The following is a 57,671-nucleotide window of genomic DNA, read 5'->3' on the forward strand; positions in this document are numbered from 1 at the left end:
CACCGGCGTGTTCCCCTCGCGATCATGTCCGAGGCCGCCACAGACCGCGCCGAGGCCATCCTCGCCGAACTGGCCGAGATGGACCTCGAACTGGCCCGCAAGGCCCATGGCGCCGCCATGGCCGCCGAGGACCCGGCCGAGGTGGCCGGACACATCCGCAACTACCAGCGCATGGCCCGCTCGGTCCGCCAGACGCTCGCCATCAAGGCCCGGCTGGCCGAGGGGCGCGTCCGCCGCCTGGCCGAGCGGCCGCGCCTGCCCGAGCCCAGCCCCTTCGGGATCAAGCGCCGCATCCGCGAGCTGAACCCCGCCGTCTGCCGGGTGATCGACGCCTTTACCGAGCGCGAGGACGAGCGCGAAAGCTATCGCGACGACCTCATCGAAGCCTTCTGCGACCTCGACGCCACCATCGACTACACCGCCGTGCCCCTCGACGCCCACGTGGCCGACATCTGTCACGTCCTGGGCCTGCCCGCCGGCCTCGCCGCCCGATGGCGCGACCTGCCGGCCGGGGAGGGGGAGGACAGCTCCTAGCGCAGCGCCAACGCGCCGCCGTTCAGCACGGCGGCTTGCAGGGTCTCGCGGCTGTTGGCGCCGGTGCGGCGGTAGAGGTTGCGCACGTGGCTCACCACGGTGTGCGGCGACAGGCCGAGCTGGGCGGCGATCTGCGGCTGGCCCATGCCCTCCAGCAGCCGGCGGCACACCACCTGCTCCTGCGGCGTCAGGCTGCGGAACAGGGCCGAGGCGAACAGGCGCGCCTGCAACGGCGTGCGCCGTGAGATCTGCACCACCACGGTGTCGTCGCGGCGGCCGGCGGCCTGGGCCTCCATGGCGTAGGCCTTGAGCACGAACTCGCCGTGCGGCGAGGCGCGGCGCACGATGGCCGGGGCGCCGGGCCGTCCGGCCAGGCCCGCGCCGACGCGGGCGGCCAGCTCGGCCAGCAGCGGCCGGGCCCAGGCCCAGGCGTCGGCCTCGGCGGCCGGACCGCGCGTGCGCCAGCGCTCCAGCACGGCGGCGGGGCTGTAGTAGGCCATCGAGGCCTGGCGCAGCAGGCGCGAGGCGTTGTGGCTGAGCTGCAGCACCTCGCCCTCGCGGTTGGTGGTGACCACGCCGGTCTCCACCTCCTCCAGGTCGGCGCTCTCGAACAGGCCGGGCTCGGCGGCGCGGCGCGAGAGGGCCAGGGCGGCGTAGGCGGCGGCGCTCTCGAAGGCCTTGAGGTCGGCCTCGGAATAGTCGGGGCCGCCGACCGCGCGGCCGAAGGCGATGTTGCCGACGGCCTTGCCGCCTTCGCGCAGCATCATCGAGGCCATGCGGGCGAAGCCCAGCTCGCGGAACACCTCGTCGTAGAGTTCGGTCTCCCAGAGCCTGGGATTGTAGTCGCTGACCTTGAAGACGTCGGGCGCGCCGCCCCGGGCCGCCCCGGCGTGAGAGGGCATGAACCGGGCCTCGTCGCGGTTGAACCAGCGCTGGAAATAGCGGTTCGACACCTCGGGGCAGATGTCGTGGGTGACGAGGGCGTCGGTGGGGCGCAGGTCGTCGTCGTAGAGCACCAGGGTGGCGCTCTGGAACGGCGCGATCTCGGCCAGGCAGCGGGCGACGTCGTTGAACACCATGCCGGCGGGCAGGCCCGCGGCCGCGATGTGGCGCAGCGTCGCCATCGCCTTGGCCGCCGCTTTCGTCACGCCGTGATCCGGGACACGCACATCGCGCGCGAAGCTTGGCGCGGTCGCGGCCCGCCGTCTTCCCCCGGCCAGGGGAGGAAACGCCGCCGGCCGCCGCCGGCCGGGAAATTCCCACAATTAACCGATTGGGGACCGTTTCCGGTCAGAACATATGCACGTGTCGGGTGTGTGGAGTTGGCGGTGACGCCAGAGATTGCATCGAGGGCGAGCGCCATCGATTGGCGCAAGATCGCATGGCTGGCGGCCGGCTACGTGGCCTCCATGGCCTATCACCTGTTCCTGGCCGGCGCGACCGAGGGCCTGCCGACCATCTGGACGGCCAACGCCATCGTCATCGGCGGCCTGCTCGCCCTGCCGCGGCGCGAGGGCTACATCCTGCTGGGCCTGACGGGCGCCTTCCACGCCGCCTTCGAACTGGCCATCGGCGACGCGCCCACCTTCGCCATGGCCGTGACGTCGCTCGACCTCGCCCAGGAGGCGCTGACCAGCGAGGTGCTCTGCATGCTGGGGCTCTGCGGGCGCATCCGGACCATGCGCCGGCTGGTCGCCGTGACCGCCGCGGCCAGCGCCTTCACCGGCGTGGCCTCGATCGTCACCAACGGCCTGCTCTCGCTGAGCATGGGCCACGCCTTCTGGGAGGGCTGGCTCGACTGGACGGTGCCCAACGTGATCGGCGTGGCCGTCATGCTGCCGGTGGTCCTGGTCCTGCTGGACCGCCGCCTGGCCCGCGGCTTTCCGGCCGGCCGGGTCGAGGTGGCCGCGATCGCGATCCTGACCACGGCCTTCTCGTTCGCGCTCCACTATTTCGACGCGCCGTTCCGGGTCGTGCTCTTCGGCCCGGCGCTCTATTCGGCCTTCCGGGGCGGACCGCGGGCCACGGCCCTGACCGTCGTCGGCTCGCTGGGGGCGGCGATTCCGGCGCTGCTCTGGCGCATCGGCCCCGACCGCGACCTCGTACTCAGCGCCCTGCACAACATCGAGGTCAGCCACATCGCGCTCTATGTGGTCTGCATGGGCTCGGCGCTGGCGCTCGCCCGGCAGGCGCGGCTCCAGGCGATGCTGACCCGCGGCCAGGCGGTCGCCCGCGCCGCCCAGGCGCGCGCCCAGGCCGCCAGCCAGGCCAAGTCGGACTTCCTGGCCACCATGAGCCACGAGATCCGCACGCCGCTGAACAGCATCCTGGGCTTCGCCGAACTGGTCGCCGAGGATCCGGGGCTGACCGAGGCGAACCGCCGCCGCCTCGAGCTGGTCGGCCGCGCCGGCCGCTCGCTGGCCGACCTCGTGAACGATCTGCTCGACTTCTCCAGGGTCGAGGCTGGCCGCATGGAGTTGTCGCCGGGCCCCGCCGCACCGGCCGCCGTGCTGCGCGACGCCGCCGCGATCGTGGAGCCGACCGCGGAGGCCAAAGGCTTGGCGCTGGTCGTCGAGGTCGAGGCGCGGGGCGACGCCGACCCGGAAGCCAGGCTGATGCTGGACGAGACGCGCCTGCGCCAGGTGCTGCTCAACCTGCTGGCCAATGCGGTGAAGTTCACGGCCGAGGGCCGGGTCGGCGCCCGGCTCGTCCTGGGCCCCGCCCTGGGGCAGATGCTGTTCGAGGTGACCGACACCGGCATCGGCATCGCGCCGGAGGTGCGGTCCAGGCTGTTCCAGCGCTTCTCCCAGGCCGACAGCTCGATCACGCGCCACTACGGCGGCGCCGGCCTCGGGCTGGCGATCAGCAAGGCCCTGGTGCGCATAATGGGCGGCGATATCGGCGTCGAGAGCACGCCGGGCCAGGGCTCGCGCTTCTGGGTCAGGCTCGATGCGGAGCCGGCTGCCGTCGCGGCGTCGCCCGAGGCGTCGGCCGACCTCGTCGAAGCCGAGGCGCGCCCGGCGCGGATCCTCCTGGTGGACGACCACCCCATGAACCGCGAACTGGGCGAGGCGCTGTTGGTGCTGGCGGGCTGCGACGTGGCGACGGCCGACGACGGCGCGGCGGCGGTCGAGGCCGCGCGCCACGAGGTCTTCGACCTGATCCTGATGGATGTCCACATGCCGGGGATGGACGGCTTGACCGCCACCCGGACCATCCGCGCCCTGCCGGGCGCCTCCGCCGCCACGCCGATCGTGGCGTTGAGCGCCGACGCCCGCCCGGAGCAGATCGCCCGCTGTCGCGCGGCGGGCATGAAGGGCCATGTGGCGAAGCCCATCCATCGCGAGAGGCTGCTCGCCGCCGTCGCCGACGCGCTGGCCGGCGAGGGCGCGGAGGACGAGGCGATCGGGCAGGGCGCGCCCTAGGTCCGCGTCTTGGCTTGGATGCTCTTCAGGTACTTGATGATCGAGATCACTTCGTAGGGCTCGAAGCGGAACTCGGGCATGGCCGGGTGGCCGGTGAGGATGCCGGTGGCCAGACCTTCGCCCAGCCGATCGACGTCGATGTGCTGATTGAGCTGGCGGAACGGCGGCGCCTGCGGACTGGCGCTGACGCCCGTCGGGCCGGTCGCGTGGCACATGCCGCAATTGCGCGCCGTCAGCGCCTGACCGAGCGCGACCTGGTCGGCTTCGCTGAGCTCCGGCGGAGTCGCCTCCGCCGCGCCGACGAGAGCGGCCGCCATGCCCAATCCCGCCAGAACTCCGCCGATCCTGATCATGGCGCCATCCTCGAAACTGACTCGACCATCCTGCCCGTCGGTTCGTTCCCGACCTTGACGCGAGTCAAACCTCGCGAGCCGAAGAATCGGCTCGACGACGCGCCGCTAGCGCATAACGTGTCGTGGTCGAAGAGTCGCCGCAGGGGGGTGGTGCATGGGGTCGATCACGATCCAGCAGGTCTATGACGGCCTTTGGGCCGAGGATCACAACCGCTGGAGCGGCGCCGGCATCAGCTACAGCATCCCCGGGCCCGGCGCGGTCTGGTCTTCGTCGTCCTACGGGCCGACCGACGAGCCGTACGACCCGGCCTACGGCGTGCTGAGCGCCGATCAGGCTTCGGTCTTCGATCTCGCGGTCGGGCTGTGGGCGCGGCTGATCTCGGTGAACGTGTCGCGGGTCGCCGACACCACGCTGAGCTACGGCAACATCCGCGTCGCGGTCACGGACACCTCCGCCCACCTCGACGACGGCGACGACGCCGCAGCCTACGCCTACTATCCGCCGGCGCCGGGATCCGGGATCGACGCGATCAACGGCGACATCTGGATCGACACCGGCCTGAGCGACTACGACCCGTCGCCGGGCGGCTACTACTTCGAGACCCTGCTGCACGAACTGGGTCACGCCTTCGGTCTCAAGCACCCGTTCGAGGGCGCGACGCTCCCGAGCGAATTCGACAACACCCGCTATACGGTGATGTCCTACACGGACTTCGCGGACTCCAGCTTCCGCTACTTCGAGGTCCAGAACGGCCAGCTCACCGCCCTGACCTTCATCGTCCAACCCGCGACGCCGATGCCGCTGGACATCATCGCGATCCGGGGCGTGTACGGCGCAGCGCAGGTCAGCACCTCGGACGACGCCTACGGCTTCGACGAGAACTATCCGCTGATCGCCACCGTCGTCGACGACGGCGGCGTCGACACCTTCAATTTCTCCGACCATTCCAGCGGTTCGCTGATCGACCTGACGCCCGGCGCGTTCTCCAGCATCAGCATCTGGTCGGTCGCCGATCAGATCGCCTACTGGACAGCGCGGTTTCCCGAATACGACCCGAAGTTCATCGCGGACTTCCTGAACCAGCCCGACACCTACACCTGGCGCGACAACCTCGCGACCTCGGCCGACACCACGATCGAAAACGTCATCGCCGGGGCGGGCGACGACACGATCCAGGGCAACGACGTGGGGAACAAGCTGTCGGGCGGCGAAGGCGACGATCGCATCTTCGGCAAGGCGGGCGCTGACACCATCGAGGGTGGGGCCGGCACGAACTATCTTCGCGGCGACGAGGGTGACGACTCCATCGTGGGCGGCTCGGGCTTCGACGACATCAACGGCAACATGGGCAACGACACCTGCGCCTCCGGCGGCGGGGACGACTGGGTGGTGGGCGGCAAGGACAACGACAGCCTGACGGGCTCGGCCGGCCAGAACTTGGTCTACGGCAACCTCGGCAACGACACCTGCGACGGCGGCGACGGCGACGACATCGTCCGCGGCGGCCAGAACGACGACGTGATCTTCGGCGGGGCCGGGGACGATTTCGTCTCGGGCGACAAGGGCGACGACACCATCACCGGCGGGGCGGGCGCGGACCGCTTCCACACCTTCGGGGCGGCCGGCATCGACCGGGTGCTGGACTTCCACATCGCCGAGGGCGACCGGGTGCAGCTCGATCCGGGCACGGTCTACACGGTCTCCCAGGTGGGCGCGGACACGGTCATCGACATGACCGGCGGTGGCAAGATGATCCTGGTCGGCGTCCAGATGAGCACGCTGACCGGGGACTGGATCTTCGGAGCCTGACGCTCAGTTCGGACTGCGTCCGGCCTGCGCGGCGGCGGCGGCGGCGTTCAGTTCGCGAATCCGGCTGTCCAGGAGCTGGGCCAGCCGCTCGGGATCTTCGGCCCGGCTCAGCGCGAGCCGAAAGGCGGCCTGGCCGCCGTCGACCACCTGCGGGTCGGCGCGGGAGTTGAGCGCGCGGACATAGGCCTGCTGCAGGCGCCGGTGCTGAGCGCTCAGCTGGGGGTCGCCGCAGACCAGACGCTCGCCACGGGTGGCGAGCCCGGCGCAGCGGTCGACCTTCCTGATGGGCGCCGATTCGGCCGGAGGCGACGCGGGCGCGACGTCGGGCGCCGGGGTCGGGGCCAGTTTGGCGGGGGACGGCGGGGCCGGCGTCGTCGACGGCGCCGGCTCGTAGCGGGCCAGCATGGCGCGCGCCGCCGGGGCGGGACGCGGCGGAGGCGGGGAGACCTGCATCGGCTGAAGGCCGCTCAGCGTCCAGGCGAGCGCACCGGCGGCGAACCCGCCGCCGAGGGCCAGCAGGGGCCGGCGGGACCGCCTCCGAACGCCGGCGTCACCCTCGAACGCTTGATCCGCGTCCTCGTCGTCGGCCCAATCGTCATCCGGGACCGGCGCGGGACTCCCCAGGGCGCGGATCGGCGCGCCGCGGCTCTTGGCGACGAGGGCTGCGTTGATCTGATCGGCCAGCGCGGCCTGGCCGCGGGCTTCGGCGCGGTCCAACAGACGCCGAAGGTCCGAAGCGCTCAGCGTGGAAAGATCGACGCCCGGCATCGCCCGTCTGCTGCCTCCCGCCCCCTCAGCAGGATGAGTCGCCCGAGCGATCAACCCTTGGGCGGGTCACAAAGTTGCGCGTCGGCCTCCTGGGCGGCAACCGCGAAAGCCGGGGCGGAGACGAGAACCGCCCGACCGCCCAAAGCCCGGGCGCGCGGCGCCTCAAGCGCCGGTGAACCGTGGCGGCCGCTTCTCGAGGAAATGGGCGACGCCCTCCTTGAAGTCGTCGCTCTTCAGGCTCTCGGCCATCTCTCGGTCGGCCGTCTTCATGGCTTCGCCGAGTCCCTGCAGCATGCCGTCCCAGAGCTGGCGCTTGATCACGCGTGTCGAACGCGGCGAGACGGCTGCGGCGAGCTCGCCGGCATAGGCGCGCGTCTCGGCGATCAGGGCGTTGGTGGGAAAGACGCGGTCGGCCAGCCCGATGCGGTAGGCCTCCTCGGCGTCGACGCGCCGCGACGAGAGCAGCAGGTCCATGGCGCGGGAGTGGCCGACCAAGCGGGGCAGCATCCAGCTGATCCCGTGCTCGGCGATCAGGCCACGGCGCGAGAACGCGGTGACGAAGGTCGCGCTGTCGGCGGCGAACCGGAGGTCGCAGAACAGCAGGAGCGCCAGCCCCATGCCGGCGGCCGGCCCGTTGACGGCGGCGATGATCGGCGTGCGCACCGCCGGGAACCACGCCATCGGATGCCGGAAATCGGCGCGGGCGTCCGGGTCGTAGGGCGTGTGGGCCCGCGCCTCGAGGCCGCCGGCGGCGCTGATGTCGGCGAGGTCCTTCATGTCGGCGCCGGCGCAGAAGCCGCGTCCGGCGCCGGTGAGCACGATGGCGCGCACGTCGGGGTCGGCGTCGGCGGTCTCCATGGCCGCGCGGACCTCGCCCGCCATCACCTGGGTCCAGGCGTTGAGCCGCTCGGGCCGGTTCAGCGTGACGGTGGCGATGTGGTCGCTCACCTCGTACAGAATCTGCGTGTAGCCCATGACGTTTCCTCCGACCGCGCCTTATGACGGAGGCGGAGCCGGCGCGCCGGCCGCGGCCTCCAGTTCGGCGATTCTCGCCTGATACATGGCGTTGAGCTGTTCGCGATCCCAGACCCCGTCGCGCGCGCGGCGCCACGCCGCCTGTTCCCGGGCGAGGCCCAGCGGGTCGGGCGCGGTCTTGAGGGCGCGCTCGTAGACCGTTGTGAGCTGGTGATCCTGGATGGCCAGGCTTGGATATCCGCAGAGCAGCCGCTGGCCGGGCGTGGGCAGGTCGAGGCAGGGATTGGGCTTGTCCGCCGACGCGACCGCGACCGGCTCGGCGACCGGAGGCTCCTGCGCGGTCGGCGTCTCTGCGGGCGGCGGCGAGGCCGGGACGGGCGCGGTGGAGGCCCGCACCACCATCGCCCGCGACACGACCGGGTGCGGCGCCTGGATGAAGAAGCCGGGCAGGCTGAGGCCCCACGCCAGCCCGGCCCCGAGCATGGCCGATATGGCGAGAACGGCGGTGGCCGGCCCGCGCCGCCGGGCCGGGCGGGCGGGTTGCACAGCCGGCCGTCGCGCCGCCGGCCCGTTGCGGCGGGCCTCCAGCTCCGCGGTCAGCCGCTCGGCCAGCGCGACCTGTCCGCGCGTGCGCGCGAGCCCGAGCAGACGATGCAGGTCGTCCATGCTCAGGCTCGAAAGATCGATCTGCCCCCGGGCCGGTTCATCATGGCCCGCGCGGCGCGTTCCCCGTCTCACGCCCATACCAAACCCCGACTGCGCCGCGGCCGTCGCGCGGCCACGCCTGTTCCCCTTAGCCGATCATATCCAGAGCTTTTACGACCTCCGAGACCGGCGGCCGCTTCTGATAGGTTTCCTCGGCCAGGGAGGCGCGGATCACGCCCGCCCGGTCGATTACGAAGATGGCCGGGCGCGGCACGCCGTAGGCGCGGCTGCCCGCCGCGTATTGCGGATCGCGCAGGCCCCAGCGGTCGATCACGACCGAGCCCTTGTCGGACAGCAGCGGATAGGTGATTCCCCGCCGCTGGGTGAAGGCCTTGGTGACCTCGGGGTCGTCATAGGAGACGCCCACGATCCTGTAGCCGCGCGACTCGATCTCGGCGGCTCCGGCGTTCATCGCCATGAGCTGGGCCTGACAGAACGGGCACCAGCCGGCCGAGCGGTAGAACATCAGCACCACGCCCTTCGGGCCGGCCAGTTCGGTCAGGGTCCGAGGCGCGCCGTTCTGGTCGGCCAGGGCGCCGACCTCGGGCGCACGGGTTCCCACCTTCGGACCGAACGGCGCGTCGGCGCGGGCCGCGGGGGCGAGGAGGGCGAAGGCGGTGGCGGTGGCCATCAGGCGTCGGCGGTCGATGCGCATCGGTCCTCCTCTGGTCGCGCGGCGGGATACTGGACTGCGGGCGCGGGCGCGCCAACCGCCGATCCCGTCAGCCTTCCTCGTCGACCGCAGCCGCGACGGGCGTCGCCACGGGCGTGGCCACCAGCCGCACGCGGGCTAGGAGATAGCGCGCCTCGTCGCCCTCCAGCCGTTCGGGCACGAGCGTGGTGGTCCTGACCTCGGCGACGCCCAGTTCGCGCAGGCGCGCGGCCACGGCGTCGGCGCGGGCCTGGGCGAGGCGGACGTCGGCCGCGCGCCGTCCGCGGCGGTTGGGGCTGGCGTCGCCCTCCACCTCGACGGCCGGGGCGTTCCAGCGGGAGATGGCCCAGGCCGCGGTGGCCACGGCCGCGTCCGCCGCGGCGTCCAGCCGCGAACTGCCGCGCGCGAAGGCCACGTCAGGCAAGGGCATCAGCGGGGGGCGGATCCGCACCGTCGTTCCCGGAGTCATCCGCTGCGCGGCGTCTTCAAGCGCCTGATAGTCGGAGAGCTTCGGCTCGCCGTTCAGCAGCACGGTGACCTGCAGCCCGTCGTCGGTCGTCTCGACCGCCTGCACCCGGCCGACGGCCGAAAGCATCGCGCGCATGCGCTCGGACGGCGTGGCCTCGGCGACAGCGACCGCCGAGGTCATGGCGCGGTTGGCCAGGGCGCCGCCGCTCGGATCGGGCTTGGGCACGCCGTCGGCGGCGACCACCTGCTCGATCACCACCTGGGCGTGGCCGCCGAGGCCCCGCGCCACCGCCTCCGCCGCGCCCGGCACATAGCGGCGGGTGACGACGACGCATTGCACGTCGGACGGCGCGCCGCGCTTCATCTCCACCTGCAGGTCGGTGATGTGCGGGCGGGCGCCCGAGAAGGCCTCGGCGATGGCGCCGCGCACCCGCGTCGTCTCGCGCGCCTCGATCACGATGTTGCGCAGCGACAGGCCCAACGGCACGCAAAGGACGATGATGACGGCCAGAAGAGCAGGCGCCTCCCAGGCCGCGCCGGTCCGGGCGGCGGGCCGGAAGCCATAGCGGCGGGCCACGCCGAACACCGAGCCCAGGATCGCCACCACGTTGGTGAGGAACAGGAGGCCCGCGCCGCCGGCCACCGTCCAGGTCTGGGTCGCCAGGCCGTAGCCGACCACGGCCAGCGGCGGCATGAGGGCGGTGGCGATGGCCACGCCGGCGATCGCGGCGCCCTTGCGGTTGATGGTGAGATAGGCGCCGACGAAGCCCGATAGGATGGCCACGGCCAGGTCGAGCAGGGTGGGGCGCGTCCGCGCCAGGATCTCGGGCGTCAGGTCCTTGAGCGGCGCGGCCCAGACGATCAGCGTGGAGGCGGCCACCGAGAGGGCGGCGCCCACGGCGAGCGTCACCGCGGCGCTCTTGAAGGCGCGCGGCTCGACCCGCGCCAGCGCCAGGCCCATGGACAGGATCGGCCCCATGAGCGGCGAGATCAGCATCGCCCCGATGACCACCGCCACCGACGACTGCAGCAGGCCCAGCGCGGCGATCCCGCAGGCGGAGAACAACAGGAAGCCGTAGGCGTTGGTCAGGCCGCCCGCGCCGTGGATCTCGGCCTCGATCGCCTCGCGGTCGGCGTCGGTCAGGAACCGCGCCGGCGAGGCCAGCGCCTCGCGGCCGCGCCGCACCGCCTCGCGCGCGAGGTCCGAGATTCGAGAGGGCCAGCCCAGGGACGCCATGTCCCACTCTTACGAGAGCCCGCGCCGGCCGCCCAGCCTTGCGCAGCGTCAGCCTTGCAATCCGCCGGGCATGTTCCAAGTTTCGGATCGACGGCGCCCTCCAGAAGCGCCCTTCCCGAGGAACGGTCCGATGGACGAGAAGCCCCTGCCTTCGATCTTCGAGCTCACGCCGCTCAACGAGGCTTTCCGGACCGATCCGCACGCCTTGCTCGACGATCTGCGGACCCGCTGCCCGGCGCACCGGGACTCGATGTCGGGAAGCATCGTCTTCACCCGCTACGGCGACGTCCGGTCGGTGGTGAACGACCGCAGCCTCTGGCGCGACCCGCTGAACGCCGACGAGAGCGCGGTGCTGCAACGCCGGTTCGCGGCCGCGTTCGATCCGAGCGTGCCGCGCACCTCGACCACCTCGATTCTCATGCTGGACGACCCCGACCATGCCCGGATCCGCCAACCGCTCGCCCAGGCGCTCTATGCGCGCGTGGCGCGCTTCAAGCCCGAGGTGGAGCGGATCGTGGACGCCACGCTCGACGGCCTGCCGCGGGACGAGCCGTTCGACCTGATGGCGCGGTTCTGCGTGCCGATCCCCATCGACGTGATCGCCTCGATCCTCGGCGTCGACCACGACCGCCTGGGCGAGTTCCGCGAATGGTCGGAAGGGGTGATCCAGAGCCTCAACCCCTTCGCGACGCCCGAGCAGGCGAGGCAGATGGAGACGGCCGGCGAGGCGCTCAACGCCTATTTCACAGAGTCGCTGGCCGATCGCCGGGCCAATCCACGCGACGACCTGCTCTCCGACATGGTCAAGCTCCAGGCCGAGGGCGCCGAACTTTCCGACGACGAGCTGCGGATCAACCTCTCGGCGCTGCTGGTGGGCGGCAACCTCACCACCACCGACCTGATCGGCAACGCGGTGCGCCTGCTGCTCCTCAATCCCGGCGAACTGGCCAAGCTGAAGGCCGACCCTTCGATCATCAATGCGGTGGTGGAGGAGACGCTGCGCTTCGAGCCGCCCGTCGACGTCACCGGCCGTATCGCTTCGCACGACATGGAGGTGGCCGGCTGCCCGGTGAAGCCGCGCGAGTCGCTCTTGATGTCGCTCCGCGGCGCCAACCGCGATCCGGAGGTGTTCGACGAGCCGCACCGCTTCGACGTGAGCCGCAAGCACAAGCCGCACGTGGCCTTCGGCGGCGGGGCGCATATCTGCATCGGCGCGCCCCTGGCGCGGCTGGAGGCGCAGGTGGCGCTGAGCCGGCTGTTCGCGCGCTTCCCCGACCTGCGGCTGGCCGATCCCGATGCGCCGCCGGTCTGGCGCACCCTGCCGTTCTTCCGCGGCCTCGAGCGCCTGGACGTGGTGGCCCGCTAGAAGGCGTACACCAGGGTCACGCGGCTGGTGGTGTCGGTGGGGTCGCGGCCGACGGGCGGATCGGTTTCATGGCGCACGTCGAAGGAGGCGCGCGCCGAGAGCGCCGCGTCCAGCTTCGTGGTGAGGGCCGTGGTCGAGGTCAGCGTCGAGTTGTTCGACGACAGGTAGGTCTGGACGTTCTGCGTGAAGATCGTGACCGGCGTGATCGTCCATTGGAAATTGCTGGCGAGGCGGGCGGCGAAGTCGGCCTGGTTCGGCTCGGTCAGATAGTTGGTCTGGCGCAGGGCGGGGCCGCCGGCGACGTCGAGTTTCAGCCGTGAACCGTCCATCAGCCGGTAGCCGAAGCCGAGGCTTTCCGAAAAGCGGCTGCGGAAGCCCGCGAAGCGGTCGCGCTCGGCCGACAGCGTCAACGACACGAAGGCGCGGCGCCCCAGCTTTCGCTGTCCCGCATAGCCGCCGAAGTAGCGCTCTTTCGACACCGTGCCCTTGGAGCGCTGGTAGTCCGCCGAGAAGTTGAAGGCGTGCTTCCAGTTGAACGACTCCTTGGCGAAGTTCAGCCCCAGCGACAGGCCGGCGTCATCGCTGTTGCCGCTGGAGATGAAGCCGCCGGCCTGGCCCTGGCCGCTCCAGCCCTCGAAATAGCCCCGGCTGGCGATCGCCCGGCGATGGTCGGCGGCCTTGCGAGCCGAGATCGCCTCGACCAGGGCGTCGATCTCCCCCTGGGAATCGGGATTGGTCGTGCGGGCCGCCTTCACCACCGCCGCATCGGCTTGGGAGGCCTCGATCATCGCGACCACCGGAGGCGGCAGGGCCCTGGCGACGGCCGGCCCGGCGCACAGCACGCTGGCGGCGGCGAGCAGGGCGGCGGGCATGGCGGTGCGAAGCATGGCGGGACTCACGACGGCTTGTGCGGGAAGCCGCCAGCATAGCCGCGCGTCGCGCCCGGATTTAAGCCCCCGGCCGAGATTTCGAGGCGTTCGTCGGCCGGCGGCTCGCCTAGAACACGCCCATCGCCAGCCCCGTCGCCATCGCCTGGCCCAGTTCCGCGCAGGCGTCGAGCTCGACCTGGGGGACGACTTTCTCCGCCAGGATCGCCTCGGGCGTCTGGGCGTGGGTGCAGACGATCCGGGGCTCGGCCACCGGCTTCAGCCGCCAGCCGGTGGCGATGCGGGCGAGCTGGCGCGCGGCGCCCGACCCGTCGCTGCCGGCCGCGATCAGGGCCGCGTAGGGCCGGCCGTTGAGCTGCTCCAGCACCGGGTAGTAGCAGCGGTCGAAGAAGGCCTTCATCTCGCCGGACAGCGCCGCGAGGTTCTCGGGCGCGGCGAAGAGATAGCCGTCGGCGCAGAGCAGATCGTCGGGGCCCGCGTCGTCGGCTGCGCGCATGAGCGTCTCGACGCCGGGTTCGCGGGCCGCGCCCTCGGCGGCCGCGGCGGCCATCGCCCGCGCCGCGCCGGTCCGCGAATGCCAGACGATCAGGAGCCGCTTCATGGTCTCCAGGCTAGTCGAAGCATTGCGGCGCTGAAACCGACCCGCGCTTGCGCGCGCCGCGCCGCCGCCTAAGCTCGCGCCCAACAAGCGTTTGGGGAGGGGACTGTCATGCAACGCGTCTCGCAGGGCCTCGCGGCCGTTCTGGCCGTGGCCGCCATCGGGCTCGCGCCCGCGCCGGTGCTCGCGGCGAAGGCCAAGGCCGAAGCGGCGCCGGCCGCCGCGCTGAGCCCCGCCGCCAGTCCCGAAGCCCTAGGCTTCGACCGCGACCGCCTGGCCAAGCTCGACGCCTACATGGCCGCCACCGTGGCCGAGGGCCGGGTGGCCGGGATGACCACGCTGCTGGCGCGGCACGGCAAGGTGGTGTCGTTCCGCACCTACGGCCAGCAGAGCCTGGCGACGGGCGCGCCGATGGCCCAGGACACGATCTTCCGCATCTACTCGATGACCAAGCCGATCACCGGCGTGGCGATGATGATCCTGTTCGAGGAAGGCAAGTGGCGGCTGGACGATCCCGTCACCCGCTACGTCCCCGAGTTCAAGGACCTGAAGGTGGTCAAGACCGTCAATCCCGACGGCACCATGGTGCTGGAGGACATGGTCCGGCCGCCTACCATGCGCGAGATCATGAGCCACACGGCCGGCTTCGGGTATGGCCTCGCCGACGAGCATCCGGTGGACAAGCTCTACCGCGAGAAGCGCATCCTGGGCTCGTCCAGCCTCAAGGAGATGATCGATCGGACCGCGACCATCCCGCTGATCTTCCAGCCGGGGACCGACTGGCGCTATTCGTCGGCCGTCGACATCCAGGGCTACATCGTCGAGCGGCTCTCGGGCCAGAAGTTCGGCGACTTCCTGCGCGACCGCATCTTCACGCCGCTCAAGATGAACGACACGGCCTTCTACGTGCCCGCCGACAAGGCCGGACGCCTGGCCGCGGTCTATGTGGGCAACAAGGAAACGCGGAAGATCGAGGAGGCGAAGGACATCTTCGGCTCGCAACTGCCGACCTACCTTGAGCCGCCGGCGATGGAGTCGGGCGGCGGCGGCCTCGTCTCCACCACCATGGACTACGCCCGCTTCGCCCAGATGCTGGTCAACAAGGGCGAACTCGACGGCGTGCGCATCCTGTCGCCGGCGGCCGTGGAGCTGATGGACACCAACGTGATCCCCAAGTCGGTGCTGGTCTCGTCCAACGGCACGAACACCTCGCGCTTCAACGAGGCCGTCGGCTTCGGCCTCGACTTCATGGTCGACAGGGACCCGCGCGCGGCCGGCTCGCTGGAAGGCGCCAACACCATGAGCTGGGGCGGCGCGGCCGGCACCTGGTTCTGGATCGATCCCACCAACGACCTGATCTTCGTGGGCATGATCCAGCGCCTGGGCGGCACCGGCGGCGACGACCTGGGGACCATGGCGCGCACGCTGACCTACCAGGCGCTGCTGCATCCGGAGAAGTAGATCGAGGTTCGCTGAGGCGGGGCCGCGCCGCGGCTCCGCCTGGCCGGCGTCCCATGGGAGGTTCGAGTTGTCGCGCCGTCTCGTCTGGGCGCTTGCGGTCTTCGGCGGACTGTCCCTGGCCGCCGTGGCGACGGGGGTCCTCGTCGCGCATGCGCAGGGCGTTTCGGCGTCCGTCTGGGCGCGGAATCTCGGGAGCTGGGCTGCGGGCGCGCTCGCGGCGCTGCTGCTCGGTCGGTTCGCCGGGCCGCGCGTGGCGCTCGCATTCTGCGCGGCCGCTCCGATCGGCCTTCTCGGCGCCCTGGCCAACACCGGCCGGCTAGGTGTCCACCGCTGGCTCGACCTGGGCCCGCTGCACATCAATGCCGCGGAGGTGCTGCTGCCCCCCGCGATCGCCGCCTGCGCCGCGTCGGCGCGCGGCCGGCTCTGGCCCTGGTTCGCCGCCGCCGCCATGGCCTTGCTGGTCGTTCAGCCCGACGCCTCTCAAGCGACGGCCTTCGGTGGCGCGCTCGCGGTGCTCCTTGGCGCTTCGCGCCTTCCGCGGGCCCTCAGGATCGCCGGCGTCGTCGGCGTCGGCATGGCGATCGGCGCGAGCTGGCTGAGGCGCGATCCCCTGGCGCCCGTGCCCGAGGTCGAAGAGATCATGCGCCTGGCGTGGACGGTCTCGCCGCTGGCCGCCATCGCGGCCTGGACGGCGCTCCTCGGGGCGGCGGCTTCCTTCTGGCTCTTCCCGGCCGCCCGGCCCCACGCCGGCGCCTGGGCGTTAGGGGTCTATGCGATCCTGTCTGCCTTGACCCCGCTCATGGGCGCCTTCCCGGTCCCGCTCGTCGGCATGGCGATGAGCCCAATCGTCGGCCTTTGGCTCGGCGCGGGAATGATGGCCGCCCAGGCCCGCCGCGGCGCTCAGTGCGTATAGGCCGGCGGGTAGGGGCGCTTGAGGTCCATGTAGCGGTCGCGCAGTTCGATCTGGCGTGAGGTCAGCGGCTGGGCCTGCCCGCGCACGAGGATGAGCTGCGGCTGCGACAGCGGCTCGAAGGGGTCGCCCGTCCAGAGCACGAGGTCGGCGTCCTTGCCCGGCTCCAGCGAGCCCACGCGGTCGGCGACGCCGAAGATCTTCGCCGGGTTCTCGGTGATGGCGGCGAGCGCGCCGGCCGGGCTCATGCCGTTGGCCACCGCGATGCCGGCGTTGTAGCGCAGCTCGTGGATGCGGTGGGCGCCGTTGCTGCCTTCGAGGGCCACGGTCACGCCGGCCTTCTCCAGGCGCGCGGCGTTCTCCAGGGTGGCGCCCAGCATCTCCATGGTCTCCGGCCGGTCGGTGATCGGGCGCAGCAGCACCGGGACGCCCGCCGCGGCGATCTCGGGCGCCTCGCGCCAGGCCTCGGCGGCGCCGGACAGGATCACCTTGATCTTCTCCTCGCGCGCCAGCTTGAGCACGGCGCGGATGTCGGAGGCGCGGTCGACCACGGCGATCAGCGGCATGCGCCCCTCGACTACCGGGATCAGCGCCTCCAGGTCGGCGCGCGACAGCGCCAGCTCGCGCAGGCCCGCGCGTTCGTAGGCGGCGCGGTTCTTCATGTAGTCGCGCACGTCGCCCAGCGCCTGCTTGATCAGCACGATCTCGGCGCCCCGGGCGCCTCCGGCCACGGCCGCCCCGGCCTCGCCGAACGGGCTGACCATGGCCACCTTGGCGCGCACCAACGGCTCCTGGCCGTGGCCCAGCTGGATCACCGCCGCCTGGCCGGCGAACAGGGCGTGAGAGGCCTCGAAGCTGCCGCCGCCGGCCGTGGCGTCGTCCACCTCGTCGTCCTCGTCGCCGCCGCGGCCCGGGCGCGCCGGGATCGGCGTGACGACGGCGCTGGTGATGCCGCCCAGCCGGGCGACCGGGATCACCACCGAGTCGGGATTGAGGGCGTACTGCACGTCGAACGCCGCGCCCAGGTCGGGCGAGCGGACGCTGACATCGTTGCCGAGGGCGGCGATGTCGATCGCGCCGAGGGCGGAATCGGCGGCGACGAAGCCGGGCGTGACGACGCCGCCCTTGGCGTCGATCACCTGGGCGCCGGCCGGGGCCGCCAGGCCGGCGCCGACCGCGGCGACCTTGCCGTCGCGGACCACGACCGTGCCGCTGGCGATCTCTCCGGCCGGGCCGGCGGTCAGGATGTGGGCGTTGACGATCGCCACCGTGGCGGCCTGGGCGGCCGGGGCGAGCGCGAGGGCCGCGGCGGCGGCGAAGAGAGCGAGGGGGCGGATCATCGCAGGCCCTCCAGGCCGAGTTCGAAGTCGGATTTCGGCTGGTACTTCGGATCGCCGCGGTCGTAGGCCACGCCGCCGTCGATCCACACCCGCTGGGCGCGGGCGTAGATGGAGAACGGGTCGGCGTCCCACAGCGTCACGTCGGCCCGCTTGCCGGGCTCCAGCGAGCCGGTCTGGTCGGCGATGCCCAGGGCCTTGGCGGGGTTGGCGGTGATCCAGCGGATCGCCTGCGCCTCGGTGATCGAAAGCCCGGCCGCGCGCCCGGCGGCCAGCGCCTCGGCGGCCTCCTGGTTGAGCCGCTGGATCAGGTCGGGGTCGTCCGACTTGATGATCGCGCAGGCCCCGGCGGCCTCCACCAGCGGCACGTTGGCGGGGATCGCGTCGTACTGCTCGAGCTTGCCGCCCCACCAGTTGGTCCAGGTGGCCGTGCAGATGTCGTTGGCGGCCAGCAGGTCGGCGATCTTGTAGGACTCCACGGCGTGGTGGAACGCGGTGATCCGGTAGCCGAACTCCTTGGAGATATCGATCATCTGGGCCATCTCGTCGGCCCGGTAGCAGTGGTTCTCCACCAGGATTTCGCCCTTCAGCACGCCCACCAGGGTGTCGAGCTGGAGGTCGCGCTTGGGCGGGTCGGCCTTCTCGCCCTTGGCGACCTTGGCGTAGTAGGCGTCCCACTTGCGCATGTAGTCGGCGGCGTTGATCCAGGCGGCGCGATAGCCGGCCACATTGCCCATCCGGGTGGAGGGCGAGCGGTTGCGGCTGCCGTAGACCCGCTTGGGGTTCTCGCCGCAGGCCATCTTCAGCGTGTAGGGGGCGTCGGGGAACTTCATGTCCTGGACGGTGCGCGCCGGCACGTTGCGCAGGGTGACGCCGCGACCGCCGAACAGGTTGGCCGAGCCGGGCAGCACCAGAATGGTCGTCACCCCGCCGGCGCGGGCGAGGTTGAAGTCGGGGTCCTGCGGCCACACCGAGTGCTCGGCCCAGACCTGGGCGGTGTTGGGATCGGTGGCCTCGTTGCCGTCGGAGTGGGCGGCCACCTCGGGGGCGGCATAGACGCCCAGGTGGCTGTGGGTGTCGATCAGGCCGGGGGTGACCCACTTGCCGCGGGCGTCGACCACCTCGTAGCCGGCGGGCGGCGCGAGGCCGGCGGCGACGGCCTCGACCTTGCCGTCCTTGATCAGCACCGTGCCGTTGTCGACCTGCGACCCCGTGCCGGTGAACACCGTGGCCCCGACGATCGCCGTCGGGCGGCCGGGCAGGGGCCTGTAGGTGCTGGGGAAGGGGTTCTTCGCCGCTTCGGGGTCGAGGCCCTTCGGCAGCTCGGCTGACGCCGTTGCGGCGGGCACCGGACTCGACGCGGCCTTGGTGGCGGTGGTCGCGCAGGCGGCGAGGCCCGCGCTGGCGAGGACCGCGCAGGCGGCCCTGATGGCATGATGCAATGGACTAGCCCCAATCAGATGCCATGGATGGGAGCGGCGCGCGGCGCGCAAGTCAAGCGGCTGCGGTTCGGCCGCGCCTTGACTTTCCGCCCCCTCCATGCGCCCTTCCGCGCCTCGTAAATCACCCCGAATTTTGTTGAAAATGCACGCCTACCGCACGCACACCTGCGGCGCGCTCCGCGCCGCCGACACCGGACAGACGGTCCGCCTCTCGGGCTGGGTCCACAGGAAGCGCGACCACGGCGGCCTGATCTTCATCGACCTGCGCGACCACTATGGTCTGACTCAGCTGGTCTTCGCCCCGTCGACGCCCGGCTTCGGCGTCGTCGAGCACCTGCGGGCCGAAAGCGTGATCCGCGTGGACGGCGAAGTGGTGGCCCGTTCGGCCGAGACCGTGATCCCCAACCTGCCCACCGGCGAGGTCGAGATCAGCGTCAAGACGGTGGCGGTGCTGTCGGAAGCCAGCGAACTGCCGCTGCCGGTCTTCGGCGAGCCCGACTATCCCGAGGACATCCGCCTCAAGAACCGCCACCTCGACCTGCGCCGCGAGACCCTGCACCGCAACATCGTGCTGCGCTCGAAGGTGATCCAGTCGATCCGCAACCGGATGATCGCCCAGGGCTTCCTGGAATTCCAGACGCCGATCCTGACGGCCAGCTCGCCCGAGGGCGCGCGCGACTTCCTGGTGCCGTCGCGGCTGCATCCGGGCGAGTTCTACGCGCTGCCGCAGGCGCCGCAGCAGTTCAAACAGCTGCTGATGGTCTCGGGCTTCGACCGCTACTTCCAGATCGCGCCCTGCTTCCGCGACGAGGACCTGCGCGCCGACCGCAGCCTGGAGTTCTACCAACTCGACGTGGAGATGAGCTTCGTCACCCAGGAGGACGTCTTCGCGGCCATCGAGCCGGTGATGCACGGCGTCTTCGAGGAGTTCGCCGAAGGCAAGCCGGTGACGCCGTACCCGTTCCCGCGCATTCCCTACCGCGAGTGCATGGCCAAGTACGGCACCGACAAGCCCGACCTGCGCAACCCGCTGGTGATGCAGGACGTGTCGGAGCATTTCCGCGGCGGCGGCTTCGGCCTCTTCGCCCGCATCCTGGAGGACGCCAAGAACGCCGTGTGGGCGATCCCGGCGCCGAAGGGCGGCAGCCGCGCGTTCTGCGACCGGATGAACTCGTGGGCGCAGGGCGAGGGCCAGCCGGGCCTGGGCTACATCTTCTGGAGCGACGACCAGGGCGGCTGGGGCGGCCCGATCGCCAAGAACGTCGGGGCCGAGCGCACCGACGCGATCATGGGTCAACTGGGCCTGGGGCAGGGCGACGCCGCCTTCTTCGTGGCCGGCGATCCCAAGGTGTTCGCCAAGTTCGCCGGGAACGCCCGCACCAAGGTGGGGACCGACCTGAAGCTGGTGGACGAGGACCGCTTCGAGTTCTGCTGGATCGTCGACTTCCCGATGTTCGAGCTGAACGAGGAGACGAACCACGTCGACTTCAGCCACAATCCGTTCTCGATGCCGCAGGGCGAGCTGGAAGCGCTGAACACCAAGGACCCGCTGGACGTCCTGGCCTACCAGTACGACATCGTCTGCAACGGTTACGAGCTGTGCTCGGGCGCGATCCGGAACCACCTGCCGGAGATCATGCTGCGGGCCTTCGAGATCGCCGGCTACGGTCCGAACGTGGTCGAGGAGCAGTTCGGCGGCATGCTGAACGCCTTCCGCCATGGCGCGCCGCCGCACGGCGGCCTCGCGCCCGGCATCGACCGGATCGTCATGCTGCTGGCGGGCCAGACGGCCATCCGCGAGGTCATCGCCTTCCCGCTGAACCAGCAGGGGCAGGACCTGATGATGAACGCGCCCTCGGAAGTCTCGGACAAGCAGCTGAAAGAGCTTCACATCCGGCTGGCGCCGCCGATCAAGGTCTGACGCCGAGCCGGCTGGAGCGCATCAGGCGAAGGCGTGCGTGGTCAGGCGAACGCAGCCGGCCTCACCGCACCCTAGCGAGGCGTGGCGCGGATGGCCGGAGCGGCAGGGGCGGCAGGCGCCGCGGGAACCGCCGGGACCGCGGGCACGACGCGCACGATGGGGCGTGTATCCTCGCGGCGATAGATGAACCGCACGCCGTTGCACCCGCGGCCTGTCAGGCCCACGGGCAGGCGCGTGCGGCTGTCGGCGCAGGCGTCGTCGATCTGATCCTGGCTGAGGCCGCGCGCCCGCGAAAGGTCGGCCCCGTGCAGGGAGGCGCGGGTCAGGTCGGCGTCGCGGAAGTCGGCGCCGTCGAAGACGCTGCCGCTCAGGTTGGCGCCCGTCAGGTCGGCCGAACGGAACGAGGCGTGGTCGAAGACGCCGGACGAGAGCACCGCGCCCTGGAGGCCGGCGTCGCGGAAGCTGGCGCTGGTGGCCACGGCCTTCGAGAAGTTTGTGGCCTCCAGCTCGGCGGAGTTCAGCACGGCGTTGACGAGCCGCGCGCCGACAAAATTGGCGCCCTGGGCCTCGACATCGCTGAGCGTGGCCCTGGTCAGGTTGGCCGACGTGAAGCTGACGCCGCGCAACTCGGCCGAGCGAAGGACGGCCTCGACCAGGATCGCCCGGGTGAAATTGGCGCCGATGGCCTCGATGTCCGAAAGGTCGGCCGCCGTCAGGTTGGCCGAGGGGAAGGCCACGCCGTTCGCCTCGGTCGAGCGCATCCGCGCGGCGGTGAGGTTGGCGCGCGAGAAGTTGGCGCCGGTCATGGCGGAATCCGACAGATCCGCCTTGGAGAGATCGGCCCCCGCGAAGACCGAGGCGTGGAACTTGGCGTCGCGCAGGTTCGCGCCCACCAGCACGGCCCGGGAGAAGTTCGCCCCGATGATCCGGGCGCCCGACAGGTTGCGTCCCGACAGCTCGCAGCCCACGCAGGACCCGCCGAAGGAATTCTGCCGCGGAATCTCCTTGTCGCCGGCAAGGGCGGCGCCGGCGACCGGCAGGGCCACGAGCATCGTGGCCAGAAGGAGGGGCAGTCGGTGGGTCAAGCGGCGGAAATCCTTGCAGTCGGTATGTCACCTCTGCCTGCATCGACCCCCTGGCGCCACTTAAATCGCGGTAACTTCGAGGGGTTTAGCTCGCCTGATCCTCGGACCGACGGCCCGCCCGCGCGCCGCAGGTCTCGCAGATCAGCGACTGGCCCTTGCGCACCACTGCGATGTCGCCGCAGGCCGCGCAGACGCCCGCCGAACCCAGGGCCGCCGGCCCGGCCGGGCGGCTGGCCGTGGGCAGGAACACGAGATTGTCGGGCGCGGCCCCGCGGGCGAAGCCGCGGGAGATGAAGTGCGAGACCGGCTGCGGTTCGTCCGCGTCGGCGTTGTCGGCCTTGCCGCGGCCCAGGCCGTCGGCGTTGAGCGCCGCGGAGTCGGCGCTCGCCAGGTCGTCCCGCCCCAGATAGCTCACGCCCAGCTCGCGGAAGATGTAGTCGAGGATGGAGGTGGCCGACTTCACCGTGTCGTTGCCGGTGACCGGGCCGGCCGGCTCGAAGCGGGTGAAGACGAAGGCGTCGACGAACTCCTCCAGCGGCACGCCGTACTGCAGGCCGATCGAGATCGCGATCGCGAAGTTGTTCATCAGCGAGCGGAAGGCGGCGCCTTCCTTGTGCATGTCGATGAAGATCTCGCCCAGCTCGCCGTCGTCGTATTCGCCGGTGTGGATGTAGACCTTGTGGCCACCCACGCTGGCCTTCTGGATGTAGCCCTTGCGCCGGTCGGGCAGCTTGCGGCGCATCCGGTCGCGTTCGACGATCCGCTCGACGATGCGTTCCTGCGGCGGCTCGGCCGGCGCGGCCTCGGCGGCCGGGGCCGGCGCGCGAGCGGGCAGTTCGGCGGTGGGCGGGATGTCCAGCGACAGGACGGCCGGCGGCGGATCGCGCCGGACCCGCAGGGCGACGCAGCTCTCGGCGAGCAGCGCCTGGACGGCGGCGAGGCCGCGGTCCCAGGGCAGGCGCGCCTCCAGCACCGGCGGGATGTCCAGCACGGGCGCCAGCGCCTCCAGCATGGCGCGCCGGGCGTCCAGGGCCACTTCCGCGGCCGGGCGGAACGCGGCCTCGCGGTCGGGCGCGACGACCCCCGCGCCGGTCAGGCTGTCGCGCCCCAGGGCGTGGGCCTCGGCCGCGGCGATCGCGTCGGGCGAGAAGCCCGCCAGGGCCAGGACGTCCAGGGTCGGGTCGGCAAGCTGTTCGGCCGTGGCTCCCAGCACGTCGCGCAGGAAGCCTTCGCCGACGATGCGCGGGGCGAACGCCTCGGCGAGTCGGCGAACGAACGGCAGTTCGGCCTCGGCCGCCTCGATCTCCAGGCTGGTGAAGCCCCGGGCTTCCAGCGCCGCCGTGTCCACGCCGGGCGCGCCGGCCAGGCTGCGATGGCCCAGCAGGGCGGTGGTCGCGGCGTCGGCCTCGTCGCCGAGGCCCAGGCGGGCGGCCTGGCTCAGCGCGCGCACGACCACGCCGTCGGCGGTCTCGGCGAGGGTGACGGGGCCGTTCCAGGGCGCGGCGTCGAGGCGCGCGCCGAGGCGCAGCGCGAGTTCGGGATCGTCCACGAGACCCAGGCGCAGGTCGGGGCCGATCGGCGCGGCCGCCTCCTTGGCCGCCTCGAACAGCCGGCGCGCCGCCAGCCGCCCGGCGTCGCTGTCGTAGTCGAGGCCCTGGGCCGCCAGCCAGTCGGCCAGTCCGCCCAGCGCCAGGCGCATCGGGCCCTCGGCCTCGGCGGCCAGGGCCGTGGCCGCCACCATCACCGCGGCGGCGAAGCCCGTCGAGTCGAACCCCGTGGCGTCGAAAAACGCCATCAGCTCGATCCCGGCGGTCGGCAGGGCCGGGCCCTCGGCGATGGCGCCGGCCGCATCGGCGTCGGGGGCGGCGATGATCCGCCCGGTTGTCCAGGCCGCCGTCGCCAGGGCCGAGCCGGCGTCGCCGACAGCCACCATGGCGGTGGCCGGGGCCGGCGGCGGCGGGGCGCAGAGCCATTCGGCCTCGCCGGCGCTGGCCAGGGCGATGGCCTCTAGGATGGTGGCGTCGGTTGCGCCGGCTGCGCGGGCGGCCTCGGCGGCGCGCGCCAGGCTGGTGTTGCGGGCCGGGTCGGCGCAGGCCTCGGGGCCGCCCTCGCAGCGGAGCACCGCATCCATCACGGCCTGCAGCCGCGCCGAGAGCCGACCGGCCGCCGCCTGGGCGGCCTCGCGGCCGCGGTGCGCCGCCGTCATCCGCTCCAGCGCCGCCGCGCCCGGTTCCAGCAACCGCAACGGCGCGCCGCCGGGCGACAGGGCGATCGTGCCCAGCAGCATCGCCTCGGTGATCGCCTCGCGGAACCGCGTGCGGGTCTTCAGGTCCTTGGTCAGGCCCTTGGCCTGGGCCTTGCCGGCCAGGCTGTAGGCGTACTGCAGGATCGCGTTGGCGAGGTCGGTCCGCCCATCGGCCCAGTCCACCCAAGCTTCGACGCGGGCGTTGGTGAAATGGGCCGGCGCCTCGACCTCGGCGAGTCCGCCGCCCAGCTCCAGGGTGCGTCCCTCGATTCCCGCGCGCGACGTTTCGCTGGCCATGGCGACTCCCTTGCGCCTCAGCCTAGGCGCCGCCGATGGGGGGCGGCAATAGATGTTGGGGCAGGAAGGGGTTTCATCCCCAACATATTGCAGGCGAAAAGCCGCGCTCCGGGCGCTGGACGCTCCGGGGGCGCCCGCCTATAGTCCGCGCGCATCGCGGACCGGAAGAGCTCGAAATTGTCGCTTCTGAAGACGATCTTCACCTGGTGGAACGGGGCCACCACAGGCATCTACTTCACCACCTGGCGGCGTGGCCGTTTCGTGGGCCAGGACGAGCTCGGCAACCGCTACTATGAGGCTCGCGACGACCGCGACAGCTACGACAAGGGCCGCAAGCGCCGCTGGGTCATCTACAAGGGCTACGCCGACGCCTCGAAGGTGACGCCCGACTGGCACGGCTGGCTGCGCTACACCTTCGACGAACCGCCGACCTCGACGCCCCTGCTGCGCCGGGCCTGGGAGAAGGACCACCTCCCCAACCTCACCGGCACCATCTACGCCCGTCGCCCCCAGGGCGCGATCTCGCGCGGCGGCGATCGTCAGCGCGCCACGGGCGACTACGAGGCCTGGACCCCGGAATAGCCGTGGGTCGCCGCCTTCCGCGACAGGTCACACTGTCCCGTCTGCTGGCGGGCGCCGCGCTCGGCGTCCTGGCGGCCGGGGTCGTCGCGGCCCAGCCCGCGCCCAAGCTCACGCCGCCGCCGCCGCTCAAGACCGCCGTGCCGGAGGAAGCGCCGCCCGCGACCGCGACCCCGACCCTGAAGACCCCCGAGCTGCCGCCCGAACCCGAGCAGCCCGACATGGCCGCCGTGCCGGCGGAAGACATCACGCCGGCGGCGACGCCCAGCAATCTCAAGGTCGCCCAACCGGCCGAGCCGATGCGGCGCAACCGCTACGACATCGCCGTGCTGCAGGCGCTCGACAAGGTGACGGCCGAGACGCTGCGTTTCGAGGCGCCGGTCGGCAAGCCGGTGCGCTGGAAGGGCCTCATCTTCACGGTCAGCGCCTGCGAGCGTTCGGCGCCGGACGAGGCCGTGGAGGACTCGATCGTCTACGTCACCATCGACGCCCAGCCCCGACCGCAGCCCGGCCGGCCCACGCCCGCGCCGCACCAGGCCTTCAAGGGCTGGATCTTCGCCTCTTCGCCCAGCCTGAACCCGGTGGAGAACACCTCCTACGACGCCTGGGCGATCAGCTGCAGGGCGAGCAACCCGGCGCTGCAGCCGTCGGCCGCGCCCATGCGTCCGCCGCCCGCCGCCGCGCCGCCCGCCGCCACGCCCGTCGCGGCCGCTGAGACGAGCCCCAAGCCCTCGGCCACGCCGCCCGCCAAGGCTGCGTCCGCGCCGCTGCCCAAGGTCGTCGCCCCGACGCCGGCCGCCGCGCCGCCCTTGTCGGCCCCCGTCGCGCCCACGGCCCCGGCGGCGCCCGCGCCCAAGGCCGCGGCGGAATCGCCTCCGCTCAGCCCGTAGAAGTCGGCCTCGGTCGCCAGGGCGCGCTCCAGCCGGCGGTGATAGTCGGCCCGACTGATCTCGGCCGCGCCGAACTGGGCCAGGTGCTCGGTCATGAACTGGGCGTCCAGCAGGCTGAATCGCCCGGCGATCAGCCGCGCGACCAGGTGGACCAGAGCCACCTTCGAGGCGTCGCGCGCCCGCGAGAACATGCTCTCGCCGAAGAACGCGCCGCGCAGCGAGACGCCATAGAGCCCGCCGACGAGCTGGCTGCCGCGCCAGCACTCCACGCTGTGGGCGTGGCCCATCCGGAAAAGCTGGAGGTAGAGCTGTTCGATCGGGCGGTTGATCCAGGTCTCGGTCCGGCCCGGGCCCGAGGCGGCGCAGGCCAGCACCACCTCGTGGAACGCGGTGTCCACCCGCACCTCGAACGGATCGGCCCGCACGGTGCGCGCCAGCCGGCGCGGGACGTGGAAGGCCTCCAGCGGGATCACGCCCCGCCGCTCGGGATCGATGAGGAAGACGCGGGCGTCCTCCCGCGCGTCCGCCATCGGGAACACCCCGCGGGCGTAGCAGTCGAGCAGGTCGCGCGCGTCGAAGGCCGCCATGCGGTGATCTACGCCGCGGCCCCCGCTGGGCTCAACCGGTCTGGCTCGCCATCCACCGCTCCAGCCAGTGGATGTTGTACTCGCCCTTCAGGATGTCGGGCTCGGCCAGCAGCTCCTGGAAGAGCGGGATGTTGGTCTCGATGCCGCCCACCACGATCTCGCCCAGGCAGCGGTTGAGGCGCGCGATGCACTCGGCCCGGTCGCGGCCATGGACGATCAGCTTGCCCACGAGGCTGTCGTAGAAGGGCGGGATCGAATAGCCGGCGTAGAGGGCGCTATCCATGCGCACGCCCAGGCCGCCCGGCGCGTGGTAGTCGCTGACCAGGCCGGGCGAGGGCGTGAAGGTCTTCGGGTTCTCGGCGTTCACCCGGCACTCGATGGCGTGGCCCTCGAAGACGATGTCGTCCTGGCTGAACGACAGGGGCAGGCCGGCGGCGATGCGGATCTGCTCGCGCACGAGGTCGATGCCCGTGATGGCCTCGGTGACCGGATGCTCCACCTGCAGGCGGGTGTTCATCTCGATGAAGAAGAACTCGCCGTTCTCGTACAGGAACTCGATGGTGCCGACGCCGAGGTAGCCGATGGCCTTCACCGCGTCGACGACCACCTTGCCGATCCTGGCGCGGGCCGCTGCGTCGATGGCCGGGGAGGGGGCCTCCTCCAGCACCTTCTGGTGGCGGCGTTGCAGGGAGCAGTCGCGTTCGCCCAGGTGGCAGACGTTGCCGAAGCTGTCGGCGATGACCTGCAGCTCGATGTGGCGCGGGGTCTGGAGGTAGCGCTCCATGTAGACCGCGTCGTCGCCGAACGCGGCCTTGGCCTCGGCGCGGGCGGTCTGGACGGCCTCGACGAGGTCGGCTTCGGTCTTAGCGACCTTCATGCCGCGCCCGCCGCCGCCGGCCGCCGCCTTGATCAGGACGGGGAAGCCGATCTCCTTGGCCGCGGCGATCGCCTCCTCCTCGGTGGTGACCGCGCCGTCCGAGCCGGGCACCACCGGAATGCCGGCGGCCTTCACCGCCTGCTTGGCGGTGATCTTGTCGCCCATCATGCGGATGTGCTCGGGCTTGGGCCCGATGAAGGTGAAGCCGTGGGCCTCGACGATCTCGGCGAAGCGGGCGTTCTCGGACAGGAAGCCGTAGCCGGGGTGCACCGCCTGGGCGCCCGTGATCTCGCAGGCGGCGATGATGGCGGGCACGTGCAAATAGCTCTTCGCCGCCGGGGGTGGGCCGATGCAGACGCTCTCGTCGGCCAGCCGCACCCACATGGCGCTGGAGTCGGCCTCGGAGTGCACGGCGACGGTCGAGATGCCCATTTCCTTGCACGCCCGGTGGACGCGCAACGCGATCTCGCCCCGGTTGGCGATCAGGATTTTCTCGAACATGAGCCTACTCGATGATGGCGAGCGGCTCGCCGAACTCCACGGGCTGACCGTCCTCGACGAGGATCTCGAGGATCTTGCCGGCGCGCGGGGCGGGGATCGGGTTCATCGTCTTCATCGCCTCGACGATGAACAGCGTCTGGCCCGCCTGGACCGTGTCGCCCACCTTCGCGAAGGCCGGCGCGCCTGGGTTCGGCTGCAGATAGATCGTGCCCACCATCGGCGAGGTGACGGAATCGCCCCGGGCCGGGGCCGGCGCGGCTTCTGCCGCAGGCGCCGCAGCGGGCGCCGGCGCGGCGGCGGCCACGGGTGCGGCCGCCAGGGCGGGCGCCGCCATCTGCACGGGCGCGGCGACCAGCGTCTTGGCCACGCGGATCTTCAGGTCCCCGCGCTCGACCTCGATCTCGGACAGGCCCGTCTCGGTGAGGATGTCGGCCAGTTTGCGCACCAGGCGTGAGTCGATGGGATCGGCAGGCGCCTTCGGAGTGCTCGGCATGTAATTGTGCCCTTGTGGTTCAAATCTAGCGGGCGAGGCCCGCGGCGGCCTCGACGGCCAGTTCATAGCTCTTCGCGCCGAAACCCGACACGACGCCCGTCGCCGCCAGCGAGACGTAGGTCTTGCGACGGAACGATTCCCGGGCGGCCGGGTTCGACAGGTGGCACTCGATCACGGGGATCGCCAGCATCTTCAAGGCGTCGAGGATGGCGACGGAGGTGTGGCCGTAGCCGGCCGGGTTCAACACCACGGCGGCGGCCTTCTCGCGCGCTTCCTGGATCCAGTCGACCAGCTCGCCCTCGTGGTTCGACTGGCGGAACACGATTTCGAACCCGAACGATTTCGCGCGCGCCTCGCAGAGACCGCGCACGTCGTCCAGGGTCTGATGTCCGTAAATCTCGGGCTCGCGGGTCCCCAGGAGGTTGAGGTTGGGTCCGCTCAGCACATAGATCGGTTTCGGCATTCGGCTCCGCCGCTCGATTCCGCGCCCTTGTAACGATCCACGGCGGAGGCCACAAGCAAACCGACCCGGAGCGTCACGTGCAGTTGACCATCAATGGAGAGACCCGCGCCTTCGAAGGGGTCGCCCACGTGGCGGCGCTGGTGGCCGCGCTCGGCCTCGACGGGCGCAAGGTGGCGGTGGAACGCAACCTGGAGATCGTGCCGCGTTCGGCCTATCTGAAGACCCCGATCGCCGACGGCGACCGGATCGAGATCGTGCAGTTCGTGGGAGGCGGCTGATGGATGGCTCGCAGCAGACCGATGACACCTGGAGCGTCGCGGGCCGCACCTTCCGCTCGCGCCTGATCGTGGGCACCGGCAAGTACAAGGATTACGCCCAGAACGCCGCCGCCGCCGAGGCCGCCGGCGCCGAGATCGTCACCGTGGCGCTGCGGCGGGTGAACCTCAGCGATCGCAGCCAGCCCATGCTGGTCGACCACGTGAAGCCCGACCGCTTCACCTTCCTCCCGAATACGGCGGGTTGCTTCACCGGCGAGGACGCCGTGCGCACCCTACGCCTGGCCCGCGAGGCCGGCGGCTGGGACCTCGTGAAGCTGGAGGTGCTGTCGCAGACCGCCCACCTGCTCCCCGACATGGAAGAGACCCTGCGGGCGCTGAAGCTGCTGATCGCCGACGGCTTTCACGTGATGGTCTACTGCTCGGACGACCCGGTCTATGCGAAGAAGCTGGAGGACGCGGGCGCGGCGGCGATCATGCCGGCGGCGGCGCCGATCGGTTCGGGGCGGGGCATCCAGAACTTCCTCAACCTCGGACTGATCATCGAGCAGACCAAGGTTCCCGTACTGGTCGACGCGGGCGTGGGCACGGCCTCGGATGCGGTGGTGGCCATGGAACTGGGCTGCGACGCCGTGATGACGAACACCGCCATCGCGGAGGCCCGCGACCCGATCCGCATGGCGCGGGCCATGAAGCACGCCGTGATCGCCGGCCGCGAGGCCTATCTGGCCGGCCGCATGGCCAAGCGGATGTACGCCGACCCGAGCTCGCCGCTCAGCGGCCTGATCTGAGCGTCTGAAACCCCCTGTAACGGGCCTGGAACCGTTCCGTACTCGCCCGCGCCGGCGGCGCGGCCCACGACCGGACCCGACACTTGGGGAAAGGCGTCGGGTTCGATGAAGCATGGAAGCGTGGCCGCGCTGGCGGCCGCCTGCGCAAGCCTGGCCGGACAGGCCGCGGCCGGGGAGGCGATGGCCACGGCCCCGCCGAAGGACGGCGTGCAGGAGGTGGTGGTCTTCGGGCGCGGCGAGTCCAAGATCGGCGTGGCGCACGCCGCCAGCGAGGGCACGATCGCCGGCTCCGACATGCTGGTGCGCCCGCTGCTCAAGACGGCCGAGCTGCTGGAGGCCGTGCCCGGGCTCATCGCGGCCCAGCACTCCGGGTCGGGCAAGGCCAACCAGTACTTTCTGCGCGGCTTCAACCTGGACCACGGCACGGACTTCACGACCTACGTCGACGACGTGCAGATGAACCTGCGCACCCACGGCCACGGCCAGGGCTACCTAGACCTCAACGGGCTGATGCCCGAGGTCATCACCCGCGAGGATTTCCGCAAAGGTCCGTACCGCGCCGACGGCGGCGATTTCGCCCTGGCCGGGGCGTCCTACCTCACCACCGTGGACGCGTTCGACCGCAACTGGGCGGCGGGCGAGGCGGGATCGCACGGCTACCGGCGCGGCGCGGCCGGCGGCAGCGTGGCCGACGGCGCGGGCGGCCAGTTCACGGCCGCGGGCGAGGTGAAGGTCTACGACGGGCCGTGGCAGGAGCCCGAGCACCTGCGCCACTACGCGGCCTTCGTGAAGTACGAGCGCCCGACCGCCCTGGGCGAGCTGGAACTCTCCGCCCACGGCTATCACGGAACCTGGCGGCCCACCGAACAGATCCCGGAGCGGATCATCGGCTCGCCCGTCTGCGCCGACGTGTTCTGCTCGCCCGACCCCACCGCCAGGGGCAAGACCGACCGGCTCGTGGTCAACGCGCGGCTGAGCGGGGAGGGCTGGAAGGCCAACGTCTACGGCCAGACCTACGCCTGGAACATGTATTCCAACCCCACCTACGCCAACCCGGACGGCTCCAGCGCCCAGATCCACCAGTTCGACCGCCGCTGGATCGTCGGGCTGAAGGCCGAGCGCACCTGGGCGGTCTCGCCCGCGCTCGACCTGCGCGTCGGGACGGAGGACCGCTTCGACCGCATCGGCAAGGTGGGCGTCGCGCACACCGACGATCGCGCCTTCGTCGAATCCCTCGGCTTCTACCGCGTGGAGGAGGCCTCGGCGGCGGTGTTCGGCGAGGCGACCTGGCGGCCCGTGGAGGGCCTGCGACTGATCGGCGGCCTGCGCGGCGACTGGTATCACGCCACCGTCGCGGCCCGCGACGCGGAGGCCGCCGCGCTCGGCGCGGGCAAGGCGCACGACGCGGTGCTGTCGCCCAAGATCGACGCCGCCTACGCCGTGAACGACCACATCGAGCTCTATGCCGACTGGGGCCGCGGCTTCCACTCCAACGACGTCCGCGGCCACTTCGCCGCCACGCCGGTCCCGATCCTGGTGAAGGGGACGGGCAAGGAGCTGGGCGCGCGCTTCCAGGCCGGCCGCTTCACGCTCACCACCACCTACTGGTGGCTGAACGTCGGCAGCGAGCTGCGCTTCGTGGGCGACTCCAACGCCGTCGAGCCGACGGGGGCCAGCCGCCGCCACGGCTACGAGCTGGTGGCCTTCTTGCGGCCCCTGCCGTGGCTGGCCATCGACGGCAACTACACCGCCAGCCACGCCCGCTACGACAACGGCGACCACATCCCCAACGCCTTCGAGAACTCGGCCGCCTTGGGCGTCTCGGCGGTGTCCGACGAATGGGAGGCCAGCGTGCGGCTGCGCCACCTGGGCCCGTCGCCGCTGGTCGAGGACAATTCGGTGCGCGACAAGGGCAGCACCGTGGTCAATCTCCGGGCCGCAAGAAAGTTCGATAATTTCGAACTCTACGGCGATCTTCTCAACGTCTTCGACAGGCGCGACAAGGACATCGCCTACATCTACGAGTCCTACATCCCGGCCTTCGACGCCGCGCCGGTCGAAGGCCGCCTCAGCCGCGTGGTCGAACCCCGCACCCTGCGCGTTGGGATGACGTATCGGTTCTGACGCCTCCGTCATCCCGGCCGGAGGCCCGCGTCAGCGGGCCGTAGAGCCGGGATCCAGCCGCTCCGACGTCAGGGCTGCTGGATCCCGGGTCTTCGCTGCGCTGCGCCCGGGATGACGCCGGCTACAGCGCCATGCTCAGCACCTGGACCTGGGTGAACTCCTTCAGGCCCTCTTCGCCCAGTTCCGTGCCCACGCCCGACAGCTTGGCGCCGCCAAAGGGCAGGTGGGGCTGCAGGTCGGCGTGCTTGTTGATCCACACCGTGCCGCTTTCCATCTCGCCAGCCAGGTCCCACGCCTTGTCGGTGTCCTTTGTCCAGATCGAGCCGCCCAGGCCGTAGATCGAGGCGTTGGCGCGGGCCACGGCGTCGCCGGCGTCGGAGAACTTGATCACCGGCAGCACTGGGCCGAACTGCTCCTCGTCCACCAGCTTCGAGCCGTCGGTGATGTCGCGCACGATGGTGGGCTGGATGAAGTAGCCCTTGTCGCCCTTACGCGCGCCGCCGGCGATGATCTTGCCGTCCTTGCGGCCGGCCTCGATGTAGCCCAGCACTTTCTCGAACTGGGCCTTGTTCTGGATCGGCCCGAACTGGGTGCCCTGTTCCAGCCCGTCGCCCACCACCGCCGCGTCGGCCAGCTTGGCCAGTTCGTCGCACATGGCGTCGTAGATGCTCTCGTGGACGTAGATCCGCTTGGCGGCGATGCACACCTGGCCCGAGTTCTGGAAGGCGGCGTTGAAGATCTTGGGCGCGGTCTCCTTCGGGTCCACGTCGGGCATGACGATAGCCGCGTCGTTGCCGCCCAGCTCCAGGGTGACGCGCTTCAGCGCATCGGCCGCGCCGGCCATCACCCGCTTTCCGGTCTCGGTCGAGCCCGTGTAGCTGATCTTGCGGATGCCCGGATGCTTGGTCATCTCGGCGCCCAGCTCGTTCTCGTCGGCGATCACGTTCAGCACGCCGGCGGGAACCAGGTCCTTCACGATCTCGGCGAACTTCAGGGTCGACAGCGGCGTCGTGCCCGCGGGCTTCAGCACCATGGTGTTGCCGGCCAGCAGCGCGGCCGGGACCTTGAAGGCCATCAGGATCAGCGGGAAGTTCCAGGGCACGATCGCGCCCACGACGCCGATCGGCTTGCGGCGGATCTCGACGCGGCCCTTCTCGTCGTTCTGAACCTCCTTGGCCGGCAGATCGAGGCTGGCGAAGTAGCGGAAGAAGGCCGCGGCGCCGAACACCTCGCCCATGGCCGCCTGCAGCGGCTTGCCCTGTTCCTGGGTGAGCAGGCGGGCCAGGTCCTGCAGATTGGCCTGGATGGCGTCGGCCATGGCCACGAGCACCTTCTTGCGCTCGTCGATCGGGGTCTTGCTCCACGCCGGCAGGGCCGCCTGGGCCGCGGTCACGGCCTCGTCGAGCTGGGCCTTCGACGCGCGCGGGCAGTCGGCGACCGGCTCCTCGGTGGCGGGATTGAGGACCGGCGAGGCCGACGCGCCGGCCACCAGGCGGCCGCCGATCAGGAGCTTGTAGTCGGACATGGGAAACCTCCGCTGCGTTGCCGGCGACTGAGCGCCCGTTACGCAGGGGCGGTCAAGCGGCTGGGAACGGGCGTCAGGCCGGGATCAGGTCCGCCGTGGGAGAGACGCCCACCGCCTCCAGCATTTCCGTGCGTTCGGGCCCGGCGCTGGGCGGATAGAGGGCCGCGTTGCGCGCCTTGCCGCGCGCCCACACGCGCACGATCTTCATCAGGTTCGCCGGCCGCCGCAGCCACAGGCGCGGATCCTCCAGCATATGGAAGCCGCGCATGAAGGCGCGAAGCAGCTCGACGTCCTCGCGCATGGCGATGCCGAGGCCGTCCTCGAGGAAGCTCTTGGCGATCCGGGCGCGGAGGCTGGGCGGCCGGGGCGGCGACAGCGCTGCGCGGGCGCGCCGGATCGCCGACTGGTCGGCCTTGCGCATCACGTCGTAGTAGGGCCGAAGCTCGCGCGCGACGCCCGCGCTGTAGGCCAGCAGGCGCTGACCCGGATCGGCATGTGCCGCCAGGGCGTCACGCAGCACGTGGGCGCTGACGGCGGCGAACGAACAGCCGCGTCCGTAGAGAGGGTTGGTGCGCACCACGCTGTCGCCCACCGGGAAGAAGCCCAGCACGGCGGGCTTGCCGTCCGGCGCGAAGTCGCGCCAGCGGCTTTCGAGCTGGCCCATGCCGAACACGCGGCTGGCGGCCTCGGTGCGCTCGGGCTCGATCCAGGGCGCGACCCCCGGCAGTTCGCGGCAAACGGCGTCGAACACCTCGGGGTCCACCACCGCCTTGCGCATCTCCTCCTCGACTTCCGGCGTGCACAGGGTGATCGAAAAGCAGCCGTTGTCGGCGGGGAAGACGCCGAACTTCAGATAGCCCAGGTCCCCGGTCGTGCGGCCCTGTCCGCGCGGCGGCTCCTCCTGCCCGGGCCGCAGGCGGTAGTGGCGCGTGAAGTAGATCACCCCGCAGGGCTCGGAGCTTTCGGGGATCGAGGCGCCGGCGGCGGCGAGCTGCTCGGCCGATTGCGAGAGGCGGCCCGAGGCGTCCACCACGAGGTCGGCCGAAAGCTCGGTTCCGTCCTCCAGGCGGACTCCCGTCACCGTCGGCGGGGCGCCGGGGCGGATCGCGAGTTCCTTCACGAAGGTTCCCGCCCGGATGGTCACGCCGGGCAGCCGCTCGGCATAGCGGCGCATCACCAGCTCCAGCGTCGTGCGCCGGCTGGTCAGGATGGCGAGGTCGCCGTCGATCGGCTTAGGGACGTAGGCCCGCCTGTGCTGTTCGGTCAGCGCGCCGTCGAAGCCCAGCTCGCGGCACCCCGCGGCCAGGAGGTCGTCCAGCAGGGCCGGGTGCTCGTCGCGGACCAGGGTGCGCAGGCGCGCGAGGAAGGCGTGGCTGTGGCGCAGGTGGCCGACCCCGCGGCGCCCCCAGTCCCGGAAGGCCGTGTCGGCGTCGCCCTCGGGCGGCGCCGGGTCGCGGTCGAGCAGAGTGATCTCGCGGTCGGGGCTCGACAACGCCATCGCCGACCAGAGCCCGGCCATGCCCGCTCCGATCACCAGCACCCGCTCGACCATGGCCGCTCCTCTACGCCTCGTCGAAGAGAGCTTAGCGCACTCTTCGAGCGACCCTGCGTCAAGCCGGCGGTGGAGGTATCTAGGTGGTCGAACCCGGCCGCTTCATGCCGGCCGCCTTGGTCCGCGCCAGGGCCGTGCGCACGGCGTTGATGTCGGCGCCGGGGATCAGGTAGTCGCCCACGACGAAGGCGGGCGTGCCCTCCAGCCCCAGGTCGCTCGCCAGCACGCGGATGTCCTGCAGCTGGGCGCCGATCTCGGGCTTGGCGGCGGCGGCGCGGACGGCGGCCGGGTCGAGGCCGGCTTCCTTGAGGTGCCGGTCCAGGGCGGCCTCGTCCAGCCCGCGGTCGGCCATCCAGGCCTTGTAGAGCGCCAGTCCCTTGGCCTTGCCCTGCGGGGTCAGCGCCATGCGCGCGGCCGTCTCGGAGACCTCGCCGAAGATCGGGAATTCCTTGAAGACGAAGCGGACGTCCGGGTTCTCCTGGACCAGCTTCACCACCTCGGGGGCGACCAGCTTGCAGTAGCCGCAGCGGTAGTCGAAGAACTCCACCACCGTGAACTCGCCCTTGGGATTGATCACCAGGTCGCGCGGATCGTTCTCGAGCTGCTGGCGCAGCCGCCCGATCGTGGGGGCGGCCGACTTGGCCTGCTCCAGCATCTGGTTCTGGCGCAGCTTGGTGACGGCCTCCTCGATCACTTCGGGGTGCTCGAGCAGATAGGCGCGGACCTTGGCGCCGAACGCGGCGTCTTCGGTCTTCTGGCAACCCGAAAGGGCGAACGCGGCCAGGAGGCCGGCGGCGAGGAGGGCAGGGGTCTTCATTGGCGTCCAGATAGGGGTGGCGGCCCGAGGGCTCAATTCTGGTTGCTGGCGATCGAGCCTTCACGGCCCAGTTCGCGCAGGTCGTCGCGGGTCGGCTTGGCGACCAGCACGATATCGGTGGCGCGCCGCCACTCCGGCGTCCCCTTGTCGAGCCGCTCGCGCGCGCGCATGGCGAACACGCGGGCCTGCTGCAGGTCGCCGATATTGTAGTTGTATTCCGCGGTGGCCAGACGGGCCATGCCGTCCTGCCCGGTCTTGTCGTAGGCCTCCGCCAACAGACGCCACGCGACGGCGTTGTCCTCTTCGCGGGCCAGGGCCAGCTTCAGCTCCTGGATGCCTTCCTCGACCTTCTTGCGGTCGTCCAGGGCGATGAGGGTCTGGCCCAGGTTGATCCGCAGCAGCGGCGCATCGGGCTTCAGCTCCACCGAGCGGCGCTGCGGCGCCACGGCCTCGGCGGTGTGGCCGAACTCGAACAGGATCTGGCCCTTGAGCTCCCACAGGTACGGATTGTCCCCGTAGTCGGCCAGCATGCCGTCGATGAGCTTCAGCGCCCGGTCGGGATCCTTCATCTGGTAGTAGGCGATCGCGCGGGCGTAGCGGGACGGGAAGTCGCGGGCCTTCTCGTCGTATTTGGTCAGCGCCACCTGCGGGGTCATGAAGCCGATCAGCTTGGCTTTCATGATCTCGTGCTCGGCCAGGGCGTCGGGCGTGTCGACCTCGCCGTAGTTGGGCAGCTTGTCCACCCGGTTGCGCAGGGCCTCGATCCGGTCGGACGAGATCGGGTGGTCCTGGAAGTAGCGGTAGCGGCGGGCTTCCGCGAACACCTCCTGGTAGCGGAAGTTGTCGAAGAAATCGGCGAGGCCCCGGGCCGAGAGCCCCGCCTTGTCGAGCAGGGTGGCCCCGGCCTGGTCGGCCCGGCTTTCCTGCTCGCGGCTGTAGCCGATGGCGCCCAGCGCGCCGAAGTACTGCGCGCTCGAGGCGAGGCCGGCGGCTGCGTCAGGAGCGCCGGCGATGGCCGCCAGCACGCCCAGGCCCATGGTCAGCAGGAACGGCTTCATCCCCGCCGAGCTCATCTCGCCCGAGCGGAAGCTGTGCCCGGCGGCCAGGTGGCCCACTTCGTGGGCGATGACTCCCTGGAGCTCGTTCGGATTGTCCGATTCCATGATCAGGCCGGTGAAGACGGCCATGACCCGGGGCGCGGCGAACGCCTGGATCTGCTTCGAGCCGATCAGGATGATCTGGACGTTCTTGGGGTCGATTCCCGCCGCGTCGAGGATCGGCGCGGCGTCGTGGCGCAGGATGTCCTCGATCTCGGTGTCGCGGATCAGGGTCTCGCCATCCTGGGCGGCCGCCGGGCGCGGCGCGACCGCCACGCCCGCGAGGAGCACGGCGGCCAGCGCGAGGCGGGAAACCGATCGGAATGGGGAAACCATGCGTGGCTCTCTAGACGTTCGACTGCCCCAGTCCGATCGGAGACTAGCCCCTTAGCCTCGGCGCCACCAGCCTCTCCGCGGAGTGGGCGCCGGCCCCGAAATCTCGCTCGGATCCGGGGCGGCGGGCGGCGCTTCAGCCGGCGGCGGGGTCGAGGCCACCACCTCCAGCACGGGCGGCTCCGGCGCGGCCGGCGCCTCGGCCACAGGCTCCGGCGCGGGAGCCTCCTCGGCCGCGGCCTTCTTGGCGCGCGAACGCCGGGGCTTGGCCGGCTTCGGGGCCTCGGCGACCGTTTCCGGCTGGGCCTCGGGTTCCGGCTCGGGCGCAGGCTCGGCTTCGATCTGCGGCTCGGGCGCGACGGCTTCCGCGGCGACGGCCACATCGGCCTTGCCGCGGGAGCGGCTGCGGCTGCGGCGGGCGCGCTTGGGCTTCTCCTCCGGCGCGGGCAGCTCCACCCACACGTCCTCGTCCTCGCCGGACGCGGCGGCGGGCGCGGGCGAAGAGGCCGGCTCGTGCGCGGGGGCGGGGGCCTGGGCGGGCGCCCGGGCCTCGGTCGCGATCGGCTTCAGATCCTCGGCCGGGTCGTACCAGACGAACGGGTCGTCGCCGTAGGGCACCCACGGCCGCACCCACGAGAAGGCGTCGGCGGGGCGCTGATCGTCGCGCATCCGGCGTCCGCCACGCCGGCCGCGCCGACGGCGGCGGCCTTCGCGCTCTTCCTCCGTCTCGCTGCGGGCGGGCTGGGCCTCGCGTTCGCGTTCGCGTTCGCGCGGCTCGTCGCCACGGCGTCCGCGACGGCGGCGGCGTCCGCGGCGGCCGCCCTCTTCGCTCTCTTCGCGGCGGGTGGCTCGGACATGGGCCTGGTCGTCGTCGGTGTCCTCGGCCTCCAGCGCGGCTTCGTCCTCCTCGTCCTCCTCGGCTTCGTCCTCGAAGGTCTCGTCGAACGCCTCGTCGTCGGCGGGCTCGTAGGCCTGGACCGGCGCGCTCGGCGGCGGGGCGTGATCGGCCCGCGTCTCCATCGAGGTCCGCTCGATCGCATGGTCGGCGTGCGCCATCTCGTCGTCGATCAGCACCGTGACGAACAGGCTGAACGCCTGGTGCAGTCGGGCGAGGTGGCCGCGCTTCTCGTTCAGGATGTAGAGGCCGACGGCTCGCGGCACGCGCAGCGTGGCTTCGCCGCCGCCCTTGAGCGCCTCGATCTCCATCGCCCGCAGGGCCGCCAGCGCGCTCGATTCGACCGAGCGCACCCGGCCGGTCCCGCCGCAGTGCTCGCAGACGTGGGTGGTGCCCTCAAGCACGCCCGTGCGGCGGCGCTGACGGCTGATCTCCATGAGGCCGAAGGCGCTGATCTTGCCCATCTGTACGCGGGCGCGGTCGTCCTTCAGGCAGTCCTTCAGCTTCTTCTCGACGGCGCGGTTGTTCTTCGCCTCGTCCATGTCGATGAAGTCGATGACGATCAGGCCGGCCAGGTCGCGCAGGCGGAGCTGGCGGCTGGCCTCCTCGGCGGCCTCCAGGTTGGTCTTCAGCGCCGTGGCCTCGATGTTGCGCTCGCGCGTGGCGCGGCCCGAGTTCACGTCGATGGCGACCAGCGCCTCGGTCTGGTTGATCACCAGGTAGCCGCCCGAGCGCAGGGGCACGACGGGCGAATAGATCTGCGTCAGGTGGTCTTCGACCCGATGCTTGACGAACAGCGGCGTCGGCTCGCGATACGCCTGCACCTTCTTGGCCTGGCTCGGCATCAGCATGCGCATGAAGTCGCGCGCTTCCTTGTAGCCGGCCTCGCCCTCGACCCAGACCTCGTCGATGTCCTTGTCGTAGAGGTCGCGGATGGTGCGCTTCACCAGGTCCTCTTCCTCGTAGATGAGGGCCGGCGCGATCGAGTGAAGCGTGGTCTCGCGGATGTTCTCCCAGAGACGCAGCAGGTAGTCGTAGTCGCGCTTGATCTCGGCCTTGGTGCGCTTGGCGCCGGCCGTGCGCACGATCAGCCCCATGCCCTGCGGCACGTCGAGGCTGGTGACGATGCTCTTCAGCCGCTTGCGGTCGGTGGCGGTGGTGATCTTGCGGCTGATCCCGCCGCCACGGGCGGTGTTGGGCATCAGGACGCCATAGCGGCCGGCCAGCGACAGGTAGGTGGTGAGCGCCGCGCCCTTGTTGCCGCGTTCTTCCTTCACGACCTGCACCAGCATGATCTGCCGGCGGCGGATCACTTCCTGGATCTTGTAGCGACGCATCAGCCGGCGGCGGCGGCGCGCCAGCTCCTCTTCCATGACGTCGTCTTCGTCGTCCGAGCCGGCGAGGTCGACCTCGTCCTCGTCCTCGGGGTTGCGCGCCTTGGGCTCGGGGCGCTCGTCGTCGTGCTCCTCGGCCTCCTCGCGCAGCAGCGCCTCCCGGTCGGCGACCGGGATCTGGTAGTAGTCGGGGTGAATCTCGTTGAAGGCCAGGAAGCCATGGCGGTTGCCGCCATATTCGACGAAAGCCGCCTGCAGCGACGGCTCAACGCGCGTCACCTTGGCGAGATAGATATTTCCTCGAAGCTGCTTGCGGTTCTGGCTCTCGAAATCGAACTCTTCAACGCGATTTCCGTCGACAACCACCACACGCGTCTCTTCCGCGTGGGCGGCGTCGATCAACATCGTCTTGGGCATTAGTCTCTCCGCGGCGCGCAGGGGCGAAGGACGCCCGGCGCTGCCGGCAATGGGGATGAACGCGCGCGTGACCCGCGGGCACGCCGGATCCGGCGTCTCGGGGGGCCATGGGGCCAATTGAGGCTCGAGCTGCGCAGCTCATCGGGTGTGTTCCTAGGCGCGTCCTTGTCGGGGCGCGGATCGGATAAGGCGTCGTCGCCGAAAACTTCGGGCCAAACCGACGCCGGTTGGGTTTGTCGCGCTCAGGTCGGGCCCGGAGCGGGCGCGGCGGTCTGGCGCGCGCGGACTTTGCAACAGCGCACGACAAAAGGAAAGCGGCGGGTTCGCCTTAAGATCGCAGGCGGCAATCTCCCGTTAACCCTTTGTCCACGGGCGTTGCGACTATATGGGGTGGGGGTTCGCGTGGGGCGAATCCGTTTGTTTTCGGGGCATTGTGATGCTCGGTGGGCTGAAGGGGGCGTTGGGACGGAGCCGGGGGCGTATCGCCGCCGCCTGCGCCGCTGCGCTCGCCGCGGGCCTGGCCGTGGTGGCCGTCGGCCACGCCGCCACCGAGTCCGTCGACATCATGCAGGTCCGCATGGGCGGGGACGCCGCCGAGACGCGCACGGTGCTCGACCTGGACGGCGCGGTGAGCGCCAAGCTGGTTTCCGACGGCTCCACGGACGGCCGCGTGGTCGTGATGCTGCCCAATGTCGCGGTCGAACGCGCCCGGCAGGGCGCGGGCCGCGGACTGGTCAAGGCCTGGCTGGTCGATCAGGTCAAGGGCGGCGCCCGGCTGCAGATCGAGCTGGCGGGCGACGCGAAGGTGAAGCGCCGCTTCCTGCTCCCGCCCGCCGACGGGATCGCCAACTACCGCTATGTGATCGACGTGGCCGCTGCGCCGAAGGCCGGCAAGGCGGGCCAGCCCGAGATCCGCGGCCAGCTCCGGGCCGAAAAGGCGCCGCCGCTGCCGCTCAAGAAGGTGGTGGTCGTCGACGCGGGCCATGGCGGCAAGGACGTGGGCGCCCAGGGCGCCAAGGGCTTCGAGAAGGACGTCAACCTGGCCGCCGCGCTCTCGCTGGCCGACCAGCTGCGCGCGACGGGCCGCTACAAGGTGGTGCTGACCCGCTCCACCGACGTCTACATTCCCCTGGAAGACCGTGTGCGCGTCGCCCAGCGGGCCGGCGCGGACCTGTTCATCTCGCTGCACTCCGACAGCGCCGCCGAGCCCGACCTCAAGGGCGCCAGCGTCTACACCCTGTCCGACCAGGCCTCGCAGCGCGCGGCCCGTTTCGTGGACCGAGACGACTGGTTCATGAAGGCCAGCCTGACCGGGGACCAGGGCGTGCGCGACATCCTGTTCGACCTGACCCAGCGGGCCACGCGCAACCGCTCGGCGATCTTCGCCCAGACCCTGGTTTCCGACATCGAGGGGGTCGCCCCGCTGCTGCGCCGCAGCCATCGCGACGCCGGCTTCATGGTGCTGCTGGCGCCGGACGTCCCGGCCGTGCTGCTGGAGATGGGCTTCGTCTCCAACCCCGACGACGAGGCGCGCCTGCGCGACGCCGCCGCGCGCGACCAGCTGATGGGCGCGGTGGCCAAGGCGATCGACGAGCACTTCGACGACCAGATGAAGGTCGCGGCCCGCTGACGCGCCACGGCCCGCGGGCGTTGGCGCCCGCGCCGACACAGGCTAGACGACCCTCTTGGAACCGGCCCGGTCCGGGAGGCGAGTCTCAAGTTGAATCCCCAAGCCAGGACAGCAGGGGCCCGGCCCGGGCGTTGGCTCATCCTGGCCGGCGTGATCCTCTTCACCTTCGTCGCGGCTTCGGCCGTGGCCCTGGGGGTCTATGCGGCCTGGCTGTTCCACGATCTGCCCGACGCGGGCGATCTGGCCGACTACCATCCGCCGACGGCGACGCGCGCCTACGCCTGGGACGGCACGCTGATCGGGGAGTTCTCCCGCGAGCGGCGCATCTTCGTGCCCTACGACGCCATTCCGGCCCAGACGGCCCAGGCCTTCATGGCCGCCGAGGATCACAACTTCTTCCATCACGCCGGCCTCGACTTCGGCGGCATGAGCCGCGCCCTGGTGAAGGACGTGGTCAACATCGCCCAGGGCCGGCGGCTGGAGAGCGGCTCGACCATCACCCAGCAGGTGGCCAAGAACATCCTGCTGACCAACGATCCCACGATCGCGCGCAAGCTGAAGGAAGCGATCCTCGCCTCGCAGCTTGAGCAGTCGCTGTCGAAGGAGCGGATCCTCGAGCTCTATCTGAACGAGATCTGGCTGGGGTACCGCTCGTACGGCGTCGGCGCGGCCGCCTACAACTACTTCGGCAAGTCGGTGAGCGACCTCTCCCTGGCGGAGAGCGCCTATCTGGCGTCCCTGCCGAAGGGCCCCGACAACTACCACCCGATCCGCCGCAAGGCCGCCGCCATCGCCCGCCGCAACTGGGTGCTCGACCAGATGGCCGAGCTGGGCTGGGTCACCCGCGCCGAGGCCGAGTCCGCCAAGAAGCAGGACCTCGTGGTCCAGCCCGCGCCCACCCGGGCCCAGTACCGCGACGCCGACTACTTCGTCGAAGAGGTGCGCCGCATCGCGCTGAACATGAAGGAGCTGGGCGACGAGCGGTTGAACGCGGGCGGCTATTACGTGCGCACGACGCTCGATCCCAAGCTCCAGACCGCCGCGCGTCTGGCGCTGATGAACGGCCTGGAGACCTACGACCGCCGCCACGGCTGGCGCGGGGCCTGGGGCAAGGTCGAGACCCTGGACGGCTGGGAGACGGTCGCCAAGAAGCGGGCCCGCCCGGCCGAACGCCGCACCTGGCGCCAGGCCGTCGTCACCAGCGTGGCGGGGGGTGTCGTCGAGGTTCGCACCGTCGAGGGCAAGACCGGCGCCCTGGCCAAGGAGGACGTCGCCTGGGCCCGCGCCGGCAAGGGCATCGGCACGGGCGATCTCGTCTTCGTCGCGCCCGACGACAAGGGATCGGGCTTCCGCCTCAAGCAGATCCCCATCGTCAACGGCGCCATGGTGGCGATGGAGCCGTATTCGGGGCGCGTGCTGGCGATGGTGGGCGGCTATTCGTTCTCCCTGTCGAGCTTCAACCGCGCCGTCCAGGCCGAGCGCCAGCCCGGGTCGTCGTTCAAGCCGATCGTCTACGCCGCGGCGCTGGAGAGCGGGGCCTATACGCCGGCGACCACGGTCCTCGACGCGCCGATCACCCTGGTCGGAGCGGGGGGCAAGGATTGGACGCCGGAGAACTACGAGCACGACTACTTCGGACTGCTCACCCTGCGCAAAGGCCTGGAACTGTCGCGCAACACCATGACGGTGCGCATCGCTCAGGGGGTCGGCATGACGAAGATCGCCGCCCTCGCCGAGAAGCTGGGCGTGACCAAGCACATGGATCATGTGCTCGCCATGGCGCTGGGGGCAGGGGAGACCACGACCTATCGGATGGCCGCCGCCTATTCGAGCTTCGTCAACGGCGGGCGGCTGGTGAGGCCCCACCTGATCGAGCTGGTCGAGGACCGCAACGGCAAGGCCATCTACCGCGCCGACCCGCGCGACTGCGACCGCTGCGACGCGGGCTTCTCCGGCGGCGAGAGCCCGCGCATCCCGGTCACCGGCGAGCAGGTGATGGACCCGATCACGGCCTACCAGATCACCTCGATGCTCGAAGGCGTCGTTCAGCGGGGCACGGCGGCGGCGGCGTCGTCGCTGGGCCGGCCCCTCGGCGGCAAGACCGGCACCACCAACGACTACCGCTCGGCTTGGTTCATGGGCTTCTCGCCGCACATGGTGGTGGGGGTCTACGTGGGCTTCGACGACAACCGCAGCCTGGGCCACGGCGAGACCGGCAGCCGGGCCGCCGTGCCGATCTTCATCGACTTCATGGGTCAGGCCCTGAAGGACAAGCCGATCGAGAATTTCAAGGCGCCCGCCAACGCCAAGTTCGCGACGGTCCGCGGCATCGTGGAGGCCTTCCGGCCGGGCACCGAGCCCAGCCTCAACGACGAAGGCCTTGGCGCGGCGGGCTCGCTGACCGGCCCGCAGCCCTACGACCAGGTGTTCGGCAACGGCCTGACCGGCGCGCCGAACGCGGCCGCCGCGGCGGCGCCCCCGCCGCCGCCCAAGAAGAAGGACGACCTGTCCGACCTGTTCTGAGAGCGGGTTGTCACGCGCCCGGGGGCGGGATAGACCCGCCGCCCTTACGATTGGAGTGGGTCCATGAGATTGGATGTCGAGGCCGCCAAGGCCGACATCGAGCAGTCGGTCGAACTGCTCAGGAGGCGTCTTTGACTGGGAGCCTGCGCTCCGAAAGCTCGATGAGCTGAACGCCCGCGTCGAGGACCCGACGCTCTGGAACGACCCCGACGAGGCCCAGGCGGTCTCCCGCGATCGTTCGCGCCTTGCGGCCCAGATCGAGGCGGTGCAGGCGCTGGAGCGCGATCTGGCCGACGCGGTGGGCTATGCCGAACTGGCCGACGAGGAGGGCGACGAGGCCAGCCTTGACGAGGCCCGCGCCCAGCTCAAGGACATCAAGGATCGCGCCGCGCGCGCCGAACTGGAAGCCCTGCTTTCGGGCGAGGCGGACGGCAACGACGCCTACCTTGAGATCAACTCCGGCGCCGGCGGCACCGAGTCCAACGACTGGGCGGGCATGCTGCTGCGCATGTATTCGCGCTGGGCCGGCGCCCACGGCATGACCGTGGAGGTGATCGAGGAGACGCCCGGCGAACAGGCCGGCGTGAAGTCGGTGACGCTGCAGGTCAAGGGGACCAACGCCTATGGCTGGCTGAAGAGCGAGGGCGGCGTCCATCGCCTGGTCCGCATCAGCCCCTTCGACTCCAGCGCGCGGCGGCACACCAGCTTCGCCTCGGTGTGGGTCTATCCCGTCGTCGACGACAACATCGAGATCGAGATCAATCCGTCCGACGTGCGGACCGACACCTATCGCGCCTCGGGCGCCGGCGGCCAGCACATCAACAAGACCGACTCGGCCGTTCGCCTGACCCACATCCCGACGGGTATCGCGGTGGCCTGCCAGACCCAGCGGTCGCAGCACCAGAACCGCGAGCAGGCCTGGAAGATGCTGCGCGCGCGGCTCTACGAGCTGGAGCTGGAGAAGCGCGAGGCGGCCCAGGCGGCGATCGAGGACCAGAAGACCGACATCGGCTGGGGCCACCAGATCCGCAGCTACGTCCTGCAGCCGTATCAGATGGTCAAGGACCTGCGCACCGACGTGGAGACGTCCGACACGCAAGGCGTCCTCGACGGCGACCTCGACGCCTTCATGGGCGCGGCCCTGGCCCAGAAGGTGGGCGCGACGCGGGAGTAGCTACTCCGCGGCGACGCTGAGCGAGGCGGGCGCTTCCAGCGCCGGGGCGGCGGCGTTGGGCGCCAACACCAGGCTGCGGCCCTCGAAATGGGCGCCGGCGTCGATCGCCAGTTCGGCGTGGCTGATGTCGCCCACGACGTGGGCGGTGGCGCACAGGCGAACCAGCCGCGCGGAAACCGTTCCCGAGATCCGTCCGCGCACCTCGACGCTCTCGGCCTGGATCGTGCCGGTCACCGCGCCGGTCTCGCCGATGGTGAGGCGTCCGACGGTGATGTCTCCCTCGACGGCGCCGTCGAGGTGCAGGTCGCCGGTCGTGGCGAAATCGCCGCGGATGGTCACGCCTTCGGCGACGAGGGACGCGACGGCCGTCCTGCGCGGCGCGGCGGCGGGTTCGGCGGTCGCCTGGCCTTTAGTCGGCGTCTTGGAGAACATACTGCCCGGCCTTCAGGAAGCGGCCCGGGTTCTGGGCCCGACCGTTCACCCATACCTCATAGTGCAGATGGGTCCCAGTCGAACGACCCGTGGAGCCCATCGCGGCGATCCTTTGCCCAACGGCTACGCGTTGGCCGGGCCGGACGAGTATCTTGGAGAGGTGGGCGTAGCGGGTCTTGAGGCCCTGGCCATGGTCGATCTCGACCACATTGCCGTAGCCGGAGCGCACGCCGGTGAACGACACCACGCCGGGGCCGGTGGAATAGATCGGGGTGGCGTAGCCGCCGGTGAAATCCAGGCCGGCGTGATAGGCCGGCCGGTGCGTGAAGGGGTCGAGGCGGACGCCGAAGCCGCTGCTGCGCTGAGTGTGCCGGGTCGGCTGGCCGAGCGGCAGGTCGTCCAGCGCCTCCGACAGCGCGTGGGTGTCGGCGACATCCTGCGCGGCGCGCTGGATACGCATGGCGAAATCGTCGTCCACGTCCAGCACCGCCGCCAGCGCGCGCGGATCCTTCGATTCGATCAGCGGGCCGCCCAGCGCGCCGCCGCGGTCGACGAACGACGACGGCGGCAGCCCGGCCATGCGGAACGCCAGCCGAAGGCGATCGGCCCGGCTCTTGGCGAAGGCGTCGGCGGCCTCGAGGAGCTGTTCCTGGCCGATCCGCACCATCTCCACGCGCCGTCTCGGCGAGGCGTTGGTGTTGTGCGCCAGGGCGCGGTTGATGGCCGGCGTCAGCGCATCGCGCGCGCCGGGCTCGTCCTTCAGGTCGGTGAGCAGGAGGGCCAGCGCCGCGTGGCGCTTCTCGATGGCCGCGGCCGAGTCGACCGTGGCGCCCGAGGCGGCGCTCAGCCGGGCCATGGCGCTGTCGAGGCGCGCCTGGCGGTCGGCCACGTAGCGTTCCGACTGCGACTTGATCCGGGCGATCTCGCGGTCGGCCGCCGAGGCGGAGAGGAGGTTCACCAGCATGGCCGCGGTCGCGACGCCCATCCACAGCGCGCAGCCGGCCACGCCGGCGGCCATCATCATCTGGCGTCTGGTGGTGAGCAGGAACCCCTTCATGGAGCCGCCCGAGCGCACGTAGAGGTGCCGTTCCGGAAAAAGGCCCTCGATTGTGCGGTAGAGCCGCGCCAGTCGTTCCATGCCTACGCCGTCCCCAACCCCACGGACACGGCGATATGCGATGAGTTTTTCATCACAGGCAACCCGTTGGCGGCCGATTTTAATCCTGAGGCGACGACTGGTCGCACGGTTAACATCGATTACCGGCGAAACCGGGATTTCACGCGCTCCTGGCCGCCTCCAGGACGGCCTGGGCGTGGCCCGCCACCTTCACTTTGCGCCAGATGCGTCTGATCTGGCCGTCCTTTATCAGGAAGGTCGAACGGTCGATCCCCATGTACTTGCGGCCATACAGGCTCTTCTCGACCCACGAGCCGTAGCGCTCGATCACCGCGCCCTCCGGGTCCGAGCCCAGCGGGATGGTCAGATCGTACTTGGCGGCGAACTTCTGGTGCTTGGCGATGGTGTCTTTCGACACGCCGATGACCGTCACGCCGGCCTTGGCGAAGTCGCCGGCCAGCGCCGTGAACTCCTGGGCCTCCTTGGTGCAGCCCGAGGTGTCGTCCTTCGGATAGAAGTAGAGCACCAGGGTCTTGCCCTTGAAGTCGGCCAGCTTCACCGGCCCGTCCGCCGTCTCCAGTTCGAAATCCGGCGCCGCGGCGCCTTCGGTCACGTCGGTCATCGTTCAGCTCCAAGATTCCAGGGCCGTCATCCCCGGCCTTGCGCCGGGGACCCAGACACGCAGCGGCCAAGGTACGTCCCCTGACGTGAGCGCGTCCGGGTGGCCGGGACAAGCCCGGCCATGACGCCGTAGGGCTACACCGGCTTCACCAGGACGATCTTCTTCTTGCCCGCGGCCAGCTTCACGACGCCGTCCACGAGGTCGGCCGCCGTCACGGCGCGGTTGGCGTCGGCCTCGGCCTTGTCGTTGACCCGCAGGCCGCCGCCCTGGGCGAGGCGGCGCGCCTCGCCCTTCGACGCGGCGAGGCCGGCGGCCACGGCCAGATCGGCCAGCATGACGCCCGCCTCCAGATCGGCCCGCGCGACCTCATGGGTGGGCAGGTCCGCGGAGAGGCCGCCCAGCTCGAACGCCGCCTGCGCCGCCGCGGCGGCCTTCGCGGCCTCGGCCTCGCCGTGCAGCATCCGCGTCGCCTCGTTGGCCAGCACCTTCTTGGCGTCGTTGATCTCCGCGCCCTGCAGCGCTTCGAGGCGGGCGATCTCGTCCAGCGGCAGGTCGGTGAACAGCTTCAGGAAGCGCCCGACGTCGCCGTCCTCGGTGTTCCGCCAGAACTGCCAGTAGTCGTAGGGGCTGAGCATGTCGGCGTTCAGCCACACCGCGCCCTGGGCGGTCTTGCCCATCTTGGCGCCCGACGAGGTGGAGAGCAGGGGCGTGGTCAGGCCGAACGCGGGCTTCTGGTCCACGCGGCGGATCAGGTCCACGCCGTTGACGATGTTGCCCCACTGGTCTGAGCCGCCCATCTGCAGCACGCAGCCGTAGCGCCGCTCCAGCTCCAGGAAGTCGGTGGCCTGCATCAGCATGTAGTTGAATTCGATGAAGGTGAGCGGCTGCTCGCGCTCAAGCCGCAGCTTCACGCTGTCGAAGGTCAGCATGCGGTTGATCGTGAAGTGGACGCCGTACTCGCGAAGGAAGTCGATGTAGCCCAGCTTGGAGAGCCACTCGTCGTTGTTCACCAGGATGGCGTCTGTCTCGCCGTCGCCGAAGGTCAGGAACTTCGCGAACGCCTGCTTCTGGCTGGCGATGTTGGCCTCGATCTCCTCGGCCGTGCGGAGCTGGCGGGTCTCGTCCTTGCCCGAGGGGTCGCCCACCTTGGTCGTGCCGCCGCCCACGATGACGATCGGCTTGTGGCCGGTCTGCTGCAGGCGACGCAGCATCATGATGGTGATGAGGTTGCCCACGTGCAGGCTGGGCGCGGTGGCGTCGTAGCCGATATAGCCGGTGACCGGGCCCTTGCAGCAGGCCGCGTCCAGCTCCTCCGGATGCGTGACCTGGTGGATGTAGCCGCGCGCCTGCATCGTCTTCAGGAACTCGGACTTGAAGGCGGTCTCGGTCATCGGCGGCGGGGTCTCTTCTCGTGGCGTCGCGGGCTCTAGCACGGGCGCGGCGGCGATTTCGAGGGACATGGCGGGCTCCTTTGCAGATGGGAGCCGGCGATCGTCTGATTTCACGGAGCGCCGGCCGGGGAGGGCAGGCGCGTGGGATCGGTCGCCTGCGTCAGGGCAGGCGGTAATAGCGGCCGGTCTGAAGGCGGCGTCCGATCATGGCGGGCTAGCTAGTCGCTGCGCATCATGGCAGTCAAGCCGGCATGATCGTGCTGGGCTTCATGACCGGGACTTCGTTGGACGCCGTCGACATGGCGGTGCTCGACACCGATGGCGAGGCGATCGCCGGCTTCGGGCCCGCGGGCGAGCGCAAGCTCACGGACGCCACGCGCGACGTGCTGCTGGAGGCGACCCGGCAGGCGCAGGCCTGGACGCGGGGGACGCCGGCCCCGGCGATCTTCGCCCACGCCGCCGAGATGGTGGCCGAGGAGCATTTCGCCGCCGCCGAGGTGTTCCTGGCCGAGAACAAGCTGGCCTGGCCCGACATCGATCTCATCGGCATGCACGGCCAGACGGTGCTCCACGAACGGCCGAAGGATGGCGTTCCCGGCCGCACGGTCCAGCTCGGCGACGCGAGCCTCCTCGCCAAGCTCTCCGGGCGGCCCGTGGCCTACGACTTCCGCACGGCCGATGTGGCGGCGGGCGGCGAGGGCGCCCCGCTGGCGCCCATCTACCACCTGGCCCGCGCCCGGGCGTCGGATCTCGGCCCGCCGCTGGCCGTGCTCAACATCGGCGGCGTGGCCAACGTCACCTTCTGGACCGACATCGGCGAGTTCTCGGCGTTCGACACCGGGCCGGGCAACGGCATGCTCGACCTGCTGGTTCAGGCGCGCGGCGCCGGTCGCTACGACGCCGGCGGCAACTACGCCTCGGTGGGCCGCGTCGACGAGAGTGTCCTGCGCACGCTGCTGGACCATCCCTACTTCAGCGAACCGCCGCCGAAGTCGCTCGACCGCTACGACTTCCCGCTCTCGGCGCTCGATCCGTTGAAGCTGGAGGACGCCGCCGCCATTCTGGTCGCCTTCACCGCCGGGGCGGTGAAGCTGGCGTTCGAGCAGCTGGGCCAGGCGCCCGGGCAGGTGATCGTCACCGGCGGCGGCCGCCACAATCCCGAGATCATGAAGGCGCTGGGCGCGCGCCTTGCCGTGCCCGTGAAGACGGCGGAGGACATGGGCTGGCGCGGCGACTCCATCGAAGCCGAGGCCTTCGCCTATCTCGCCGCCCGCACGTTCCGCGGCCTGCCCATCTCGTTCCCGAGGACGACCGGGGTCCCGAAGCCCATGACCGGCGGCCGGATCGTGGAACCCTAGGGGGCCTTCCGCGACGTCCCCCTTGCGGGTCAAACGATCGTTCGGCACGCTGAACGCCGATAACCGATAAGGGGAGGCGACCGTGGCCGACGACAAGCCCGAGATCATGGGGGCCGACGAACTGGGCTTCGATCCCGAGACCCTGCGGGCCAAGTACCGCGCCGAGCGCGACCGCCGCGTCCGGACCGACGGCAACGAGCAGTACGTCGAGATGACGGGCCAGTTCGCCCACTATCTCGAAGACCCCTACGTCGAGCCTGGGTTCACCCGCGAGCCGCTCACCGACGACACCGAGGTCGTCATCATCGGCGGGGGCTTCGGCGGCCTGCTGGCCGGGGCGCGCCTGCGCGAGGCCGGCGTCGAGGACATCCGGATCATCGAGAAGGGCGGCGACTTCGGCGGCACCTGGTACTGGAACCGCTATCCCGGCGCGGCCTGCGACATCGAAAGCTACGTCTACCTGCCCCTGCTGGAGGAGGTCGGCTTCATGCCGGCCCGCAAGTACTCCCGCGCGCCGGAAATCCTGCAGCACAGCCGCAACATCGCCGAGAAGTTCGACCTCTACCGCAACGTCTGCTTCCAGACGGAAGTGAAGGCCCTGCGCTGGGACGAGGACGCCGCGCGCTGGATCATCGAGACCAACCGCGGCGACGCCATGCGGGCGAAGTTCGTGATCATGGCCAACGGCCCGCTGCACCGGCCCAAGCTGCCCGGCATTCCCGGCGTCGAGGGCTTCAAGCGCCACAGCTTCCACACCAGCCGGTGGGACTACGAATACACGGGCGGCACGTCCGACGGCGGCCTCACCGGCCTGAAGGACAAGCGCGTGGGGATCATCGGCACCGGCGCGACGGCCGTGCAGTGCGTGCCGCATCTCGGCGAATGGGCCAAGGAACTCTATGTGTTCCAGCGCACGCCTTCGTCGATCGACGTGCGGAACGACCACCTCACCGATCCGAAGTGGGCCCAATCGCTCCAGCCCGGCTGGCAGCAGTACCGGATGGACAACTTCAACACCCTCGTCTCGGGCGGCTTCGCCGAGGAGGATCTGGTCAACGACGGCTGGACCGACATCATCGGCAACATTCTGCTCCTGGCCCGGCGCAAGGCCGAGGCCGGCGAGGCGGTCGAGAATCCGGCCGAGCTGATGCAGCTCGCCGACTTCAAGAAGATGGAGCAGGTGCGCGCCCGCGTGGACCACGAGGTGCGCGATCCGGCCACGGCCGCCGCGCTCAAGCCCTGGTACAACCAGTTCTGCAAGCGGCCCTGCTTCCACGACGAGTATCTGGCGACCTTCAACCGCCCCAACGTCCATCTGATCGACACCCAGGGGCATGGGGTGGAGCGGATCACCGAAACCGGCGTCGTGGCGAACGGCGTGGAATACGAGCTGGACTGCCTGATCTACGCCACCGGGTTCGAGGTCGGCACCGACTACGCCCGCCGCGCGGGCTACGAGACCTACGGGCGCGGCGGCCAGAGCCTGTCCGACAAGTGGAAGTCCGGCATGGAGACCTTCCACGGCTTCCACGTCCGGGGCTTCCCCAACTGCTTTGTGGTGTCGGTGGGCCAGTCGGGCTTCTCCGCCAACTTCCCCCACATGCTGAACGAGCAGGCCAAGCACCTGGGCTACATCGTCCGCAACGCCCTGGATCGCCAGGCGCGCACCGTCGAGGCGTCCGCGGAGGCCGAGTCGGCGTGGGTCGACACGATCTGCAAGCTCGCCCTGCTGCGCGAGGCGTTCCTCAAGGAATGCACGCCCGGCTACTACAACAACGAGGGCCGCCCTCAGGAGATGAGCAAGAAGAACTCCTCCTACGGCGCCGGGCCGGTGGCGTTCGCGAAGGTGCTGGAGGACTGGCGCGCCGAGGGCTCCATGAAGGGGCTCGAAATCACGCCCTGAGGGGGCGGTCCCGGGCCCTGCACGCCTTCTGCACGGGAACCGGATGGACGGGCGACCGCCTCTCCGTTGACGCCAGGCGCGAAGCCCGGAACATGGCCGCCATGGCCCAGGTGCTCGTCGTCGACGACGATCCGCATATCCGTCAGCTGCTCGTCTTCGCGTTGGAGAAGGCGGGGCTGTCGGCCCGCGAAGCCGACGACGGCGAGGCGGCGCTCGCCGCCGTGGCCGACGCCGCGCCGGACCTCGTGATCCTCGACATCAACATGCCCAAGCTGGACGGGCTGGAGGTCTGCCGCCGCCTGCGCGCCCAGGGCGACCTGCCGATCCTGTTCCTGTCGTCGCGCGACGACGAGATCGACCGGGTCCTCGGCATCGAACTGGGCGGCGACGACTATGTCGTCAAGCCGTTCAGCCCGCGGGAGGTGACCGCGCGCGTCCAGGCCATCCTGCGCCGCGCCAGGGTCCCGGCGGCGCGGCCGGAGGCGCCGGCGGTGCTGGCCCACGGCCGCCTGACACTGGATCCCGAGAGCTGGACCGCCCGCTTCGGCAAGGCCGAGGTGCAGCTCACGGTCACCGAGTTCGGTATCCTGCGCATCCTGATGGGCGCTCCGGCCCGCGTCTTCACCCGCGACGCGATCATCGACCGCCTTCACGGGCCGGGCTTCGCCATCACCGACCGCACCATCGACAGCCATGTGCGCAACCTGCGCGGCAAGTTCGCCGCCGTGGGCGGCCACGACGTCGTCGAGACCCGCGCCGGGGTCGGATACCGGCTCGGGCCGTGCCTGGGCGCGTGATCGAGGCCTTCAAGGACTGGGTCGGGAGTTGGTGGCCCAGGCTGCGCCTGCGCGCCATCCTCTTCACCGTCCTGCTCTTCGCCGCCGCCATGCCGGCGATCGGGGCGGTGTCGCTGCGGGTCTACGAGAACACCCTGGTGCGGCAGACCGAAGCCGAGCTGGTCGCCCAGGGCGCGGCGCTCGTGGCCGTGGCGGCCGTCAACTGGCCCGGCGCGCCTCCGCATGTCCCGCGGCCGGAGAAGCCGCCCGAGGGCTACTACCGCCCCGAGTTCACCACCATCGACCTCAGCCGCGATCCGGTGCTGCCCGAGCGCCCCACGCCGCCGCCGTCCGGACGGGCGGCCGACCCTGCCGCGCGCGCCGTGGCGCTGGAAATGCAGCCGGTCGTGGAGCGCACGCTCCAGACGACGCTGGCCTCGGTGCTGATGCTCGACCGGAACGGGATCGTCGTGGCGGGGCCGGTCGAGGGTGTCGACTATTCGGCCCTGCCCGAGGTCCGCGCCGCGCTGGCCGGCCGGCCCGAGACGGTGCTGCGCGCCAACGGCGACTATCGGCCACGCTATCGGTTCGAGTGGCTGTCGAAGGCGTCGGGCCTGCGGCTGCACCACGCCCGGCCGATCGTGGTCAGCGGCAAGGTGGAGGGGGTGCTCCTGCTTTCCCGCTCGCCGCGGGCGCTGTTCCGCGGGGTCTACGAGGACAGAGGCAAGCTTGCTCTCGCCGCGGTGATCATCCTGGGCGTGCTGGTGGTGCTGTCGGGCCTGGTGTCGCGGGGCGTGACGCAGCCGATCGAAAAGCTGAGCGCCGCCTCGCGCGCGGTCGCAGCCGGCGGAGGCGAGATCCCCCGCACGCCGCGCACCGCCGCCGTCGAGATCCGCGACCTCTACGAAGACTTCCGCGCCATGGCCGAACGCATCGAACGGCGCAGCGGCTACCTGCGCGACTTCGCCGCCGCGGTCAGCCACGAGTTCAAGACGCCGCTGGCGGGGATCGGGGGGGCGGTCGAGCTGCTGCAGGACCACTTCGACACCATGTCGGCCGCGGAGCGCCGACGGTTCCTCGACAATATCGCGGGGGATTCCGAGCGGCTGTCGCAACTGGTGACCCGGCTCCTCGACCTCGCGCGCGCCGACATGGCCATGCCCGCGCCGGGCGTGGCGTCCGACCTGTCGGCGCCCGTCCGCGCCGCGGCCGACAGTGAAGCCCGCGACGGCTTTGCGGTGCAGGTGGAGCTTCCGTCCGACGCGTTGCGGGTCGCCGCTCCGGCCGAGACGGTCGAGAAGGTGCTGGTGATCCTGCTCCAGAACGCGCGCCAGGCCGGCGCGAGCCAGGCCCGCGTCTCGGCGGTCGTCGAGGGCGCGGAGGTCCGCATCAGCGTCGCCGATGATGGTCCCGGCGTGGCCGAGGCGGACCGCGATCGCCTGTTCGAGCCCTTCTTCACCAGCCGCCGGGCCGAGGGCGGGGCGGGGCTCGGCCTGCCTATCGCCCGGTCGCTGGCGGCGGCCAGCCACGGGCGCCTGGAGCTGGCGGGCAAGGGACCGGGCGCGATCTTTGTCCTGTCGCTCCCCCGCGCCGGCTGACGCGGCTCTGCACAGCATCTTCATATCGCGGGATCATCGCTCTGCATGCGCCGCGGCGATCCTGCCGCCATGGACGAGCCCAACTCCCCCACGCCCGACGGCCGCCGCCTCCTGCTGGCGCCCGCCGGGGAGGCCTGGTCCTGGCGGCTGACCACGCCTGGCGGCGAAAGCATCGCCGGTCTTGCCCCTGACTGCGCGGCCGCGCGTCGGTCGGCCGCCTTCGCCGTCTTCGTCGTGCAGGCCCTGGAACGCACGCGTCAGCGCTGGTTCTGAGTCCCCAGAATGGGCGCCTCGATCGCCCGGTGCGGCGGGGCGTCGCAGGCATTTCTCGCGGTTTGTTAAATGCTTGGCTTCCAAGCTTTCCAATCGCACGAGCGTGAGAAAGCCCGGAGCCGATGTCGACGCAGAGGCAGAGCCTGACCTTGGACGATCTCCCGATCGCCATGGCGCGTCTCGACGGCCGCCATGTGATCCTGGAGGCGAATACGGCTTTCCGCGCTCTGGCGGGCGCGGGGGGCGAGCCTGTCGGCGCGCGCTTCGCTCATGTGCTCGAAGCGGCCGGCGCCGTCGCCCAGGACGGCGAGTTCGGGAGGGTCTTCCGCATTCGGGTCGACGACGCCGACCGCGTCTTCCGCCTGACGCTCCACGTCCACGGCGAGGACAATCTGGCGATCCTCAGCGACGTGACGGCCGCGCGGGAGGCGGCGGAGCGGCATCGTCCGGCGGCCGATGTGCGCGACCAATTGATGCACGACGCCGAGATCGGGGTCTGGCGATACGATCCCGATATCGACACCTACTATTTCCCGGCTGAGCTCTCGCTGGGCCACGGCGAGATCGGCCGGCCCTTGCCGCGAGAGACCTTGCAGCTGCTGCAGCACCGCGACGACCGCGCCAGCAACGAGGAGATCCGCGAGCGGATCACCCGCGAGGGCGGCACGGCCCAGTCCGAGGTGCGCTACCTCACCGCGACGGGCGAGTGGACCCACCTGCACGTCCACTACCGGGCCGGCAAGCAGCTCCCGTCGGGCCGCTACGAGATGCACGGCGTCAGCCAGAACGTCACGTCCCTGGCCAAGGCCCGGGATGAGGCCCGCGCCAACGCCCGGCGGCTGGGGCTGGCGCTCGCGGCGTCGGGCGCCGGCGTCTTCGAGGTGGACTTTAAGACCGGGCGGCTCTGGCTGTCGCCGGAGGCAGAAGCCCTGGCGGGCGGCGTGGCGATCGACTTCGACGACCCCGTGAGCGTCTTCCACCCCGATGATCATGCGATGGTCTCGGCGCTGGCCGATCGCCCCGCCGGGCATTCCGCCGATCCCGTCGACGCCCGCCTTCTCACGGCGGACGGCTACCGTTGGGTGCGGGTGTGCTTCGAGGTCGAGCACAAGCCCGACGGGACGCGGCGTCGCGGCGTCGGCCTCGTCGTCGACGTCGACGAAGCCAAGCGCCAGGAGATCGCGCTGAGGGAGGCGCGCCGGCTGGCCGAGGAGGCCACCGTGGCCAAGTCGGACTTCCTGGCCTCGGTGAGCCACGAGATCCGAACCCCCATGAACGGCGTGGTGGGGGTGCTCAACCTCTTGAAGCGCGAACGGCTGACGGCCGACGGCGCCCAGCTGCTGGACGAGGCGCTCGGCTGCGCCGAGATGCTGGGCCAGCTCATCAACGACGTGCTGGACTTCAGCAAGATCGAGGCGGGTAAGCTCGCGCTGGCGCCTGCGCCCACCGACCCCGCCGCGATCCTGGACGGCGTGACCCATCTGCTGGCGCCGCAAGCCGAGGCCAAGGGCCTGACGCTTCGCACCGAGGTCGCCGCCGACATCGGGTGGGTCGAGGTGGATCCCGTGCGCCTGCGCCAGTGCCTCTTCAACATCATCGGCAACGCCGTGAAGTTCACGGAGACGGGCGGGGTGGTGGTGCGCGCCTGGGCGGCCGGGAAGGGGCCCGCGCGCCGGCTCCGCTTCGAGGTGGAGGACACGGGCATCGGCGTCTCCGAGGCGGCGCGCGAGCGGTTGTTCCAACGCTTCGAGCAGGCCGAGGCCGGCACGACCCGCCGGTTCGGCGGCACGGGCCTGGGACTGGCCATCTCGCGCCAACTCGTCCGCATGATGGGCGGTGACCTCGACCTCGAAAGCCGCGAGGGCGAGGGCTCGACATTCTGGTTCGAAGTCGCCGCGCCGGCGGCCGCGGCGCCGTCGACCGAGCCGGCCGCGACGGCCGACATCGACGATGCGCCCCTGGCCGGACTCAAGGTCCTCATCGTCGACGACAACCGGGTCAACCGGCTGGTCGGCGTGCGCTCGGTCGAGGCGCTGGGTGCCGGGGCGGAGGCCGTCGAGAGCGGGCCCGAAGCCATCGAAGCCGTGAGCACCGGCGGCTACGATCTCGTGCTCATGGACGTCAACATGCCGGGCATGGACGGGCTGGAGGCCACCCGCCGCATCCGCGGGCTGCCGGCCCCGGCGGGCGAAACGCCGATCCTGGCCCTCACCGCCGACGTGATGCGCCAGCAACGGCAGGCCTATGTGGCCGCAGGTATGAACGGCATGACGCCCAAGCCCTTCTCGCCGGCCCAGCTGCTCGCGGAGATCGCCCGCATCGCCGGCGCCGAGGCCGCCTAGGGCTCAGCCTTCGAGGGTCACGTACATCTCGGCCTCGATCACCCACTGGCCGCTGACCTTGCGCCAGACCGCGAGATAGGTCCCGCTCATGCGGCGGTCAGACCAGAGCCCGGCCCAGCGGCCGCGCTCGGCGGCCCGCAGTCCGGCGGCGTCCAGGTCGACGGCCTCGGTCTCGCGGATGTAGGTCTTGAAGCCCGGCTCGGCGAACTGGCCGGCGAAGGCGGCGATCACCGACTCCGCGCCCAGGATCAGGTCGCCGTCGCCGACGATCAGCTTCACGTCGGGCGCGAAGAAGGGCTTCAGCCGCGCCGCCTCGTGCGCCGCGATCAGCCGGTTGGTCAGCTTGCGCCGTGCGCGGACGGCCTCTTCCGGCGCCGTCACGCCTAGGCCGGCTGGGCCGCCAGGCGCTTGTCGAGATAGGCGCCGACGCGGGACTCCACGTCGGGCAGGTTCTCCATCCAGAAGTGGCTCGCGCCCTCGACGATGTCGTAGTCGATGACGATGCC

48 protein-coding genes and 1 pseudogene (1 of these 49 running past the window's edge) are annotated in these 57,671 nt (G+C 71.0%); 21 read left to right on the forward strand and 28 right to left on the reverse strand.

What is annotated here, in order from left to right; genetic code table 11:
• On the forward strand, positions 1–534 hold a 534-nt coding region (locus GC203_RS04585; protein ID WP_293451805.1), incomplete at its 5' end, for a hypothetical protein.
• Here the strand turns inward: GC203_RS04585 and GC203_RS04590 are convergent.
• Positions 531–1,682, reverse strand: coding sequence for a helix-turn-helix transcriptional regulator (locus tag GC203_RS04590; RefSeq protein WP_293451807.1), 1,152 nt, complete (start codon positions 1,680–1,682; stop codon positions 531–533). The two genes, GC203_RS04585 and GC203_RS04590, sit on opposite strands and share 4 nt — an antisense overlap.
• A 180-nt stretch (positions 1,683–1,862) precedes the next feature.
• Between GC203_RS04590 and GC203_RS04595 the strand changes: the two genes are divergently transcribed.
• The gene (locus GC203_RS04595) at positions 1,863–3,959 is read left to right on the forward strand and encodes an ATP-binding protein (RefSeq protein WP_293451809.1); all 2,097 of its coding nucleotides are present in this window, start codon (positions 1,863–1,865) and stop codon (positions 3,957–3,959) included.
• On the opposite strand, the gene GC203_RS04600 is transcribed toward GC203_RS04595, so the two are convergent.
• On the reverse strand, positions 3,956–4,312 hold the full coding sequence (locus GC203_RS04600) for a c-type cytochrome (RefSeq protein WP_293451811.1): 357 nt from the start codon (positions 4,310–4,312) through the stop codon (positions 3,956–3,958). The two genes, GC203_RS04595 and GC203_RS04600, sit on opposite strands and share 4 nt — an antisense overlap.
• A 154-nt stretch (positions 4,313–4,466) precedes the next feature.
• On the opposite strand from GC203_RS04600, the gene GC203_RS04605 reads away from it, so the two are divergent.
• Positions 4,467–6,122, forward strand: coding sequence for a M10 family metallopeptidase C-terminal domain-containing protein (locus GC203_RS04605; protein ID WP_293451813.1), 1,656 nt, complete (start codon positions 4,467–4,469; stop codon positions 6,120–6,122).
• Positions 6,123–6,125: 3 nt separating this feature from the next.
• Here GC203_RS04605 and GC203_RS04610 read toward each other — a convergent pair whose 3' ends face one another.
• The 5 genes from GC203_RS04610 to GC203_RS04630 all read right to left on the reverse strand — a co-directional run bounded on the left by GC203_RS04610 (position 6,126) and on the right by GC203_RS04630 (position 10,927).
• Entirely contained in the window at positions 6,126–6,839 is a 714-nt protein-coding gene (locus GC203_RS04610) for a hypothetical protein (RefSeq protein WP_293451815.1), read from the reverse strand.
• A gap of 213 nt (positions 6,840–7,052) precedes the next feature.
• Complete coding sequence (locus GC203_RS04615; RefSeq protein ID WP_293451817.1) at positions 7,053–7,865, reverse strand: enoyl-CoA hydratase; 813 nt, start codon at positions 7,863–7,865, stop codon at positions 7,053–7,055.
• A 21-nt stretch (positions 7,866–7,886) separates the two neighbouring features.
• On the reverse strand, positions 7,887–8,531 hold the full coding sequence (locus GC203_RS04620; protein ID WP_293451819.1) for a hypothetical protein: 645 nt from the start codon (positions 8,529–8,531) through the stop codon (positions 7,887–7,889).
• Positions 8,532–8,658: 127 nt separating this feature from the next.
• The gene (locus GC203_RS04625; protein WP_293451821.1) at positions 8,659–9,225 is read right to left on the reverse strand and encodes a peroxiredoxin family protein; all 567 of its coding nucleotides are present in this window, start codon (positions 9,223–9,225) and stop codon (positions 8,659–8,661) included.
• Between the two features lie 67 nt (positions 9,226–9,292).
• On the reverse strand, positions 9,293–10,927 hold the full coding sequence (locus GC203_RS04630; RefSeq protein WP_293451823.1) for a DUF389 domain-containing protein: 1,635 nt from the start codon (positions 10,925–10,927) through the stop codon (positions 9,293–9,295).
• 130 nt (positions 10,928–11,057) lie between these two features.
• On the opposite strand from GC203_RS04630, the gene GC203_RS04635 reads away from it, so the two are divergent.
• Positions 11,058–12,293, forward strand: coding sequence for a cytochrome P450 (locus tag GC203_RS04635; protein WP_293451825.1), 1,236 nt, complete (start codon positions 11,058–11,060; stop codon positions 12,291–12,293).
• On the opposite strand, the gene GC203_RS04640 is transcribed toward GC203_RS04635, so the two are convergent.
• Positions 12,290–13,180: a DUF481 domain-containing protein gene (locus GC203_RS04640; RefSeq protein ID WP_293451827.1), complete on the reverse strand. Its 891-nt coding sequence runs from the start codon at positions 13,178–13,180 to the stop codon at positions 12,290–12,292. The genes GC203_RS04635 and GC203_RS04640 overlap by 4 nt on opposite strands.
• A 109-nt stretch (positions 13,181–13,289) precedes the next feature.
• Positions 13,290–13,781 (reverse strand): NAD(P)H-dependent oxidoreductase, encoded by a 492-nt coding sequence (locus tag GC203_RS04645; RefSeq protein WP_293451829.1) that lies wholly within the window; start codon positions 13,779–13,781, stop codon positions 13,290–13,292.
• 108 nt (positions 13,782–13,889) lie between these two features.
• Here GC203_RS04645 and GC203_RS04650 point away from each other — a divergent pair, with 108 nt between their 5' ends.
• Both GC203_RS04650 and GC203_RS04655 read left to right on the forward strand, forming a co-directional pair.
• Positions 13,890–15,239, forward strand: coding sequence for a serine hydrolase domain-containing protein (locus tag GC203_RS04650; RefSeq protein ID WP_293451831.1), 1,350 nt, complete (start codon positions 13,890–13,892; stop codon positions 15,237–15,239).
• A 67-nt stretch (positions 15,240–15,306) separates the two neighbouring features.
• On the forward strand, positions 15,307–16,152 hold the full coding sequence (locus tag GC203_RS04655) for a hypothetical protein (protein ID WP_293451833.1): 846 nt from the start codon (positions 15,307–15,309) through the stop codon (positions 16,150–16,152).
• Here GC203_RS04655 and GC203_RS04660 read toward each other — a convergent pair.
• Both GC203_RS04660 and GC203_RS04665 read right to left on the reverse strand, forming a co-directional pair.
• Positions 16,140–17,489: an amidohydrolase family protein gene (locus GC203_RS04660; RefSeq protein ID WP_293451835.1), complete on the reverse strand. Its 1,350-nt coding sequence runs from the start codon at positions 17,487–17,489 to the stop codon at positions 16,140–16,142. The genes GC203_RS04655 and GC203_RS04660 overlap by 13 nt on opposite strands.
• Positions 17,486–19,027, reverse strand: coding sequence for an amidohydrolase (locus GC203_RS04665; RefSeq protein WP_293451837.1), 1,542 nt, complete (start codon positions 19,025–19,027; stop codon positions 17,486–17,488). The genes GC203_RS04660 and GC203_RS04665 overlap by 4 nt, the downstream gene beginning before the upstream one ends.
• A 34-nt stretch (positions 19,028–19,061) precedes the next feature.
• On the opposite strand from GC203_RS04665, the gene aspS reads away from it, so the two are divergent.
• On the forward strand, positions 19,062–20,849 hold the full coding sequence (aspS, locus tag GC203_RS04670; RefSeq protein WP_293451839.1) for an aspartate--tRNA ligase: 1,788 nt from the start codon (positions 19,062–19,064) through the stop codon (positions 20,847–20,849).
• 71 nt (positions 20,850–20,920) lie between these two features.
• Here aspS and GC203_RS04675 read toward each other — a convergent pair whose 3' ends face one another.
• Positions 20,921–21,934 (reverse strand): pentapeptide repeat-containing protein, encoded by a 1,014-nt coding sequence (locus tag GC203_RS04675; protein ID WP_293451841.1) that lies wholly within the window; start codon positions 21,932–21,934, stop codon positions 20,921–20,923.
• A gap of 85 nt (positions 21,935–22,019) precedes the next feature.
• On the reverse strand, positions 22,020–24,476 hold the full coding sequence (locus GC203_RS04680; RefSeq protein WP_293451843.1) for a ribonucleotide reductase: 2,457 nt from the start codon (positions 24,474–24,476) through the stop codon (positions 22,020–22,022).
• A 177-nt stretch (positions 24,477–24,653) separates the two neighbouring features.
• On the opposite strand from GC203_RS04680, the gene GC203_RS04685 reads away from it, so the two are divergent.
• Entirely contained in the window at positions 24,654–25,058 is a 405-nt protein-coding gene (locus GC203_RS04685; protein WP_293451845.1) for an NADH:ubiquinone oxidoreductase subunit NDUFA12, read from the forward strand.
• Between the two features lie 296 nt (positions 25,059–25,354).
• Positions 25,355–25,945: a DUF2155 domain-containing protein gene (locus GC203_RS04690; RefSeq protein ID WP_293451958.1), complete on the forward strand. Its 591-nt coding sequence runs from the start codon at positions 25,355–25,357 to the stop codon at positions 25,943–25,945.
• Here the strand turns inward: GC203_RS04690 and aat are convergent.
• From aat to aroQ, 4 genes and pseudogenes are all read right to left on the reverse strand, one after another.
• Positions 25,927–26,532, reverse strand: a pseudogene (aat, locus tag GC203_RS04695) (leucyl/phenylalanyl-tRNA--protein transferase); the annotation flags it as partial. The gene GC203_RS04690 and the pseudogene aat overlap by 19 nt on opposite strands.
• Before the next feature lie 31 nt (positions 26,533–26,563).
• The gene (gene accC / locus GC203_RS04700) at positions 26,564–27,910 is read right to left on the reverse strand and encodes an acetyl-CoA carboxylase biotin carboxylase subunit (protein WP_293451847.1); all 1,347 of its coding nucleotides are present in this window, start codon (positions 27,908–27,910) and stop codon (positions 26,564–26,566) included.
• A gap of 4 nt (positions 27,911–27,914) precedes the next feature.
• Positions 27,915–28,403, reverse strand: a complete 489-nt coding sequence (gene accB, locus GC203_RS04705; protein ID WP_293451849.1) for an acetyl-CoA carboxylase biotin carboxyl carrier protein — start codon at positions 28,401–28,403, stop codon at positions 27,915–27,917.
• Between the two features lie 25 nt (positions 28,404–28,428).
• Positions 28,429–28,866, reverse strand: coding sequence for a type II 3-dehydroquinate dehydratase (gene aroQ / locus GC203_RS04710; protein WP_293451851.1), 438 nt, complete (start codon positions 28,864–28,866; stop codon positions 28,429–28,431).
• A gap of 77 nt (positions 28,867–28,943) precedes the next feature.
• On the opposite strand from aroQ, the gene thiS reads away from it, so the two are divergent.
• The 3 genes from thiS (at position 28,944) to GC203_RS04725 (ending at position 32,056) form a co-directional block, all read left to right on the forward strand.
• On the forward strand, positions 28,944–29,144 hold the full coding sequence (gene thiS, locus GC203_RS04715) for a sulfur carrier protein ThiS (protein WP_293451853.1): 201 nt from the start codon (positions 28,944–28,946) through the stop codon (positions 29,142–29,144).
• Positions 29,144–29,932: a thiazole synthase gene (locus tag GC203_RS04720; protein ID WP_293451855.1), complete on the forward strand. Its 789-nt coding sequence runs from the start codon at positions 29,144–29,146 to the stop codon at positions 29,930–29,932. Before thiS ends, GC203_RS04720 begins: the two co-directional genes overlap by 1 nt.
• Before the next feature lie 105 nt (positions 29,933–30,037).
• Positions 30,038–32,056 carry a TonB-dependent receptor gene (locus GC203_RS04725; protein WP_293451857.1) on the forward strand — a complete coding sequence of 673 codons (2,019 nt, stop codon included), beginning with the start codon at positions 30,038–30,040 and terminating at the stop codon, positions 32,054–32,056.
• A gap of 121 nt (positions 32,057–32,177) precedes the next feature.
• Here the strand turns inward: GC203_RS04725 and GC203_RS04730 are convergent, their stop codons facing one another.
• The 5 genes from GC203_RS04730 to GC203_RS04750 all read right to left on the reverse strand — a co-directional run bounded on the left by GC203_RS04730 (position 32,178) and on the right by GC203_RS04750 (position 40,026).
• Entirely contained in the window at positions 32,178–33,581 is a 1,404-nt protein-coding gene (locus GC203_RS04730) for an aldehyde dehydrogenase family protein (RefSeq protein WP_293451859.1), read from the reverse strand.
• Positions 33,582–33,654: 73 nt separating this feature from the next.
• Positions 33,655–35,133, reverse strand: a complete 1,479-nt coding sequence (locus tag GC203_RS04735) for a tryptophan 7-halogenase (protein WP_293451861.1) — start codon at positions 35,131–35,133, stop codon at positions 33,655–33,657.
• A 79-nt stretch (positions 35,134–35,212) separates the two neighbouring features.
• On the reverse strand, positions 35,213–35,950 hold the full coding sequence (locus GC203_RS04740) for a DsbA family protein (protein WP_293451863.1): 738 nt from the start codon (positions 35,948–35,950) through the stop codon (positions 35,213–35,215).
• A 32-nt stretch (positions 35,951–35,982) separates the two neighbouring features.
• A complete protein-coding gene (locus GC203_RS04745) occupies positions 35,983–37,383 on the reverse strand; it encodes a M48 family metalloprotease (protein ID WP_293451865.1) in 1,401 nt (466 codons plus the stop codon).
• A 51-nt stretch (positions 37,384–37,434) separates the two neighbouring features.
• Positions 37,435–40,026 carry a ribonuclease E/G gene (locus GC203_RS04750; RefSeq protein ID WP_293451867.1) on the reverse strand — a complete coding sequence of 864 codons (2,592 nt, stop codon included), beginning with the start codon at positions 40,024–40,026 and terminating at the stop codon, positions 37,435–37,437.
• Positions 40,027–40,486: 460 nt separating this feature from the next.
• Between GC203_RS04750 and GC203_RS04755 the strand changes: the two genes are divergently transcribed.
• The 3 genes from GC203_RS04755 (at position 40,487) to prfB (ending at position 45,353) form a co-directional block, all read left to right on the forward strand.
• On the forward strand, positions 40,487–41,656 hold the full coding sequence (locus GC203_RS04755; RefSeq protein WP_293451869.1) for an N-acetylmuramoyl-L-alanine amidase: 1,170 nt from the start codon (positions 40,487–40,489) through the stop codon (positions 41,654–41,656).
• Between the two features lie 150 nt (positions 41,657–41,806).
• Positions 41,807–44,179: a penicillin-binding protein 1A gene (locus GC203_RS04760; RefSeq protein ID WP_366501452.1), complete on the forward strand. Its 2,373-nt coding sequence runs from the start codon at positions 41,807–41,809 to the stop codon at positions 44,177–44,179.
• 63 nt (positions 44,180–44,242) lie between these two features.
• Positions 44,243–45,353, forward strand: a protein-coding gene (gene prfB / locus GC203_RS04765) for a peptide chain release factor 2 (RefSeq protein WP_293451871.1) whose coding sequence is annotated in 2 segments (ribosomal slippage) — positions 44,243–44,311 and positions 44,313–45,353 — 1,110 coding nt in all. Because the reading frame shifts where the segments join, the coding sequence is not laid out codon by codon here.
• On the opposite strand, the gene GC203_RS04770 is transcribed toward prfB, so the two are convergent.
• The 4 genes from GC203_RS04770 to tyrS all read right to left on the reverse strand — a co-directional run bounded on the left by GC203_RS04770 (position 45,354) and on the right by tyrS (position 48,915).
• Complete coding sequence (locus GC203_RS04770; RefSeq protein WP_293451873.1) at positions 45,354–45,785, reverse strand: polymer-forming cytoskeletal protein; 432 nt, start codon at positions 45,783–45,785, stop codon at positions 45,354–45,356. It abuts the gene before it with no gap.
• The gene (locus tag GC203_RS04775) at positions 45,763–46,923 is read right to left on the reverse strand and encodes a M23 family metallopeptidase (RefSeq protein WP_293451875.1); all 1,161 of its coding nucleotides are present in this window, start codon (positions 46,921–46,923) and stop codon (positions 45,763–45,765) included. Before GC203_RS04775 ends, GC203_RS04770 begins: the two co-directional genes overlap by 23 nt.
• 139 nt (positions 46,924–47,062) lie before the next feature.
• Complete coding sequence (locus GC203_RS04780; RefSeq protein WP_293451876.1) at positions 47,063–47,524, reverse strand: peroxiredoxin; 462 nt, start codon at positions 47,522–47,524, stop codon at positions 47,063–47,065.
• A 134-nt stretch (positions 47,525–47,658) separates the two neighbouring features.
• A complete protein-coding gene (gene tyrS / locus GC203_RS04785) occupies positions 47,659–48,915 on the reverse strand; it encodes a tyrosine--tRNA ligase (RefSeq protein WP_293451962.1) in 1,257 nt (418 codons plus the stop codon).
• 251 nt (positions 48,916–49,166) lie between these two features.
• On the opposite strand from tyrS, the gene GC203_RS04790 reads away from it, so the two are divergent.
• From GC203_RS04790 to GC203_RS04815, 6 genes are all read left to right on the forward strand, one after another.
• The gene (locus GC203_RS04790) at positions 49,167–50,273 is read left to right on the forward strand and encodes an anhydro-N-acetylmuramic acid kinase (RefSeq protein ID WP_293451878.1); all 1,107 of its coding nucleotides are present in this window, start codon (positions 49,167–49,169) and stop codon (positions 50,271–50,273) included.
• Between the two features lie 82 nt (positions 50,274–50,355).
• Complete coding sequence (locus GC203_RS04795) at positions 50,356–52,176, forward strand: NAD(P)/FAD-dependent oxidoreductase (protein ID WP_293451880.1); 1,821 nt, start codon at positions 50,356–50,358, stop codon at positions 52,174–52,176.
• A gap of 92 nt (positions 52,177–52,268) precedes the next feature.
• Entirely contained in the window at positions 52,269–52,973 is a 705-nt protein-coding gene (locus GC203_RS04800; RefSeq protein WP_293451882.1) for a response regulator transcription factor, read from the forward strand.
• On the forward strand, positions 52,958–54,550 hold the full coding sequence (locus GC203_RS04805; protein WP_293451884.1) for a HAMP domain-containing sensor histidine kinase: 1,593 nt from the start codon (positions 52,958–52,960) through the stop codon (positions 54,548–54,550). The genes GC203_RS04800 and GC203_RS04805 overlap by 16 nt, the downstream gene beginning before the upstream one ends.
• 69 nt (positions 54,551–54,619) lie before the next feature.
• Positions 54,620–54,823: a hypothetical protein gene (locus GC203_RS04810; RefSeq protein ID WP_293451886.1), complete on the forward strand. Its 204-nt coding sequence runs from the start codon at positions 54,620–54,622 to the stop codon at positions 54,821–54,823.
• A 122-nt stretch (positions 54,824–54,945) separates the two neighbouring features.
• Complete coding sequence (locus tag GC203_RS04815; protein WP_293451888.1) at positions 54,946–57,165, forward strand: PAS domain-containing hybrid sensor histidine kinase/response regulator; 2,220 nt, start codon at positions 54,946–54,948, stop codon at positions 57,163–57,165.
• A gap of 3 nt (positions 57,166–57,168) precedes the next feature.
• On the opposite strand, the gene GC203_RS04820 is transcribed toward GC203_RS04815, so the two are convergent.
• Both GC203_RS04820 and GC203_RS04825 read right to left on the reverse strand, forming a co-directional pair.
• A complete protein-coding gene (locus GC203_RS04820; RefSeq protein WP_293451890.1) occupies positions 57,169–57,546 on the reverse strand; it encodes a nuclear transport factor 2 family protein in 378 nt (125 codons plus the stop codon).
• Between the two features lie 2 nt (positions 57,547–57,548).
• A protein-coding gene (locus GC203_RS04825) for an alpha/beta hydrolase (RefSeq protein WP_293451891.1) crosses the window boundary here: on the reverse strand, positions 57,549–57,671 show its 3' portion. The gene runs 528 nt beyond the window's last position; 123 of the gene's 651 nt are visible here — the last part of the coding sequence; its start codon lies off the right edge, out of view — the gene reads right to left on this strand; the stop codon is at positions 57,549–57,551.

Origin of the sequence: Phenylobacterium sp. (genome assembly GCF_016124325.1) — a bacterium.
In the GTDB taxonomy this organism is placed as follows: domain Bacteria; phylum Pseudomonadota; class Alphaproteobacteria; order Caulobacterales; family Caulobacteraceae; genus Phenylobacterium.

Coding starts and splice junctions, on each gene's coding strand:
- GC203_RS04600 (WP_293451811.1), bottom strand. CDS start 4,312: ATGATCAGGATCGGCGGAGTTCTGGCGGGATTGGGCATGGCGGCCGCT.
- GC203_RS04605 (WP_293451813.1), top strand. CDS start 4,467: ATGGGGTCGATCACGATCCAGCAGGTCTATGACGGCCTTTGGGCCGAG.
- GC203_RS04615 (WP_293451817.1), bottom strand. CDS start 7,865: ATGGGCTACACGCAGATTCTGTACGAGGTGAGCGACCACATCGCCACC.
- GC203_RS04620 (WP_293451819.1), bottom strand. CDS start 8,531: ATGGACGACCTGCATCGTCTGCTCGGGCTCGCGCGCACGCGCGGACAG.
- GC203_RS04625 (WP_293451821.1), bottom strand. CDS start 9,225: ATGCGCATCGACCGCCGACGCCTGATGGCCACCGCCACCGCCTTCGCC.
- GC203_RS04630 (WP_293451823.1), bottom strand. CDS start 10,927: ATGGCGTCCCTGGGCTGGCCCTCTCGAATCTCGGACCTCGCGCGCGAG.
- GC203_RS04635 (WP_293451825.1), top strand. CDS start 11,058: ATGGACGAGAAGCCCCTGCCTTCGATCTTCGAGCTCACGCCGCTCAAC.
- GC203_RS04640 (WP_293451827.1), bottom strand. CDS start 13,180: ATGCTTCGCACCGCCATGCCCGCCGCCCTGCTCGCCGCCGCCAGCGTG.
- GC203_RS04645 (WP_293451829.1), bottom strand. CDS start 13,781: ATGAAGCGGCTCCTGATCGTCTGGCATTCGCGGACCGGCGCGGCGCGG.
- GC203_RS04650 (WP_293451831.1), top strand. CDS start 13,890: ATGCAACGCGTCTCGCAGGGCCTCGCGGCCGTTCTGGCCGTGGCCGCC.
- GC203_RS04660 (WP_293451835.1), bottom strand. CDS start 17,489: ATGATCCGCCCCCTCGCTCTCTTCGCCGCCGCCGCGGCCCTCGCGCTC.
- GC203_RS04665 (WP_293451837.1), bottom strand. CDS start 19,027: ATGGAGGGGGCGGAAAGTCAAGGCGCGGCCGAACCGCAGCCGCTTGAC.
- GC203_RS04680 (WP_293451843.1), bottom strand. CDS start 24,476: ATGGCCAGCGAAACGTCGCGCGCGGGAATCGAGGGACGCACCCTGGAG.
- GC203_RS04690 (WP_293451958.1), top strand. CDS start 25,355: ATGCGGCGCAACCGCTACGACATCGCCGTGCTGCAGGCGCTCGACAAG.
- accC (WP_293451847.1), bottom strand. CDS start 27,910: ATGTTCGAGAAAATCCTGATCGCCAACCGGGGCGAGATCGCGTTGCGC.
- accB (WP_293451849.1), bottom strand. CDS start 28,403: ATGCCGAGCACTCCGAAGGCGCCTGCCGATCCCATCGACTCACGCCTG.
- aroQ (WP_293451851.1), bottom strand. CDS start 28,866: ATGCCGAAACCGATCTATGTGCTGAGCGGACCCAACCTCAACCTCCTG.
- GC203_RS04720 (WP_293451855.1), top strand. CDS start 29,144: ATGGATGGCTCGCAGCAGACCGATGACACCTGGAGCGTCGCGGGCCGC.
- GC203_RS04725 (WP_293451857.1), top strand. CDS start 30,038: ATGAAGCATGGAAGCGTGGCCGCGCTGGCGGCCGCCTGCGCAAGCCTG.
- GC203_RS04730 (WP_293451859.1), bottom strand. CDS start 33,581: ATGTCCGACTACAAGCTCCTGATCGGCGGCCGCCTGGTGGCCGGCGCG.
- GC203_RS04735 (WP_293451861.1), bottom strand. CDS start 35,133: ATGGTCGAGCGGGTGCTGGTGATCGGAGCGGGCATGGCCGGGCTCTGG.
- GC203_RS04740 (WP_293451863.1), bottom strand. CDS start 35,950: ATGAAGACCCCTGCCCTCCTCGCCGCCGGCCTCCTGGCCGCGTTCGCC.
- GC203_RS04745 (WP_293451865.1), bottom strand. CDS start 37,383: ATGGTTTCCCCATTCCGATCGGTTTCCCGCCTCGCGCTGGCCGCCGTG.
- GC203_RS04750 (WP_293451867.1), bottom strand. CDS start 40,026: ATGCCCAAGACGATGTTGATCGACGCCGCCCACGCGGAAGAGACGCGT.
- GC203_RS04770 (WP_293451873.1), bottom strand. CDS start 45,785: ATGTTCTCCAAGACGCCGACTAAAGGCCAGGCGACCGCCGAACCCGCC.
- GC203_RS04775 (WP_293451875.1), bottom strand. CDS start 46,923: ATGGAACGACTGGCGCGGCTCTACCGCACAATCGAGGGCCTTTTTCCG.
- GC203_RS04780 (WP_293451876.1), bottom strand. CDS start 47,524: ATGACCGACGTGACCGAAGGCGCCGCGGCGCCGGATTTCGAACTGGAG.
- tyrS (WP_293451962.1), bottom strand. CDS start 48,915: ATGACCGAGACCGCCTTCAAGTCCGAGTTCCTGAAGACGATGCAGGCG.
- GC203_RS04790 (WP_293451878.1), top strand. CDS start 49,167: ATGATCGTGCTGGGCTTCATGACCGGGACTTCGTTGGACGCCGTCGAC.
- GC203_RS04800 (WP_293451882.1), top strand. CDS start 52,269: ATGGCCGCCATGGCCCAGGTGCTCGTCGTCGACGACGATCCGCATATC.
- GC203_RS04810 (WP_293451886.1), top strand. CDS start 54,620: ATGGACGAGCCCAACTCCCCCACGCCCGACGGCCGCCGCCTCCTGCTG.
- GC203_RS04815 (WP_293451888.1), top strand. CDS start 54,946: ATGTCGACGCAGAGGCAGAGCCTGACCTTGGACGATCTCCCGATCGCC.